This is a genomic window from Acaricomes phytoseiuli DSM 14247 (assembly GCF_000376245.1).
GTDB classification, from domain to species: domain Bacteria; phylum Actinomycetota; class Actinomycetes; order Actinomycetales; family Micrococcaceae; genus Renibacterium; species Renibacterium phytoseiuli.
The window spans coordinates 57,546-110,105 of the sequence record NZ_AQXM01000060.1 but is presented as its reverse complement, the minus strand read 5'-3'; the positions used below and the strand labels follow the sequence as shown (position 1 = coordinate 110,105).

Here is a 52,560-nt window from a genome sequence, read left to right as displayed (position 1 = left end):
TTATCGGCTCCATGGGCCGGTCCTACGGAGCTGGCGATAACGCGAGCATGGAGAGTTTCTTCAGCCTGCTTCAGAAGAACGTGCTCAACACGAGATGCTGGAACACTCGCGCTGACCTCCGCCTCGCGATCGTTTCCTGGATCGAAACGAAGTACAACCGAAGACGCCGGCAACGCGGCCTCGGCAAACTCACTCCCGTAGAGTTTGAGACGATCTACACGGACGCGAAAGCGGCCTGATCACCCCAAACCCCAACTGTCAACCAAACCCGGGGCAGACCCGTCAAGCTAAGCGAAAGGGCCCGGGCTGTTCATCACGGCATGACGCCGTAACGAACTGCCCGAGCCCTTTGACGCTTCGGTCCTAGTACCCGGTTAGAGCATCAGCTCAGAGATTGAAGCCCAGGGCCCGCATCTGATCCCTGCCGTCCTCGGTGATCTTGTCCGGACCCCATGGCGGCATCCAGACCCAGTTGATGCGCCACTCATCGACCATTCCGCCGATGGTCTTATCGACCTGATCTTCGATGACGTCCTGCAGCGGGCACGCCGCCGTGGTGAGCGTCATGTCCAGCAGCAGCGCACCGTCTTCGGCGTAGGAAAGCCCGTACAGCAGGCCCAGATCCACGATATTGACCCCGAGTTCGGGGTCGATGACGTCCTTGAGCGCTTCCTGCAGCTCCGGCAGCTCAACGGTGGCACTCATGCTCAGACCGTCCCTGCCTTGAGGAACCGGTCATAGCCCTCTTCTTCGAGCCGCTCGGCGAGTTCCGGGCCGCCCTGCTCGGCGACTTTACCGTCCACGAAGACATGCACGTAATCCGGCTTGATGTAGCGCAAGATGCGAGTGTAGTGGGTGATCAGCAAGGTGCCCATCTCACCCGCGGACTGGGCCCGGTTGACGCCTTCGGAGACGACCTTGAGAGCGTCCACGTCCAGGCCGGAGTCGGTTTCATCCAGCACCGCGAACTTAGGCTGGAAGAGCTCCAGCTGCAGGATCTCATGCCGCTTCTTCTCACCACCGGAGAAGCCTTCGTTCACATTGCGCTGCGCGAAGTCGGAGTCGATGCGCAGCTGACCCATGGCATCTTTGACGTCCTTGGTCCAGGTGCGCAGCGACGGGGCTTCCCCGTCGATAGCGCTCTTAGCCGTGCGCAGGAAGTTGCTCATCGTGACGCCGGGGATCTCCACCGGGTACTGCATTGCCAGGAACAGGCCGGCCCGGGCGCGCTCATCGACGCTCATCTCCAGCACGTCCTCGCCATCCAGGGTGATCGTGCCGGAATCCACGATGTACCGCGGGTGGCCCGCGATGGTCGAGGCGAGAGTGGATTTACCGGAGCCGTTGGGGCCCATGATGGCGTGGGTCTCTCCGGTGTTGATGGTGAGGCTGACGCCTTTGAGGATTTCCTTGCTGCCCTGTTCCGTCTCGATACTGACGTGCAGGTCCTTGATTTCTAAGGTGAACATGTCTTCTTCTACTTTCCTTCTGGCATAAAGTTCACAAAATTAGCAGTGCTCAGAGCTGGCTAGCTGACTTCGGAGTCGGTTACGCAGTCTCTACTTCTGCATCGTTGAGCACCTTGGTGATATCCACGTACACGTCATCGTCCCGGACCGTGAGTTCGAACACCGGAACGGGCTCATAGGCCGGCAGGCTCAAAGGTTCTCCTGAATTCAGGTCGAAGCGGGAGCCGTGAGCCCAGCACTCAATAGTGCACCCTTCGACCTCCCCTTCACTGAGCGATACGTCGGCGTGCGAGCAGACATCCCCGATAGCGTGCAGCTGCCCTTCGGAGTCGCGGACGATGGCTACCGGCACTGCGTCGAGCTCGACTCGCAGAGCCGTTCCCACCGCGATATCCGCCGCGCGCGCTACGCGCTGTGCCGCCAACGTCACACCACCTGCGAGGCGTTGAGCTCGTCTTCCAACGCAGCCACGAGCTCATCTTCGAGATCAGGAACCCGGATCTTCTGGATGATCTCGTTGAGGTAGCCGCGCACCACGAGCCTGCGGGCGACATCATCGGGGATGCCGCGAGCCATCAGGTAGAACAGGTGCTCATCATCGAATCGGCCGGTCGAGCTCGCGTGCCCGGCCCCGGCGATGAGGCCGGTTTCGATCTCGAGGTTCGGCACCGAATCGGCACGGGCCCCGTCGGTGAGAATCAGGTTCTGATTCTTCTCGTAGCTATCGGTGCCGATGGCCGCCTTACGGATCAGGACATCCCCGACCCAGACGGTATGGGCTTTCGCACCCTGCAGTGCACCCTTGTAGAGCACATTGGAGACGCCGTGGGGAACATTGTGATCCACGAAGGTCCGGTGCTCCAGGTGCTGACCGCTGTCCGCGTAATACAGCCCGAAGAGCTCGACCTCTCCGCCTTCCTCGGCATAACGAGCGTTGACGTTGACTCTGACCGCAGCGCCGCCGAGCGATACCGCGATGTGCTTCACGACCGCATCTCTGCCCACCAGAACGTCCTGCTGACTGGCGTGCACGGAGCTATCCGCCCAGCGCTGCGTGGAAACGAAAGTCAGCTGCGCACCCGCTTCGGCCTCGATGGCGACGAGCTGCGAGTACTCGGCCTCGCCTTCGTGCTCCAGCACGATCACGGCTTCCGCGCCGGCGCCGATCCGGAAGATCCAGTGCTCGAACACGGTTTCGCCTGCACCCTGGCCGGTGAGCTTGATCCGCACCGGTTCGCTCAGCACGGTGCCTGCCGGAACCGTCAGCTGCATCGCACCGGCCGAATTGGCCAGTGCCGCAGCGGCGGATCGATCCGCTGCCGGAGCCGAGGTCGCCTGGCGTGCTGCAGCAGTGTCGATCTCCTCGAGCAGGACGCCCTCTGGGAGGATCGTCTGCTGCTGCAGCTTGGCAGCGGAGTCTTGCAGCGTGGAATCTTTCTGCGCGAAGAGGCCGGTGAATTTCTTCACCGGGGTGAATCGCCATTCTTCTTCGAGCCCTGTGGGCACTGAGAAGTCGCTCAGATCGAAGCTGGTCCGTCGCTCGGCACGTGAAGCCATGACCTGCGTGCCGTGGTTGTGGTTGTAATCGACCTTAGACTCGACAAGGGTCTCCCCCTCCTCGGTCATCCCGTCGATCACAGCACGGGGCCCGGCTAGTTCCGATGCATGTGCCGTTTTCGATTCAGTAGGGGCGCTCATCAGCCCACCGATCCTTCCATCTGCAGCTCAATGAGCCGGTTCAGTTCGAGGGCGTACTCCATGGGCAGTTCCCGGGCGATCGGCTCGATGAATCCGCGCACGATCATGGCCATCGCCTCGTCCTCGGGCATACCGCGGGACATGAGGTAGAACAGCTGCTCCTCGCTCACCCGGGACACCGTTGCCTCGTGCCCCATGGAGACGTCGTCTTCCCGGATGTCCACATAGGGGTAGGTGTCAGACCGCGAGATCGTATCCACCAGCAGGGCGTCGCAGCGCACCGTATTGGCAGCGTGCTCCGCGCCTTCCCGCACCTGCACCAGGCCGCGGTAAGCGGCCCGGCCGCCGCTGCGGGCTACCGACTTGGAGATGATCGAGGACTTCGTGTTCGGCGCGATGTGCACCATCTTGGAACCGGTGTCCTGGTGCTGGCCTTCACCGGCGAAAGCGATGGAAAGCGTCTCGCCCTTGGCGTGCTCGCCCACGAGGTAGACCGCCGGGTACTTCATGGTCACCTTGGACCCGATGTTACCGTCGATCCATTCCATCGTCGCCCCCTCATGGGCGATAGCGCGCTTGGTGACCAGGTTGTAGACGTTGTTCGACCAGTTCTGGATCGTCGTGTACCGCACCCGGGCGTTCTTCTTCACGACGATCTCCACGACGGCGGAGTGCAGTGAATCCGAGGTGTAGATCGGCGCGGTGCAGCCTTCGATGTAGTGGACGTAGGATCCTTCATCGGCGATGATCAGCGTGCGCTCGAACTGGCCCATGTTCTCGGTATTGATCCGGAAGTACGCCTGGAGCGGGATCTCCACGTGCACACCGGGCGGCACGTAGACGAAGGAGCCGCCGGACCATACCGCGGTGTTGAGCGAGGCGAACTTGTTGTCACCGACCGGGATCACGGTGCCGAAGTACTCCTGGAAGATCTCCGGGTGCTCTTTGAGCGCGGTGTCGGTATCGAGGAAGATCACGCCCTGCTGCTCCAAATCCTCGCGGATCTGGTGGTACACCACCTCGGATTCGTACTGCGCTGCGACGCCGGCGACCAGCCGGTTGCGCTCGGCCTCCGGGATGCCCAGCTTCTCGTAAGTGTTCCGGATGTCCTCGGGCAGGTCTTCCCAGGATCCGGCCTGCTTCTCCGTGGAACGGACGAAGTACTTGATGTTATCGAAGTCGATACCGGAGAGGTCTGCACCCCAGGCGGGCATGGGCTTGCGGTCGAAGTACTTGAGGCCTTTGAGACGCAGATCGAGCATCCACTGCGGCTCATCCTTCTTGGACGAGATATCCCGGACGACCTCTTCGTTCAGGCCGCGCCGCGCCTGAGCGCCGGCGTCGTCTTTATCGGCCCAGCCGAAAGCATAGCTCCCGATCCCCTCGAGTTCGGGGTTCTTCTCCAGGATCTCGGAGATCACGGTGTCACCGTTCTGATCTCCGGACCCGGATGTTTCGCGGGCGCTCTCACGCCCCATGGCGAGCTGATCTGTCATCAGGTCTCGGCCTCCTCCGCCTTTGCTTCGTTCTCATCATCGCTGGGTACAGCATGCACCGGAACGTCTTCGCGCTCTCCCCCGGACTGGGCAATCAATTGCTCAGCCGAGAGCTGGTTGCTCAGACGTCCGATAGGTATATGGGTCGTGCACACATGGCCGCCGCCGGCCAGGGTCGAGAGCCTGCGGATATCCACCCCGAGCAGCCTGGCGAAGACCGTGGTCTCCGCTTCGCAGAACTCGTTGTACTCCGCGGCGAGTTCCAGCACCGGGCAATGCCCCTGACAGAGCTGTACCGCTTGCCCGGCTTCGGTGGAACCGGCGGCAGTGCCAGCAGCGTGAGCACTGTTGCTATTGGAAGTGCTATTGGAAGCCGCAACAATATCAAGCCGCTGCGCCGAGGAGACGTATCCTTCAGCGCTGAGCGCGTCGGAAAGGATCTGCGCCCGGGCTGCGATATCGTCACCTGCGGCCTCGAGCAAGGGCTGGTACTGCTTCTCCATCGCCGCAAAGCGCTGTTCCGCGAAGACTTTGATCGCCTCTCTGCCGTGCACCGCCGCCAGCTGTTCGAGTGCTGCTCGGGCGATCTGCAGATAGTCGTTGCCGATTCCGGATTGCCCTTGGCTGGAGAGCACGTAGTGGCGGGACGGCCGCCCCGCGCCTTGCCCGGGCCCCCGGAGCAGTTTGACTTCGATGACGCCGTCCTGCTCCAAGCGGTCCAGATGGCGGCGCACTGCCGCTGGAGTGAGACCGAGCAGGCGGCCTAGCCGAGCCGCATTCACCGGCCCGTGTTCCAGTACGGCATCACGGACCCGGTCCCGGGTTTTTTCATCCTGATCAGATGCGCGCAAGGGCGCATTGGCTGTATTAGCTGAAGCGCCTCGTCCCGGCTTTTCGCCCGGCGAGTGCTCAGAAGCCAGATCAGCCTCACGCCCTCTTTTCGCCGTCACGAAATACACAACACAATTATGACCTAATCAATTCCGGGCAACCAGTAAGGCAGGCCTTCTCCATCAGCCGGCGGCGACCTCGGTCAGAAATTGCTGCATGAGCGGCGAGAGCTGCGTGCTGGCGAAACCCCGCGCGTTCTCGACGAACATCGCCACTGCCAGATCGCCTTGCACCGCCACGAGCCAGGCATGAGTCTGCGGCGGATTCGCCGCGCCGTACTCCGCGGTCCCGGTCTTGGCGATGACCGGCGCACCCGGAGTCGCATTTAGCGAGCCGGCATTACCGCTGCTCACCACCGCGCCCATCAGAGATTTGAGCGCAGCGTCCTCTTCTGCGGTCAGCGGCACCGTCGGGGCCGCCTGTTCTGAACTGCTCTGCTCCGAGGCCTGCGCAGTAGCTGATGCCGACGAGGCGGATTCGCTGGGCACAGCCGAGACAGAAGCGGAAGCCCCTGACTGATCCGTTTGATCCACCACCAGCTGCGGCTGCACCAAGGACCCCTGGCCGACGCTCGCGGCGACCGTGGCCATCGTCAGTGGAGATGCCAGGACCTTGCCCTGCCCGATCATCGCCGCGACCCGTTCGGCCTCGCTGACCTGTGTGGGAACCGAGCCAGCAAAACTTTCCAGACCGATTTCCGCGGGAACCCCTACCCCCAGAGCCGCAGCGGCTTCGCTGAACTGCTCCTGACTGATCTGGGAGGCTGCTCCGATGAAGGCCGTATTGCAGGAGTTGGCGAAAGCCAGGCTGAGCGGGATCTGCCCCAGGCCGCTCTCCGGATAGCCGGGGTAATTCTTGAAGCTGGTGCCTCCCGCGTTGATCGTGGCCGGGCACTGGACCAGGGTGTCCGGAGTGGCACCGGTGCGCAGCAGGGCCAGAGCGGTGACGATCTTGGAGGTGGATCCAGGCGCGTACTGGCCCTGCAATGCGGTGTTGTAACCCTGGCTTCCCGGGCCGTTCGCCACGGCGAGCACAGCCCCGTCGGAGGGGCGGATGGCCACCAGGGAAGACGGAGTGTTCTCCTCAGTGAGCAAGGACTGGGCAATATTCTGGATCCTGACATTGAGCGTGGTCTGCAGATCCTGGCCGGCCGTCGGGTCAGTGCTGAAGAGCACCTGCGGCGAGCCTGTTTGCGTCCCGGCGGCCGGAATCTCCGTAACGCTGATACCGGTCTCCCCGGCGAGGAGCTCGTCGTAACGCTGCTGCAAGCCGCCCAGGCCGGTCTCGTCCCCGGCGGCGAGCCTGCCATCCGAGGCATCCACCAGTTCCGCGGTGGCCTCCCCCACGGTGCCCAGAGTCGCCCGCGCGAAATCCCGGCTAGGCGCCAGGGGCAGCTCGCCCGGGATCGCCACCGCTCCCGGGATCGCACTGATCTGCTGATCGCTGACCGTGCGGTTCTGATCATCCCGCAGAACAATCGCCTGCACGAAGGCCTGCGGCCCGGTTTCTGCCACCTGCGCCGCATATCCGGCAGGGTCGATCTCGACCAGGGCGGCCAATGCCCGCGCGGAGGCTTCGGCAGATGAATCCCCTAACGCGCTCTTGTCGATGCCGACGTTGACTACCGGACGTTCGGCAACAATCACTTCACCCCCGTCGCCCAAGATCTCGCCTCGAGAACCCTGGGTCCTGCTCACCTGAAGGGTGCTTCCTTCCGAAAGCCCGGGCACCAGCAGTTCCGGGCTCCATACGGCCCCCCAGACCGGCCCCGAAGACTGCTCCGCGGAATCCAACCTGACCAGCCGAGCCGTGGTCTGATACGTCCAGCTCCCTGCCTCGAACGGCCATTCGTAGCCGAGCGTCGCGGTCACGGTGTTCCAGGAGCCATCCACCTGCTCCACGCCCTCCAGAGTGACCGTGGGCTGAATCGGCGCAAAGGGGTTGCTCAGAGTCTTGAGTTTCTGGTCGGCCGCTGCCGCGTAGGTTTCGCCGCTGAAAGCCAGCTGAGAGACATCGAGCGCGCTCAGCGCCTCGGCGAGCTCCGTCGCCGCGTTCCGAGCCCCGGTTTCACTCGTATCGCAGGCGGTGAGCCCCATGGCCAGAACGCCCGTTATCAGAGCGGCGCTGAGCGCCTTGGTGACAGTACCGCTGGTGCGCTGAGAGGACGGCCGCCGGGCCCTTCGAGTGAACTTCATATCGCTAATGTACCGCCGCATACTGACGCTTCAGCGTGCTTCAGCGCCGGGGAACATCACGATTCACTAACACCTGTTCCTGACATCTGACGTAATCGCCACTACTGCACTGCTTACTACCTGTCGTAGAATACTCAGGTGCCCGCCGCTTCCGTCCCCGCTCTCCGTGTTGCGGGCCTGATCAAGGATGTCGGCCCGGTGCCCGCACTGGACGGCAGGATGAAGCGGGTGCTCAGCGATGTTTCGCTGACCGCACACCGCGGGCAGATCACGGTACTGCTGGGAACCAACGGGGCCGGCAAAACCACGACCCTGGAATGCGCTCAAGGCCTCACCACACGCCAGGGCGGTCTGATAAAGCTGCTCGGCGAGGACCCCGAGAACGCGAGCCCGGAGCTGCGCGCCCGCGTCGGAGTCATGCTGCAAGACGGCGGCCTCCCCCCGTCGATGCGCCCGCTCGCCCTGCTCCGGCACGTGGGCGGCATGTACCAGAACCCTCGACCGCTGGAAGAGCTCGCCGAACCTCTCGGTCTGCCGGAATTCGCCGACACCGCGATCCGCAGGCTCTCCGGCGGGCAGAAGCAGCGCGTCGCTCTGGCCGCGGCGCTCATCGGCCGTCCGGAGATCGTGTTCCTGGACGAGCCCACCGCGGGCCTTGACCCGGAATCCCGGCAAGCTGTTTTCGAACTCATCCTGGGACTGCGGAAAGAAGGCCTGGCCGTCGTCCTCACCACCCATCTGCTCGATGAAGCGCAGCGCCTTGCGGACTACGTCTACATCATCGATGACGGCCGTACCGTGGCGCAGGGAACCGTACCGGAGCTGCTGAGCAGCCATGCTGCCGACGCCCAGGAGAGTGCATCGAGCTCAGCCGGCTCCGGCCGTGCCAGCAGTGGTGGTTACCTCAGAAGCCCGAGGAGCGCCCCTGAGCAGACCCTAACCTTCGAAGCGGCGCCCGGCCTGGATCTGCGCGCAGGACTTCGGCCGGAGCTTCTAGTAGAAGAGCTCCGGCCGGGCAGCTACCGGCTGCGCGGCAAGCTGACCCCTCAGGATCTCGCGGATCTGGGTGCACTATGGGCCAGGTTCGATGCGATGCCCTCGACGATCTCGCTCGCCGAGCGCTCGCTTGAAGATGTTTTCCTGAGCATCGCCAAGGAGCGCCAGAGCCAGCGCAGCAGCCAGCAGGCCGCAGAGCGGGGTAGGCAACAACGATGAAAAGCGAATTCGGGCTGCCCGCGCCGCTGCTCCAGCGAACCCTGCGCCAGGGCCGGCATGAGACCGTGACCATGCTGCGCAACGGCGAACAGTTGACTCTGGCAGTGGTGCTCCCCCTGCTCGCACTGATTGCTCTGGTGGTCACCCCCTTACTCGACGACTTCACTGTCGCCGGTGTGGAACGCTCCCGCATCGATATCGCCACTCCGGGCATCCTGGCGCTCTGCGCGATGTCCACGGCTTTCACGGGCCAGGGCATCGCCACGGGATTCGACCGCCGGTACGGGGTGCTGCGCTTCATGTCCACCACACCGCTGGGACGCACCGGCCTGATCACCGGCAAGGTGCTGGCGGTGCTGGCGGTGCTGGTGATCCAGGTGGCCGTGATCTCCTCCGTTGCGGCGCTGCTCGGCTGGCAGCCGCACCCTGCCGGGCTGCTGCTCGGCATCCCGCTCCTGACCCTCGGCGCCCTGAGCTTCACCTCGATCGGCTTGCTCATCGCGGGCACGGCACGGCCGGAGGCGACGCTGGCATTGGCCAATCTGCTGTGGATCCTTTTCGGAGCGCTCGGCGGCATCGTGATCCCGTCCGATCGCCTGCCGTCCCTGATGCGAGATATCGTGCATCTGCTGCCTTCTGGTGGCTTGGGCGATGCGATGCGAGCTGCGATGCTCCAGGGTGTCGTGGACTGGTGGGGCGTGTGCGTGCTGATCGTCTGGGCGGCCCTGGCCACGGCCGGCGCGGTCAAGTGGTTCAAGTGGAGCTGACGAACGTGATTGAGACAGACCGATCGGCTCAGGCCGATGATGATGAAGCAGAGGGATGAAGAGCAGTGAGAGAAACCCTGAGATCGTTCGGGCAGAATATCGCCCGGAGACTTCCGACGCAGCTGAACGCTACGATCCGGCGGCTCGCCGTGGCCTCGCTCATCGGCCAGATCACGATCATCCTCACCGGCGGCGCGGTACGGCTGACCGCCTCGGGGCTGGGCTGCCCCACCTGGCCCAAATGCACTCCGGAATCGCTCGTCAACACCCCGGAGATGGGCATTCACGGCTTTATCGAATTCGGCAACCGCACGCTGACTATCGTGCTGGCTCTGATCGCTCTTGCCATGCTCGTGGCGCTGTGGAACCTCCGGCATGAACAGCGCACCATGTTCTGGTTGGCCATCGGCCTGCTCGCGAGCATCCCGGCGCAGGCGGTTGTCGGCGGCATCACCGTCCTGACCAAGCTCAACCCCTGGGTCGTCGGCGTGCACTTCCTGATCTCCGCGACCTTGGTGGTCTTCGCGACGCTTCTGGTGAACCGGGCCTTCGCCCGGCCGCCACGGGAAATGCGGCCGGCCAGCCCGATCATCCGCCAGCTCGCGCTGGCCTCCTCGATCCTGGTGGGCATCACCGTGATCATCGGCGTGATGGTGACCGGTTCCGGGCCGCACGCCGGGGATCCGGAGGCGCCGCGGAACGGCCTAGAGCCCGATCTGATCACCCGCATTCACGTGCTGCCGGTCTATTTGCTGGTCATCTCCGCAGTGCTGCTCGCGGTGCTGGCCTGGCGGCGCGGCAGCGGCGATCTACTGCGCCGAGGAAGCCTGCTGCAGGTGGCTGCGGTTTTCGCCCAGGGCCTGATCGGCTATGTGCAGAACGCTACGGGGTTGCCCATTCTGCTCGTCGGAATGCACCTGCTGGGCTCCGCACTGCTCCTCGCGGCCACGACGAATATGACCGATCTGGCCTTCCGCTCCGGGAAGGACCCGGCAACGCCGTCGGCTAAGCCCCAGCTCGAGGAATCCGGGACGGCGTCCGGCTAGTCCGGGCTAGCTAGTCCGCAGAAATCGGGCGGCTGGGTTACTTCAGCGATTCGCTCAGCCCATGAGCGGCTGACGCACGAAGGGATCGATGGCCAGGGCCAAGAAGATCAGGGTGAGATAGCTGATCGAGCCGTGGAAAACCTTCATCGCACCCTTCTGGGTGAGCTCGCCCGAAGTCGCCCTGGAGTGCAGGCGGTGCGCTTCGATGAGGAACCATGCACCGGCGGCCACCGCGACGACGGTGTACACAATTCCGGCGCTGCCCAGCGGAACCATGAGCAAGGAGCACACGACCGTGGCCCAGGTGTAGAGAACCACCTGGACGGAGACCATATTCGCTCCCGCGATGGCACCGAGCATCGGCACTTTAGCGGCGTTGTAGTCATCGCTGTAGCGCATGGACAGAGGCCAGTAATGCGGCGGCGTCCAGAGGAAGATCACCATGAACAAGATGAAGGCCGGCCATTCCACCCGGCCGGTGACGGCGGCCCAGGCGATGAGCACGGGCATGCAGCCGGCGGCACCGCCCCAGACGATGTTCTGCGCGGTACGGCGCTTCAGGATCAGTGTGTAGATCACCACGTAGAAGAAGATGGCCGCTGCGCCGAGGATCCCGGCCAGCGGATTCGCGCCGAACCAGAGGATCGCGATCGCCAGGAACCCCAGGACCCAGGCGAAAATCAGCGCTTCTCTGGGCGTCACCGCCCCGGTGACCAGGGGCCGGTTGGCCGTCCGATCCATGACCTTGTCGATATCCCGATCCAGGTAGCAGTTGAACGCTCCCGCGGAACCAGCGGCCAGAGCTCCACCGATCATCGTGGCGAAGATCAGCCCGAGTTCGGGGAAGGCCCGCCCGGCGAAGATCATGGTGGGCAGAGTCGTCACCAGAAGCAGTTCGATGACCCGCGGTTTGGTCAGCGCGATATACGCCTTGGTTTTAGCGGCGAATCTGGCCCGGAACCCAGAGGCTTGTTTACCGCTGCCCTGCTGCTCAGGTGCCTCGAACGGCACCTCATCCGTTGTCCTTACCGCGACATCTGCCGCTGCTGACTGCCTAGGACGCACCTGGGCCCCACTCTCCTACCGGGTCTATGACCCTTCTAGCTTACCTGGCTTTACCGGCCTTTCCCGGCAGATCTTTACCTGGCGCATAGCCAGGCCCCGTCAAGAGCCCGCGGAGCCGGGATGGCCGGATCACTGCGAGGCAGCTCAAGTGCTTTAAACGCGCGGCGGCTTAAGCACTAAGGTGGAAGGTAGGTGTAATACCCAGCGATTTTCGTTTTTCGATTCTCGCTCAAGGCCGTCTGGTCACGAAGCCCAGGCGGCGAAGATCCAGTTGGAGAGAGGGTGCCGACCCGTGCCGGAGACCAATCAGGATTTTTCCTGGACATCGTTGGACCAGCGTGCTGTGGACACCGCCCGGGTGTTGGCGGCAGACGCTGTGGAGAAAGTAGGAAATGGCCACCCGGGGACGGCCATCAGCCTGGCCCCTGCCGCCTATCTGATCTTCCAGAAACTGCTCAAGCACGATCCGGCGGATCCCGTCTGGCCGGGCCGGGATCGTTTCATCCTGTCTCCGGGGCATACCTCCTTGACGCTGTACATCCAGCTTTATCTCGCCGGATACGGCTTGGAGCTCACGGATCTCGAGGAGCTGCGCAACTGGGACTCGCTGACCCCCGGGCACCCGGAGTACCGGCACACTAAGGGCGTGGAGATCACCACCGGGCCGCTCGGCCAGGGCCTGGCTTCGTCGGTAGGCTTCGGCTATTCCCAGCGGCGGATGCGCGGGATGTTCGACCCCGAGCCGGCTGTCGGCGAAAGCCCCTTCGACCACACCATCTGGGTCATCGCCTCCGACGGTGATTTGCAGGAGGGCGTCACCGCTGAAGCCTCGTCACTCGCCGGGCACCAGGAGCTCGGCAATCTGGTCGTGCTCTATGACCAGAATCACATCTCCATCGAAGACGATACGGATATTGCCTTCTCCGAAGACGTCCTGATGCGCTACGAAGCCTACGGCTGGCACGTCCAGCGCGTGGACTGGACCGAGACCGGGGAATACGTCGAAGACGTCGAAGGCCTCTACCGAGCCCTCGTGGAAGCCAAGAACGAGACCGGCCGCCCGTCCATCATCGCCCTGCGCACCATCATCGGCTGGCCCTCCCCGACCAAGCAGAACACCGGTAAGATCCACGGCTCCGCACTGGGCGGCGAAGAAGTGGCGAAGCTCAAGGAGATCCTGGGCTTCGACCCGGAGCGCAACTTCGATGTAGCCGATGACGTCATCGCGCACGCCAGGAAGGTCGGCGAACGCGGCGCCGCCGAGCACCAAGCCTGGCACGAGCAGATGAATCGTTGGCGCACTGAGTATCCGGAGCGCGCGAAGCTGCTAGACCGGATCAGCACGCACCGGCTTCCGGATGACTGGACCGACGCGCTGCCGGTCTTCGAAGCCGGTGAGGACCTCGCCACCAGGGCAGCCTCGGGCAAGGTCATCAACGCCATCGCGGACGAACTCCCCGAACTCTGGGGCGGCTCCGCGGATCTCGCGGAGTCCAACAACACCACCATCGAAGACGCGCCCTCTTTCGTGCCGAAGGACCGGCAGACCGATATGTGGCAGGGGGGCCCCTACGGCCGGGTGCTGCATTTCGGGATCCGGGAGCAGGCCGCGGCAGCCATCGTCAACGGAATCCAACTCGATGGACCCACCCGGGCCTATTCGGGGACGTTCCTGATCTTCTCGGACTACCAGCGCCCCGCTATCCGCCTTGGCGCGCTCATGGGAGTGCCGAGCATCTACGTGTGGACGCACGATTCGATTGGCCTCGGCGAGGACGGCCCGACGCATCAGCCGGTGGAGCAGCTCACCAGCCTGCGTGCCATTCCCGGCCTCGATGTGGTGCGCCCCGCCGATGCCAATGAAGTGACGCAGGCCTGGCGGGGCATTCTGGAGAACCGGAGCAACCCCGCGGGCATCGTGTTGACCCGGCAGAAGGTGCCCACGGTCGCACGCGGTGAAGGCGAAGCAACCGCCACCGAATTCGGCTCCGCCGAGGGCGTCCTCCGTGGCGGCTATGTGCTGGCAGAGGCCGTCCGGGACGGCGAAGCAGTCACCCCCGAGATGCTCTTGATCGCTACCGGATCCGAAGTGCAGCTGGCCTTGGCCGCCCGCGAGACTCTCGCGGCCGATAGAATCGCGGCTCGGGTCGTCTCGATGCCTTGCATGGAATGGTTCAAGGCGCAGAGCGCCGAGTACCGGGAGTCCGTGCTTCCCGCAGCAGTCCGGGCCCGGGTCTCTGTCGAAGCAGGCCTGGCGATGTCCTGGCACGAGTTCCTGGGTGACGCCGGCCGTGCAGTCTCCCTGGAGCATTACGGAGCGTCCGCTGATTACGAGCGGCTGTTCCGGGAGTTCGGGATCACCGCGGAGGCAGTAGTGGCTGCTGCCCGGGACTCCCTGGACGCCGTACCCGACTGAGTCTTCTGATGCTCTGCGGGGCCTGCTGGGAAATCTGGAGAATCCCGAAAAATCTCGGACATGAAATACCGAGAAGCTTTTCCGGGTTCCCCGGGAAGCAGACCCCGCAGAGCATCACCATTTCAGCGAGATCCTACAAAGCTCAATGAACCCTAGGAGGACCCTATGACCACCCCTACCGAAGCCCTTGCAGCAGCCGGCGTATCCATCTGGCTCGATGACCTCTCCCGGGAGCGGCTCGACAGTGGCGGATTGCAGAAGCTGATCGATGAGAAGAACGTGGTGGGGGTGACCACCAACCCCTCGATCTTCCAGGCCGCCCTGGCTCAGGGCAACGCCTATGACGCGCAGGTAGCGGAACTCGCCGCCGAGCCCGGTATGGACGCGGAGAAAGCGGTTTTCGCGATCACCACCCGGGACGTCGCAGAAGCCTGCGACGTCTTCGCCGATATCGCCGCGAGCACCGCCGGTGTCGACGGCAGGGTTTCCATCGAAGTCGACCCCCGTAAGGCGCGGGATACCGCGGGCACCATCGCCGAAGCCAAAGAGCTCTACCAGGCCGTGGACAAGGACAACGTCTACATCAAGATCCCGGCCACCCAAGAAGGTCTGGAAGCCATCACCGAAACCCTCGCCGCCGGGATCAGCGTCAACGTCACGCTGATCTTCTCGCTGGAGCGCTACCGCGAGGTAATCAACGCGTTCATGGTCGGTCTGGAACAGGCCAGGGCCGCCGGTCAAGACCTCAGCAAGATCCAGTCGGTGGCCTCGTTCTTCGTCTCCCGGGTGGACACCGAAGTGGATCAGCAGCTCGATGCGCTGATCGAATCCGCTAACCAAGCAGATGATCAGGTCCAGGCGGATCAGGCCGAGGCCCTCAAGGGTCGGGCCGGAGTCGCCAATGCCCGCTTGGCGTACCAGATCTTCCAAGAGCTCTTCAGTACGGAGCGCTGGGCGCTGCTCGCTGCTGCCGGGGCTTTGCCGCAACGGCCACTCTGGGCTTCGACGGGCGTCAAGGACCCGGCATTGCCGGATACCCTGTACGTCACCGAGCTGGTGGCGCCGAACACGGTGAACACCATGCCGGAGAAGACCCTGGATGCGACCTATGATCACGCCGAGATCACCGGCGACACCATCGAAGGCACCTACGCGGAGTCCGATGCCGTGCTGGACGGCTTGGCGGAACTGGGCATCTCTTACCAGGACGTCGTCGCCCAGTTGGAAGCAGAAGGTCTGGACAAGTTCGAGAAGAGCTGGGAAGAACTGCTCTCCGGAGTCCGTTCCGCCCTTGAAGACGCCGCGCAGAAAGGGCAGTGACTCAGCGATGTCCAGCATTTTCTACGCAGCCAGCGGCGCCGCAGAAGCAGCGGCGCAGCATCATGTACCCGGCCTCGTCGAAGACCGTTTCGCGAGCCGCCTCTTCACGCAAGACCCCGCGCTCTGGGGGCCTGAAGCCGAATCCGAAGCTGCCATCCGCCTGGGCTGGGTGAACGCGCCGGAGGTCTCCGCCCCGCTCGTGCAGCGCATCAGCGCGCTGCGCGAGGAACTCCGCCAGGAAGGGGTGGATCACGTGGTCCTCGCCGGAATGGGGGGTTCTTCCCTGGCTCCCGAGGTCATCACCGCCGCGGCAGGCGTAGCGCTCACGGTCCTCGATTCGACGGACCCCGAGCAGGTCCGGAGCGCTCTGGCCGACCAGCTGGAGCGCACGGTGCTCGTGGTCTCTTCGAAGTCTGGCTCCACGGTGGAAACGGACTCCCAGCGCCGCGTCTTCGCGGAAGAGTTCCAGAAAGCAGGAATCGAGCCGCAGCAACGCATCGTCGTGGTCACGGATCCCGGCTCTCCGCTCGATCAGCTCGCCAGAGACGCTGGATACCGCGAGGTCTTCAACGCCGACCCGAATGTGGGCGGCCGGTACTCCGCGCTCACTGCCTTCGGGCTGGTCCCCGCCGGACTGGCCGGGGTGAATATCCAGGCGCTTCTGGACGAAGCCGAGGAAGCCGCTGAATCGCTCCGCGAAGATGCCGCCGACAACATCGGCCTGGCGCTCGGCAGCGCCCTGGGCGGCACACAGCCGCTGCGGAACAAGATCGTGATCGTCAACGAAGGCTCGCCGATCCCCGGTTTCGCGGACTGGGCAGAGCAGCTGATCGCCGAATCCACCGGAAAGCTCGGCACCGGGCTGCTGCCCGTCGTGGCGGACCCGCAGTCCCCTGAGGTCTCCGATCAGGCTTCTGATGTACTGCTGGTCCGGATGGTGGCCGCCGATAGCGACGCCACCCCCCAGGGCGATGAAGTCGTCCTGGCATCAGGTGCCGATGCACCGATCGGCGGGGTCGCCGCGCAGATGCTGCTGTGGGAAGTCGCCGTCGCCGTCGCGGGGAAACTGCTGGGCATCAATCCTTTCGACCAGCCCGATGTCGAGGCAGCCAAGGCCGCGGCCAGGGATCTGCTGGACAACCGGCCGGAGAGCCCGGAACCGGCCTTCGTGGAGCGCGCCATCGAGGTGCGCGCACTCCCCCAGGGCTCGGACTGGTTGGAGCCGGCGATCCGGGCCTCCCGGAACGGCTCCGACACCGCCGTGATCGAAGCTCTGCGTGATCTCCTCGGGCAGCTTCCTGAGGACGGCTACCTGAGCGTTCAGGCGTATCTAGACCGGGTGAGGCACGCTTCACTCGCAGGCATCCGAGATCAGCTCGCCGCGGTGGCCGGGCGGCCGGTGACCTTCGGCTGGGGCCCCAGATTCCTGCACTCCACGGGGCAGTTCCACAAGGGCGGCCCCGCGATCGGGGTGTTCCTGCAGATCACCGCGGCGTCGGATACCGACCTGGATATCCCGGAACGGCCGTTCAGCTTCGGTGAGCTGATCCAGGCGCAGGCCACCGGGGACGCCGAGGTACTCGCCGACCACGGCCGGCCGGTGCTGCGCCTGAACTTGCTTGATCGCGCGGATGGAATCGCCCAACTGGAAAGCGCGATAGCGGAACTGGCCGGCAACGTATGAGCCACCGCAACGGTTCCCAGGCTCTTGCCAACCCGCTGCGGGATCCTCGGGATCGCCGGCTGTCCCGAGTCGCCGGGCCCTCTGCCCTAGTAATCTTCGGAGTCACCGGGGATCTGGCCCGTAAGAAGCTCATGCCCGCGGTCTATGACCTGGCCAATCGCGGCCTGCTGCCCCCGAGCTTCGCCCTGGTGGGGTTCGGGCGGCGGGACTGGAACGATGAGGAATTCGCCGAAGAAGTCAGAACCGCGGTCAAAGCGCATTCGCGGACGCCCTACAACGAGGCGGTGTGGAAACAGCTCGCCGAGGGCATCCGTTTCGTGAAAGGCGAGTTCGACGATCACGAAGCCTTTGAGCAACTCAAGCAGACGCTGGAGCAGCTGGATACCGAGCGGGGCACGAAAGGCAATTACGCCTTCTACCTCTCCATCCCACCCAAGGCTTTCGAACAGGTCTGCCGCCAGCTCTCCGAGCACGGCCTCGCGCAGTCCGAGGACGGGCATTGGCGCCGGGTGGTCATCGAGAAGCCTTTCGGCCACGACCTGACTTCGGCCCGGGCGCTCAATGACGTGGTGGAATCCGTTTTCCCGCCGGATTCGGTGTTCCGCATCGACCATTATCTGGGCAAGGAGACCGTGCAGAACCTCCTCGCCCTGCGCTTCGCCAACCAGCTCTTCGAGCCGTTGTGGAACGCCAAGTATGTGGACCATGTGCAGATCACCATGGCCGAGGATATCGGCACTGATGGTCGGGCTGGTTATTACGACGGGGTGGGGGCCGCTCGCGATGTGATCCAGAATCATCTGCTGCAGCTACTCGCTCTGACCACGATGGAAGAGCCGATCTCCTTCAACGCCGATGACCTGCGGGCGGAGAAAGAAAAGGTACTGGCCGCGGTCAAGCTCCCGGAAGACCTGGGGGCGGCTTCTGCCAGAGGCCAGTTCGCCGGTGGCTGGCAGGGCGGTGAGAAAGTCCTGGGCTATCTCGAGGAAGAGGGGATCCCAGCCGACTCGAACACTGAGACCTACGCTGCCATCCGGCTCTACATCAACACCCGGCGCTGGGCCGGCGTACCGTTTTATCTGCGGACGGGCAAGCGGCTGGGCCGCAGGGTCACCGAGATCGCGGTGGTGTTCAAAAAAGCGCCCAACCTGCTCTTCACCGATCATGGCGAAGGCGAATTCGGCCAGAACGCGGTGGTCATTCGGGTGCAACCCGATGAAGGCGTCACCATCCGCTTCGGCTCGAAGGTTCCCGGGACGCAGATGGAAGTCCGGGATGTCACCATGGACTTCGGCTACGGCCACGCCTTCACCGAATCCAGTCCGGAGGCCTACGAACGCCTGATCCTCGATGTGCTCCTCGGCGAACCGCCGCTCTTCCCGCGGCATCAGGAAGTCGAGCTGTCCTGGAAGATCCTCGATCCGTTCGAAGAGTACTGGGCCGCAGGAAATAGCCCGCCGGAAAGCTACGCACCGGGCAGTTGGGGCCCGGCTTCTGCCGATGAATTACTAGTCCGTGATGGACGGAATTGGAGAAGACCGTGATCGTCGATCTGCCAGATACCACGACATCGAAGGTCTCCAAGGAGGTCCAGTCCATGCGGGAGCAGGGCGGAGTCGTCGCTCTGGGCCGGGTGCTGACTCTTATCGTGCTCACCGAGGAAGGGCAGGAGGAAGCGGCGATCGATGCCGCGAATCTGGCCAGCCGCGAGCACTCCTGCCGGATCATCGTGCTGGTTGAAGGAGACACCTCAGCTGAAACTCAACTCAATGCCCAAATCCGAGTGGGGGGTGACGCGGGGGCCTCGGAGGTCATCGTGTTACATGCACAGGGCAGTCTCTGTGCTCAGGGCGACTCGCTCGTCGCGGCGCTGCTGCTGCCGGACGCCCCGATTGTGGCCTGGTGGCCGGATCGGATGCCGGAGACCGCGGCGCAGACCGATATCGGCAAAATAGCGCACCGACGGATCACCGACTCCTCCAATGAGACGGCCCCGGCCCGGGCACTGAAGACGCTCAGCGAGAATTACCACGAAGGCGATACCGACCTGGCGTGGACCCGGCTGACCGGCTGGCGGGTGCAGCTGGCTTCGGCCCTGGATCAGCTCGACGACCTGGCGGAGGATCCGGTCCGCTCGGTGCTCGTCGAAGGCGCAGCCGATTCGCCGAGCACTCTGCTGCTGGCGGCCTGGCTGCAGAAGAGCCTGCAGGTTCCGGCCACAGTGGCCGAGGGGGCTGCTGGCACCGGTCTGCACCGCGTCGTCCTGGACCGGGCCGCCGGGCCGCTGGAGATCCACCGCCCGGAAAACGACGGCAACGCCACTATCACTCAGCCTGGCCAGCCGGAGCAGCGTATTTCCCTTCCACGACGGTCCCTGCAAGACTGTCTTTCCGAGGAGTTGCGTCGGCTCGACCCGGACGAAGTCTTCGGAGAGACCATAGTCAACGAACTACCCGAGCTCAAACACAGTAGTCGCTCAGCAGAAGGAGGCCGCGGATGACCGGGGGGCAGGCCGTGACCAGAATCAATATTCACCCGAGTTCCGAGGTGCTAGCAGCCACGACAGCAGCCAGGCTCATCACGAAGCTTCTGGATGTGCAGAATGAACGCGGTGAAGCGACGGTCGTGCTGACCGGCGGCAGCGTGGGCATCGCCACGCTGCGAGCCATCGTTGACTCCCCAGCGTGTTCAGCAGTGGACTGGTCCAAGGTCAACTTCTGGTGGGGTGACGAGCGCTTCGTGCCCGCAGACGATGAGGAATCGAACGGCCAGCAGGCGTGGGACGCTCTGCTCTCCCAGATCGATGTCGACCCGGAGCGGGTGCACCGGATGGGAGGTAGTGACCGGTTCTCCGACCCGGAAGCCGCCGCAGAGGCTTATGCTGCTGAGCTCAAGGCAGCGGCCGAGCGGGAGATTCATTCCAGCGACGATGACAAGCAGCCGGAGGCCCATGACGGTGCAGCTGCTCTGCGCCGAGCTTTGCCGCGTTTCGATGTGCTTCTTCTGGGCATCGGGCCGGATGCCCATATCGCCTCCTTGTTCCCGGAGATGGCAGGAATCCGGGTGAAGGACCAGACGGTGGTCGGGGTGCAGAATTCACCCAAGCCGCCGCCGGAGCGGGTCTCGTTGACTTTGCCCACGATCAACTCGGCTCAGGAGATCTGGCTTGTGGTCGCCGGTAGCGATAAAGCCGGTGCGGTCGGTCTGGCACTGGCCGGAGCCAGCCCCGTGCAGGTTCCCGCAGCCGGCCCGCAGGGGCTGGATAAGACGTTATGGCTCCTCGACCAAGAGGCGGCGGCCAAAGTGCCGCAGAACCTCATCCTGCAAGGTAGCTGAACAACGCTTTAAACGCTTTAAACGACGAAGGGCGGCCGGTCCAGTGGACCGGCCGCCCCTCGATCGTTATGAGGTCTTCAGATAGTTCTTCAGGATACTGAAGAGAACTTGATTACCAGGCCCAGGGCGACGATCACGGAAACCCAGAGCAGACTCAGGATCACCGTGAAGCGGTTGAGGTTGCGCTCAGCTACTCCGGAGGAGCTCAGCGAAGAGGTCATACCGCCGCCAAACATATCCGATAGGCCGCCGCCGCGCCCTTTATGCATCAAGATCAGCATGGTGAGCAGAAATGACGTAATGCCCAAGAGGATCTGAAGGATGATAGTCAGGACTTCCATGCTTAACCTTCCGAAGGTTGTTTCAACTCAACGATTAACACAGTGGTGATCTGCGCCAACTCAGTCTGTCACTAAATGCGACTCGAACCTGGCAATATTAGCAAATTCTGCGACGTCTAGGCTGGCGCCGCCCACGAGCACGCCGTCAACATCGCGTTCCCGCAGGATCGAAGCCACATTCGCGGCTTTGACCGACCCCCCATAGAGCAGCCGTACTTTCTGTGCGACATGCTCGCCGAAGATCTCAGCGAGTTCCGCGCGCAGGGCGGCGCACATCTCCTGAGCATCTGCCGGGCCGGCGACTTCTCCGGTGCCGATTGCCCACACCGGCTCGTACGCGACGACCAGCTCGGCGGCCTGCTCTTCGCTGAGGCCTGCCACGGCTTTGCGCAGCTGCGCGAGGGTGTGTTGCACGTGCTCGCCCGCCTGACGCATCTCCAGGCCCTCCCCGAGGCAGAGCATCGGGATCAGGTCATGACGGTAGGCCGCCTGCACTTTGCGGGCCAGCAGATCGTCGTCTTCGCCGTGAATCGTGCGGCGTTCGCTGTGCCCGACCAGGACGTAGCGGCAGCCGAGCCTGGACAGGAACGCGCCGGAGATATCACCCGTGTAGGCTCCCGAATCGTGTTCGGACAGATCCTGCGCCCCGTACTTGACCGGGAGCTGGTCACCCTGCACGAGGGTCTGCACGCCACGGAGGTCGGTGAAGGGCGGGAAGACCACGACCTCCACCCGTTCGAAGTCATGCTTGGCGTCTGCGAGTGTCCACGCCAGTTTCTGCAATAAGGTGATGCCCTGGACATGGTCCATGTTCATCTTCCAATTGCCTGCGATGAGCGGTGTACGGTCAAATGTACCGTTCGTCGATGAAGTCACCCGATCATCCTATCGTTCTAATGCGGTCAGACCCGGCAGCTGCTTGCCTTCCAGGTATTCCAGGCTCGCACCGCCTCCAGTGGAGATATGGCCGAAATCTGAATCCGAGAAGCCGAGGCTGCGCACGGCTGCAGCCGAATCGCCGCCGCCGACCACACTGAACGCCGGGCTGTCCACGAGCGCCTGGGCGACAGCTCGGGTGCCGGCGGCGAAGGCGGGGAACTCGAAGACGCCCATCGGGCCGTTCCAGAACACCGTCCGAGCCTGCTCGATCTGTTCGGCGAACTCCTGGGCGGTGCGCGGCCCGATGTCCAGGCCAATGCCGGAGCTGGCGAAGGAACTGCTCTCGATGCCATCGGCGGGCACGGTCTCGTGGGCCGCATCAGCGCTGAAGCTCTCCGCGACCACGACATCGCTCGGGAGAATGACCTTGGTGCCAGCGGCTTCCGCTCGGCGCAGGTATTCGGCGACAGTGTCGATCTGATCCTTCTCCAGCAGGCTGGCTCCTACTGCATGGCCCTGAGCTGCTAGGAAAGTGAAGAGCATTCCCCCACCCACCAGGATGCTGTCCGCCTTGCCGATCAGGTTCTCGATGACCGCGAGCTTATCGGAGACTTTGGAACCGCCCAGGATCACCGCATAAGGCCGTTCCGGGTTCTCCGTGAGCTTGCGCAGCACCTCGAGCTCGGTACGGACCAGATCGCCCTGATAGCTCGGCAGCGCCTCCGCGAGTTCGGCGACACTCGCGTGCCGGCGATGCACCGCACCAAAGGCGTCATCCACATAGGCGGGGTTCTCCCCGGCCAGGGCGATGAAGTCACGAGCCAGAGCCTGCCGTTCGTCAACGTCCTTGGAAGTCTCCCTGGGATCGAATCTGACGTTCTCCAGGACCAGCACGGAACCGTCCTGGAGGCCCTGAGCGGCCTGCTGTGCCGCCTCGCTCACGGTCTGCGGGGCAAGAGCCACCGGCACCTCGGTGAGTTCCGCCAGCCGGTCGACGGCGGGGCGTAACGAGTATTTGGCCTCCGCTTCGCCTTTGGGGCGGCCCAGATGCGCCAGAACCAGCACCCGGGCACCGGCCTTGGCTAATTTCTCGATGACTGGAAGGGACGCCCGGATACGGCCGTCATCACTGACTTTCCGAGTGCCCTCGGCGCTATCCTCAGCCTCGGTCAGCGGAACGTTCAGGTCGCTCCGGAGCAGAACGTAACGGCCCCGGATCCCTTCATCCAGCAATTCCTCAAGAGTATGCAAGCTCATCCTTCCAGCCTAGCGCCTGCTGGAGCAAGCACTCGTGTGGCAGAAGCCCCCGTCCACCCGGCAGAACCGGATCGGCCGGGGCCTCTGCCTCAGTTTTTGATCAACTTCTCATCAACGCTGCCGTTGGGGTGGTTCAGAGCTTCTCCGCCACCAGGTTGGTCAGATCCACCAGGCGGTTGGAGTAGCCCCACTCGTTGTCGTACCAGGCGACAACCTTGACCTGGTTACCGATCGCCTTCGTCAGGCCCGAATCGAAGATCGCCGAAGACGGGTCCGTCACGATATCGGTGGAGACCAACGGGGCCTCGCTGTAGGTCAGGTAGCCCTTGAGCGAGCCGGACTCCGCAGCGGCCTTATACGCCGCGTTGACTTCCTCGACGGTGACTTCACGGGAGACCGTGGCGGTCAGATCGGTTGCCGAGCCGGTGGGCACCGGAACCCGGAGCGCGTATCCGTCCAGTTTGCCCTTAAGCTCCGGCAGCACCAGGCCGATCGCCTTGGCTGCACCGGTCGAAGTGGGCACGATGTTCACTGCTGCGGCACGGGCCCGACGCGGGTCTTTATGCGGGCCGTCCTGCAGATTCTGATCGGCGGTGTAGGCGTGCACTGTGGTCATCAGACCGCGCTCGATGCCGAAAGCATCATTGAGCACCTGGGCCAAAGGGGCCAGGCAGTTCGTGGTACAGGAGGCGTTGGAGATGATGTTGTGCTTGGCCGGATCGTATTCATCGTCGTTGACGCCCATTACCAAGGTGACGTCTTCATCGGTGGCAGGTGCAGAGATGATGACCTTCTTGGCGCCGGCGTCCAGGTGCTTCTGAGCGTCCGAGGCCTTCGTGAAGAAACCCGTGGACTCGATCACGATGTCGGCACCGAGCTCGCCCCAGGGCAGGTTCGCCGGATCGCGCTCGGCGAGAACCTTGATGGTCTTCCCCCCGATCACCAAATTGCCGTCGACAACCTCGACATCCTCTGTGAGGCGGCCGGTGATCGAATCGTATTTCAGCAGGTGAGCGAGAGCCTCTGGGCTGGTCAGGTCGTTGACCGCCACGATGTCCAGATTCGCCCCGCTTTCAAGCGCTGCGCGGAAGTAATTGCGCCCGATACGGCCGAAACCGTTGATCGCGACCTTGACGGGTGCAGAGGACGGTGTGGTTTGAGCAGTCACTGTTCAATCTCCTCGGTGCTCTGGACGAGCTTGCCTGGTTCGCGGCTCGTATCCGATCCGCGAAAACGGTTCTCGCACGACGTTGGGCAGAGATCACTTACCTAACAGGAACCCCGGGATGGCGATCAGAGTCCGATAGTCAGGCTCCAGCGCCGAACCGGGATACTCCATCTACCATCCTATCTAAAAACATCCTTCAGCGCTTAAAGAAGCTTGCCCCCGCGATCGCAGGGGCAAGCTTGCCGAATGCGGCAGCTCGGGGCTGAACTCGCACTTATTCTTGCGGTCGAACAGAGCCTACTGCTCGACGACGACCAGGGCTTTAGCGCCGGAACGAGCGGCTTCGAAGCGCTGTGTGACATCCGGCCAGTTGACGATGCTCCAGAACGCTTTAACGTAGTCGGCCTTGATGTTCACATAGTCGAGGTAGAAGGCGTGCTCCCACATATCGAGCATGAGCAAGGGAGTGGTGGCCACCGGCACGTTCGCCTGCTGATCATAGAGCTGCTCGATGACCAGGTTCCCGCCGATCGGCTCATAGGCCAAAATCGCCCAGCCGGAACCCTGCAGGCCCAAGGCCGCCGCGTTGAACTGCGCTTGGAAGGCCTCGAAGGAGCCGAAAGCTTCGTCGATGGCCGAGGCCAACTCACCCTCCGGACGGTCGCCGCCCTCAGGGGAGAGATTGTTCCAGAAGATCGAGTGATTCACGTGGCCGCCCACATTGAATGCCAGATCCTTGGACAGCTGGTTGATGAAGGTGAAGTCGTTGTTCTCTCGGGCTTCCGCCATCCGCTCCAGAGCGGTGTTGGCACCCTTGACATAATTGGCGTGGTGCTTATCGTGGTGCAGTTCCATGATTCGCGCTGAGATATACGGCTCCAGAGCAGCGTAATCGTAGGGCAGTTCGGGAAGTGTGTACTGCGTAAAGGTCACGATTCCTCCATCCTCGGGTGCAGATCCGCATCGTAGATGCGAACCGCACCATAATTTTCTCTGTCTTTCCAGTTCTACCTCATTGGCAGCCCTCTATGACAGGTAACTCCGGCAACCCGGAAGCTATTCCTCCAGCATCTCCGCAGTCACGGACGACTCCGTTCCCGGAACGCCCAGCTCCCCGGCTCGCTTATCCGCCATAGCCAGAAGTCTGCGGATCCGCCCGGCGATAGCATCCTTCGTCAGCGGCGGGTCCGCGAGCCTACCCAACTCATCGAGACTCGCCTGCTTATGCGCCACGCGCAGCTCTCCGGCGTATTTGAGATGGTCCGGGACATCCTCACCCAGGATCTCTAGGGCCCTTCCGACCCTGGCCCCGGCCGCCACCGCGGCTTGCGCCGAACGGCGCAGATTCGCATCATCGAAATTCGCCAGCCGGTTCGCGGTGGCCCGGACTTCTTTGCGCATCCGCCGCTCTTCCCAAGACAACAGGGTTCCATGCGCGCCCATTCGAGTGAGCAGGGCTGCGATGGTATCGCCGTCGCGGATCACCACCCTATCGATTCCGCGGACCTCCCTGGCCTTGGCGGAGATATCGAGCCTGCGGGCAGCGCCCACGAGAGCCAGAGCGGCTTCCGGGCCCGGGCAGGTGACTTCCAGTGCGGATGAGCGCCCCGGTTCAGTGAGCGAACCGTGAGCCAGGAATACACCGCGCCACACTGCCTCAGCATCAGCAGTGGAGCCGTTGACCACAAGCGATGGCAGGCCACGCACGGGGCGTCCACGGTTATCGAGCAGGCCGGTCTGTCGAGCCAGGGCCTCCCCCTCGCGGACCACTCGCACAACATAGCGGTTACCCCGCCTCAAACCACCTCCGGAGACCACGATGATCTCGCTCTGGTGCCCATAGAGTTCGGTAATCGCCTGCCGCAGCCGGCGTGCGGTTGCGGCAAGATCGACTTCGGCTTCGATGACGATGCGCCCTGAGATGATGTGCAGCCCTCCGGAGAAGCGCAGCATCGCGGACACCTCGGCTTTGCGAACCGAGGATTTGCGCACTTCAAGGCGCGCCAGTTCCTCTTTGACTGCTGCCGTCAACGCCATACTTCTGCCCTGCTTCCACTACTACTTCTCATACTGCTGGTCTTATTGATCTTGTTGGTTCTGGCCTGCCCTGCGGCAGCCGGGTGCGCATACCTCAGCGGCTCAACCGCCGCCGAAAACGTCATGGAACGCCGCCGCAAGCCGCAACGGGTCATGAACCGACTGACGATTACTAACCCGGACTCTGGAGAGCACGACCTCGGCGCCCAGCGCCGCTGCGGCCTGTTCGAATTCTGCCCGGGCTTCCTGAGTGCTGCCAATACTCGTGGGATCAGCCAGCACAATATCCACGCCAAATTCAGGTGCGTATCGGGAAATCACCCGGAGATGATCAGCGGCGCTCATCCCTCTGACTTCCTTGTCGTTGACATCGAGATTCATGGCCAGACAGCGCCGAGCCGGACTGGTGCAGAGCGCCTGCCGCAGCTCGGGCAGCAGCAGATGCGGCAGCACCGAGGTGTACCAGGAGCCCGGGCCCAGAATCACCCAGTCAGACAGTTCGATGGCTTCCAGTGCCTCCACACAGGCAGGGGCTCCCTCTGGCAGCAACCGGACGTCCTCGACGTTACCGGCAGTGGCCAGCACCGCCTGCCCCTCGATCTGCTGAATCCACTCGGTGCCGTCTTCCTGCAGGGAACGACTAGTCCCCTGAATGGTCAGCGGAACGCTCGCCATGGGCAGCACCTGCCCTCTGGCACCGAGCAGCGCACCCGCCCATTTGAGTCCGCCCACGGTATCCCCGAGCAGTTCCCAGAGCGTGACGATCAGCAGATTCCCCATAGCGTGCTGGTCTAGCAAGGATTCTTTGCCCTGCACTGACTGAAAGCGATGCTGCATGACATCTCGCCAGGTGCGGCCCCATTCGGTGTCATCGCAGAGTGCTGAGAGCGCCATGCGCAGATCTCCCGGGGGAAGCACATTGAACTCATCACGCAGCCGGCCCGAAGAACCGCCGTCATCGGCGACGGTCACCACTGCGGTGAGTTCACTCGTCAACAGCCGCAAGGCGGAAAGCGATGCGGACAGGCCGTGGCCGCCGCCTAGGGCGACAACCCGCAGGTCCGGTGTGCCGGAAGGCTGGTTCTTCGGCGGAATCAGGGGTAGCGGCCCGGTGAGCACGCCCATCAGTCAGCCATGCCTATTCACGCCCCAGGTCCCGATGCCGCATGCTCACGCTGACCCGGGGCAGCTGGGCCAACCGCTTGGCCAGCTCCACAGCCACCGCTACCGAACGGTGCTTGCCTCCTGTGCACCCCACCGCGATGGTCGCGTAGTGCTTGTTTTCCCGGCGGTATCCGGAAATAGCCGGTTCGAGGGCATGCACGTAACGCGCGACGAACTCGTCCGCGCCGTTCTCCCGGAGCACGAAGTCGCTGACGTCCTGATCCAGGCCGGTATGCGGTCTCAACTGCGGGATCCAGTGCGGGTTGGGCAGGAAGCGGACATCCGCCACATAATTCGCGTCCACCGGCAACCCGTATTTGAAGCCAAAACTCATCACGGTAAGCCGCAGCACGATGGGACCAGAGTCAGAGAACAGCTCGGCGCTCTTAGTTGCCAAGGCGTGCACATTGAATCCAGAGGTATCAAGGACGATATCCGCGCTCTCCCGTAGGGGCGCGAGCAGCTCACGCTCCGCCGCAATGCCGTCCAGGATCCGGCCATCACCTTGCAGCGGATGCGGACGGCGCCCCTGCTCGAAACGACGTACCAGAGAATCGTCATCAGCGTCCAGGAAGAGCACCCGGTACCGGATTCCGGAAGCGGCCAGCACCGACAAGGAGTCACGGATATCGGCGAAGAAGGCCTTGCTGCGCACATCGATCACCACGGCGAGCTTGGGCAGCGCGTTCGGCGTCCGCGCCACGAGCTCGGCGAGGGTGCTGAGCATCTGCGGCGGTAGGCCCTCCACGACATACCAGCCGTGGTCCTCCAGAGCGTTCGCGGTAGTGCTTCGGCCAGCGCCGGAGAGCCCCGTGATCACCAGGATCTCCGATTCGGGGGGCTTGACTGAGGTGAGCTCTTCCGGCGGCTCCGGAACGGCAGGGTCTGCCGGGGTGGAATCTGTCATTGCCCAGGTCCGTCCTTAGCTGCTCTCACATTGACCGAAATACTGATTTTAGCCTAACGAAGCTCAGATTATTTCGCCGGTGGCCGTATTCACGGCGCTCTCCGCTGGATCCGCGGGATCAGCCGTCGCAGCCTCCGTGGCTGCTGCGGCCAATTGCGCCTGCACGGTCTTCGCTAGCACCGGGCCGAATCCTTTCACCTCGGCGATTTCACCCTCAGTGGCAGCGCGCAACCGCTTGACGGAGCCGAAATGCCGCAGCAGCGCTTTGCGCTTCGCCTCCCCGACTCCCGGAACCTCATCGAGAATCGAGGCGATCATCGACTTGCTGCGCTTGCTCCGGTGGAAACTGATGGCGAACCGGTGGGCTTCATCTCGGAGCCGCTGCAGCAGGTAGAGCCCCTGCGAAGTCCGGGGCAAGATCGCGGGGAATTCATCGTCCGGCAGCCAGATCTCCTCGAGTCGCTTGGCCAGGCCGATCACGTAGACGTCCTGAATGCCGAGATCGCCGAGGGCCTGGCTGGCAGCGGCGACCTGAGGCGCACCGCCGTCAACCACTAAAAGGTTCGGCGGGTAGGCGAATTTCGGCCCCTCAGCACCGGGGCCGGCAGTTTCTTCCGCCTGGACACTGAACCGGTCTGCCTCGTGAGCCGCCATGCTCTCCGCCCGACGCTGACGCTCCTGCAGATAATTGCGGAACCTGCGGTAGATCACGTCGTACATCGAGGCGGTGTCGTCCCGGGCTGCCTCGCCGGTGATGGTGAACCTGCGGTACTCGCTCTTCCTCGGCAACCCATCCTCGACGACCACCATCGATGCGACCACATTGGTGCCTTGCACATGCGATATGTCGTAACACTCGATGCGCAGCAGCGGCACCGGGATGTCCAAGGCCTCCTGCAGTTCGCGCAGCGCCACGGAACGCTGGGTGAGATCCCCTGCGCGCCGGGATTTATGCAACTGCAGGGCCTGTTCGGCATTGATGGCGACGGTTCCCATCAGCGCGGCTTTATCACCGCGCTGGGGTACCGAGATCTCGACTTTCGCCCCGCGCAGGCCGCGGAGCCACTCGGTCAGCCGATCCGCATTGGCCGGCAGCTGGGGCACCAGGATCTGACGGGGAATGCGATCCGCAGATTCCGTGACGGACTGGGCCTCTGCGGTACCGCCGTAGACCTGCTGCAGAAGGTGCTCCAGCAGTTCCGGCGGCTCGGTATCCTCGACTTTCTCCACCACCCAGCCGCGCTGCCCGCGGATCCGCCCCGCGCGGACGTGGAAGACCTGCACCGCGGCTTCGAGTTCATCCTGGTGCACGGCGAAGACATCGGCGTTGGTCTCCTCGGTGAGCACTACGGCATTGCGCTCGAAGACCTTGCGCAGGGCCGCGATGTCATCGCGCAACCGGGCTGCTCGCTCGTAGTCGAGCTCGGCGACGGCCGCAGCCATCTGCTGTTCCAGGTCCACGATGAAATGCCTGGCCTGGCCGGACATGAAGTCGCAGAACTCCTCGGCCAGCTTGCGATGATCCTCCGGGCTGATCCGGCCCACGCAGGGCGCTGAGCATTTATCGATATACCCGAGCAGGCATGGACGCCCGCTCTGCTCCGCCCGCCGGAAGACCCCGGGGCTGCAGGTGCGCACCGGGAAAACTCGCAAGAGCGTATCCACGGTTTCCCGGATCGCCCCGGCGGTGTAGGGGCCGAAGTAGCGGGTGCCCTTCCGCCGCTCGCCGCGCATGACCTGGACCCGGGGGAACTTCTCCCCCAGTGTCACGGCGAGATAGGGGTAGCTCTTATCGTCCCGGAAGGCGAGGTTATACCGGGGCGCGAATTCTTTGATCCACGTGTATTCGAGCTGCAGTGCTTCCAGTTCGCTGCCGACGATGGTCCACTGCACCCCGGCCGCCGCATGCACCATCGCATAGGTCTTGGGCAGCAGAGTAGCCGGGTTGGCGAAGTAAGAGGTCAGCCTGGAACGCAGGTTCTTGGCTTTTCCGACGTAGATCACCCGGCCGTGCTCGTCGGAGAACCGGTACACGCCCGGTTCGGTGGGGATCTCGCCGGTTTTCGGGCGATAGCTCGCGGGGTCTGCCACTAGTCCGACTTCCTCAGTACAACCGCACGGGTCCGGTCACTGGCCTTTGGCCTGGTTGTATCCGGAGACCTGCTCCTGGCCGGTCAGCTCGGCGATGGCCGCCATGATCTCATCCGTGGCCGCACGGCGGGCCGGTAGCGCATGGTCCGGGCCGGTCTTGTCGAAGTAGAGGGGCTTGCCGACGGTCAGCGAGAAATGCCGGGGCCTGATCAGATTGCTGCCCGCGGGCTGAAGCTTCTCGGTACCTTTGAGGCCCACCGGGAGCACCGGCGCACCAGTGGTCAGCGCGAGCCAGCCGACCCCGGTACGGCCCCGGTAGAGCCTGCCGTCCCGGGAACGGGTTCCTTCCGGGTAAATGCCTACGCCATCACCGGCGGCCAGGATGTCCAGCAGCGATTTCAACGCCGCCACCGAGGCTGCGTGCTCCCCCCGTTCCACCGGGATCGAGCCGACCGCGGTAAAGAACGACTTCATGAAACGGCCTTTGATGCCCTTGGTCGTGAAGTACTCCGCTTTCGCGAAGAAGGCTACCTTACGCGGCAGGATGGTCTGGATGAGCACACTGTCGAGAAAGGAGAGATGATTCGGCGCGACGATGAAGGGGCCGTCATCGGGGATGTTCTCCAGGCCTTCGAGGGTCGGCCGGCAGCCAAGCGCGATGAGGCCGCGGGTGGTGCCCCGCGCGGACTCGTACAGCATCAGCACGCACCTCCCTGACTGATCGGTTCTTCCCTTATCGGACTGGTTTGACGCACCGGGTTGGCTTGGTTTGCTGAACTGGCCGGCCCGGCAGCCATCATCACTGGATCATCACTGCCCTAGTTTCTCATGCACCGGCGCGTGCGCAGAACACTCATTCCATATCGGGAATATTCAAGGTCTGCAGCAGTCCGGCGCTCTTCGCCTCAGAGAACTTCTCGCAGGAAGGTCGCGGTATGGCTCTCCTCGGACTGTGCCACCTGCTCCGGAGTGCCCGCGGCGATGATCTGACCGCCGCCGGATCCACCGTCCGGGCCCAGGTCGATGACCCAGTCGACGCTCTTGATCACATCCAGATTGTGCTCGATCGTGATGACCGTGTTCCCCTTGTCCACCAAGCCTTGGAGGACCAGGAGGAGCTTGCGGATATCTTCGAAGTGCAGGCCTGTCGTGGGCTCGTCAAGGACGTAGACGTTCTTCCCGCCGGAGCGCTTCTGCAGCTCCGAGGCCAGCTTGACCCGCTGCGCTTCACCGCCGGAGAGCGTCGTCGCGGGTTGGCCGAGCCGCACATACCCCAGACCGACATCCACCAAGGTCCGCAGGTGCCGGGCGATCGGGGCGAAGGCCTCGAAGAACTCGGCGGCCTCCTCGATCGGCATCTGGAGGACGTCGGCGATGGTCTTGCCCTTGTAGTGCACTTCCAGGGTCTCCCGGTTGTATCGGGCTCCGTGGCAGACTTCGCAGGGCACGTAGACATCCGGTAGGAAGTTCATCTCGATCTTCAGCGTGCCGTCACCGGAACAGGCCTCGCAGCGGCCGCCTTTGACATTGAAGGAGAAGCGGCCCGGCTGGTAACCGCGCACCTTCGACTCCGGTGCCTGCGCGAAGAGCTTGCGGATATGGTCGAAGACCCCGGTGTACGTCGCCGGATTCGACCGCGGCGTCCGGCCGATGGGGCTCTGATCGACGTGGACCACTTTGTCGAGCTGCTCCACGCCATCCACCCGGGTGTGGCGGCCCGCCACCTGCTTGGCGCCGTTGAGACGATTCACCAGAACCTTGTAGAGGATCTCGTTCACGAGCGTGGATTTGCCCGAGCCGGAGACCCCGGTCACCGCAGTGAAGACGCCGAGGGGGAAGACCGCATCGATATTGCGCAGATTGTTCTCCCGCGCGCCGACGACTTTCAGCACCCGTTTCTTGTCGATAGGACGGCGCGCCGCAGGAGTCTCGATCTTCTTGCGCCCGGAGAGATAGTCGCCGGTCAGCGAGCCGGTGTTCTCGAGCAGTTCTGCCAACGGACCGGAGTGCACCACCTGGCCGCCGTGCGCACCCGCACCCGGCCCGATGTCCACGATCCAGTCGGCCTCATTGATCGTGTCTTCGTCGTGCTCCACCACGATCAGGGTATTGCCCAGATCCCGCAGCCTGGTCAAGGTCTCGATCAGGCGGCGGTTATCGCGCTGATGCAGGCCGATCGAGGGTTCGTCGAGAACGTACAGCACGCCGACTAACCCGGAGCCGATCTGAGTCGCCAGCCGGATCCGCTGGGCTTCCCCGCCGGAGAGCGTAGCCGAGGCCCGTTCCAGATTCAGGTATTCCAGGCCGACATCGAGCAGGAAGGTGAGCCGGGCCTGGATCTCGTTGAGCACCTGGGCGGCGATATGCTGCTCCCGAGCGCTCAATTCCAGGGTGCTCAGGAAGCGATGGCATTCGCGCATTGGCAGCGCGGAGACCTCCGCGATGGACTTCCCACCGACGAGCACGGAAAGCGAGGCCGGGTTCAGCCTGGCGCCGCCGCATTCCGGGCACGGCACTTGCCGCATGTACTGCTCATACCGATCCCTGGCGTGATCCGATTCCGTTTCCAGGTGCTTCCGGTGGATGTACTGGATGACTCCCTCGAAGCCGGTGGAATACTTGCGCTCCCGGCCGAACCGGTTGCGGTACTGCACCGTGACCTTGTGATCCTTGCCGTTCAGGATGGCCTTGCGCGCTGCAGCGGGGAGTGCCTGCCAGGGCGTATTGAGGTCGAAGCCCAGTTCCTGCCCCAGACCGCCCAGCAGCCGCAGCCAGTACTCCGAGCTCGCGGTCCCGAGCGACCAGGGAGCGATCGCGCCGCCGCCCAGGGTCGATTCCGGGTCCGGCACCACGAGTTCCTCGTCCACTTCGAGCTTGGTGCCGATACCCGTACAGGCCGGGCAGGCGCCGAAGGGATTGTTGAAGGAGAAGGAGCGCGGCTCTACTTCATCGATGGCCAGCGGGTGCTCATTGGGGCAGGCCAAGTTCTCGCTGAAACTGCGGATCCGACCATCGTCCTCCGCCTCGAGGTCGACGAGCTCGGCGAGCACCCGGCCCTCTGCCAGCAGCAACGCGGTCTCCACTGAATCGGTGAGCCGCTGCCGCAGGCCCTCCCGGATCACTAGCCGGTCGATCACGACCTCGATGGTGTGCTTGTACTGCTTGGCCAGTTTGGGCGCCTCGGCGAGCTGCACCAGCTCGCCATCCACTTTGGCCCGGGAATAGCCTTTGGCCGCGAGCTCCTTGAAAAGGTCCGCGAATTCGCCCTTGCGGCCCCGGACCACAGGGGCCAGAACCTGGAATCGGGTACCTTCCGGCATCTCCAGGAGCTGATCGACGATCTGCTGCGGGGTCTGCCGGGCTACCAACTCACCGCACACCGGACAGTGCGGGTGGCCCACGCGCGCCCAGAGTAGGCGCATGTAGTCGTAGATCTCTGTGATCGTGCCCACCGTGGACCGCGGATTCTTGGAGGTGGACTTCTGGTCGATGGACACCGCGGGGGAAAGACCTTCGATGAAGTCGACGTCCGGCTTATCGACCTGACCGAGGAACTGCCGGGCATAAGCCGATAAGGATTCGACGTAGCGGCGCTGACCTTCGGCGAAAATGGTGTCGAAGGCCAGTGAGGACTTCCCCGAGCCGGAGAGGCCGGTGAAGACGATCATCGAATCCCTGGGCAGCACCAGATCGATATTGCGCAGGTTGTGCTCCCGGGCCCCTTTGACCAGGAGCCGGGACAGTGCTGGCTCATTCCCCGGAATCGTATCGATCTCCGCGGCGGCCGGTCGCTCTGGACGAGCCGGCTTCCCCGAGGACTTGTCGGAGCGCTTGGTAGAACGCTTCGTGGAACGCACAGCAGCTTCAGCAGATTTGGGCACAAATATATCCTTATCGAAAAAATCTTCGAATGGAAACTGTTTCGCAAACAGCTTAGCTTCCACTCTCAAGAACCGTATCGGATTTCAGCGAACAGTGGATTTCACGACCGCCCGGCGACAGGCCCAGCAGTGGGTCCAGCAGCAGAGCCGGGATCAGCCGCCGCAAGTGCCGCAGCAGCGATTCCCAGCGCTTCATCGGCAGCCATTCCCTGCCCATGGACTACGGCGGCGAAGTCCGCAGCCGCCTGCGCGACCTGGGCCCGGCTGGTATTCCCATCGGCCGCGATCACCGTGCCCTTCCGGCCGGCAGTACGCAGCACACCGCTGCGCTCCAGCTCCCGGAAGGCCCGTGCGACAGTATTGGCCGCCAAGCTGGCCTCCTGCGCCAGCGCACGCACCGAGGGAAGTCTGGTGCCCACCGGGAGCTCTCCCCCGGCAGCCATCGCGGCGATCAGCTGACGCAGCTGCTCATAGGGCGGCACTGCGCTTTGCTGGTCGGGCCGCCAACTGGTCAAGACTTCCAAGCCCCGATTCGTCATGAGGCCTGCCCGTACTGGAGGCGCTCGTGCTCATCCCACTCCTGGTGCCCATCGGGCTCATCCGACTGCTCGGGTTGATCCGTTGGCTGCTGAAAGGCATCAGCGAGCGTGCCCACCGCACGCAAAGCGCGTTCCGCATCGGCTTCATCCCACGCCCGCAAGCGGTGGCGCATCCATTCGGAGCGCTGGGCCTGCACTCCGCTGAGCGTGCGCCGCCCCGCGGCAGAGAGCTTGATAAGAGTCGCCCTGCCGTCTTCGGGGTCCGGACGGCGCTCCAGCAGGCCGGCTTCACCCAATTCGGCGAGCTGCCGACTCAACGCACTCGGCCCCACCCCGATACGCTCCGCCAGTTCACTGGCCCGGCATTCCCCGAACTGGCTGAGCAGGCTGAGGATGCCGATATGCGCAAGCCTGGGGCCGCGCGTCTCGACCTCGTTCTCATGGGCCGCCTGCTTGATCGTCCGGAAGAGTCGGAACACTTCGCTCACCAGATCCGCCAGAGTCTGATCCTGGACCGTCATCTCTCCTCCACGGTGCGGCTGTCACCGCATCGGTCAAATTAGTTGCTTTCGGCACACAATTATATCTCTTCTACCCGGTTTTTGAGGTCTTCCGTGAGTTTTGATGCCTTTCGAACGGCATCAAAACTCACGGAAGACCTCAATTTCCGGATGTGCCATATGCTCTGACTATGTCTGCTACCGATCCTGTCATCTGGCAGTTCCCGAAGCTATCGATCCGGAGGATCTCGGTCTCTACGATGGATAACAATGTCTATCTGCTCCGGCAGCTGCCGGACGGCCCGCAGGTGCTCATTGACGCAGCCGACGCACCGGAGCGCATCCTGGAGCTGATCTCCGCCGGCACCACACCCGGCGTCTCTACCGAAAAACCGGGCCTGGCAGCGGTGATCACAACGCATTCGCATTGGGATCACGTCCGGGCACTGGCAGAGGTACTCTCGGCTACAGGAGCCGAGCACCTTGCCGGTCAGGCCGATGCGGCCGCGATGCCAGCGCCTGTCACAGTGCCTCTGGAGAACGGCCAGCAGCTGGACTTCGGCGGCCTCCGGCTGGAGGTGATCGGATTGCGCGGGCACACCCCGGGATCCATCGCGCTGCTCTACGAAGCCCCCGGCACCCCGCCCCAGCTGTTTACCGGGGATTCGCTCTTCCCCGGCGGCGTCGGCAACACGGAGAACGATCCGCAGCGCTTCGGCACCCTGATCGACGATGTCGAGCAGCGGATCTTCGACCGACTGCCGGATGGGACGGTCGTGCACCCGGGCCATGGGCGGGAGACGACGCTCGGCGCTGAGCGCCCGCACTTAGCGGCCTGGCGCGCTCGGGGCTGGTGAGCCATCAGGCGCTACCCGGTGCCTCAGGCCGGCTTCTGGCCGACGATGAAAAGACGTCGGAAAGGGAACAGCGTGCCCTGCGCCCGTGGCGGATACGCCTCTGCGAGCAGTGCAGCGTATTCGGCTTCGAACTGCTTCGCCTCCGCTGCCTCGAGGGCATCGCGCAGTGGACGCAGCGCGGTACCCCGCACCCAGTTCAATACCGCGTTCCGCCCCGGAAGCATCTGCAGGTAAGTGGTTTCCCAGGCATCGGCGCGCAGGCCCGCATCCAGGAAAATCTCCAGATATTGCTCCGGCACTGCTACCGGATCGGCGCGCAGCACTCCCGCGAGCCGGTCCCGCCACTGCGCCGAATCGGCCAGCTGACGCATCAGGACATGAGAGACACCGCCGAAGTTCCCGGGCACCTGGAAAGCGAACCAGCCTCCCGGACGCAACCGCCGCAACCATTCCGGAAGCAGTTCTCGGTGCTCGGACACCCACTGCAAAGCCGCATTGCTGATCACGACATCGCTGGCTTCCAGGCCCGGGCCGGCACACCAGGAGACGATGTCCTCGTGCTCGAAGGACAGCTTCCTCTGCGCTGAGCCGCTGTCCCGACGTGCCGCTTCGATCATCGCCGCAGAGGAATCGACTCCCATGACTTCCGCCTGTGGCCAGCGGTCAGTCAGGGAAGCGGTGAGGTTCCCCGGGCCGCAGCCCAGATCGACGACTCTGTGCGGGGAGGCTGCTCCCACCCGGGAGACCAGGTCGAAGAACGGCCGGTTCCTGAAGTCTGCGAATTCCAGATATTTTGCCGGGTCCCAGCTCGGAGAGGCCGGCCCCGGAGTAGCTGCAGCGCTCATGTCTTGATCCTATGCTGTACGGTTCCTGTACGCATGGTCCCTGTACGCACGGGTACTCTGGAAAACGATGAGCCTCCTCGACTACCTCCCCTCCGGAACAACTGACGCTGATGCTGTTGCTGACGTTATGTATGAGAACTTCCTCGCCTGGAACGCAGAACGCGGCATCGACCTCTACCCGGCGCAGGAAGAAGCCGTGCTGGAATTGGCAGCGGGGTCGAATGTCATCTTGGCGACGCCCACCGGCTCCGGCAAATCCCTCGTCGCTATCGCGGCGCACTTCGCAGCGCTCAGCAGTTACCAGAACCCGGAGCAAGCCGCCCGCAAGGGGCGCAGCTACTACACGGCCCCGATCAAAGCCCTGGTCTCCGAGAAATTCTTCGCCTTGATCGAAATCTTCGGCGCCCAGAACGTCGGTATGATCACCGGCGACTCATCGGTCAACGCAGAAGCTCCGATCATCTGCTGCACCGCCGAGATCCTGGCGAACCTCGCCTTGCGAGAAGGCCCGGCCGCCGCAGTGCACAACGTGGTCATGGATGAGTTCCATTACGTCGCGGATCCGGAACGGGGCTGGGCCTGGCAGGTTCCACTGCTGGAACTGCCGCAAGCCCAGTTCCTGCTGATGAGCGCCACCCTCGGCGATGTCTCCAGTTTCGAGCGAGAACTCACCGCGCGCACCGGCCGGCCCACCGCCGTCGTGGCGCATGCCGAGCGCCCTATCCCGCTGTTCTACTCCTATGCGCAGACCTCTGTCCAGGAGACGATCGAAGAGCTGCTGAGCGCGCACCAGGCCCCGGTGTACATCGTCCATTTCAGTCAGGCCGAGGCGGTCGAGCGGGCGCAGAGTCTGATGAGCCTGAATATCTGCAGCCGGGAACAGAAACAGCAGATCGCCGAGGCTCTCATCTCCCCGGAGGGCACCGCGTTCCGTTTCGCCCCGGGCTTCGGCAAGACTCTCAGCCGCCTGCTGCGGCACGGCATCGGAGTGCACCATGCCGGGATGCTGCCGAAGTACCGACGCCTAGTGGAACAGCTGGCGCAGGCCGGGCTGCTCCGGGTGATCTGCGGTACGGACACCCTGGGCGTGGGCATCAATGTGCCGATTCGAACCGTACTGCTCACCGCGCTGAGCAAATACGATGGGCAGCGCACCCGCCATGTGCAGGCCCGGGAATTCCACCAGATTGCCGGACGCGCGGGCCGCGCCGGCTACGACTCAGCGGGCACCGTAGTGGTGCAGGCCCCGGAGCACACGGTGGAGAACCTCAAAGCACTCGCCAAGGCCCGGGCGAAGTTCGGCGACGATGCCAAGAAGCTGCGGCAAGTCAGCAAGAAGAAACCGCCGGAAGGGTTCGTCAGCTGGGGCGAGCCAATCTTCGAGCGATTGACCAGCGCCGAACCGGAGCCCTTGAACACCACCTTCACGGTGACGCATGCGATGCTCCTGCAGCTCCTGGAACGATCCCGCCGGTATGCGGCTGATCCAGTCGCGGCGGCCCGGAAACTACTCACCGAGAATCGGGACTCACCGAGCCGCCAGTTCGCCTTGCAGCGCAAGGCCCTCGGCATCCTCCGCGAGTTGCTGATCTCCGGTGTGGTCGAGCGGGTTCCCGCCGAGACGTCCAGTACTGGAGCAGTGGCGCCGGGGCTTCAGCTCACCGTCGCCCTGCCCGCTGATTTCGCGCTCAACCAACCCCTCTCCCCCTTCGCCCTCGCGGCCCTGGAGCTCTTCGACCCGGAAGCGCCGGGTTATGCCCTGAACGTGGTCTCGCTCATCGAGTCGACCCTGGAGAACCCGCGTCAGGTGCTCTCCGCGCAACTCAAGCGGGCCCGCACCGAAGCCGTGGCCGAGATGAAGGAAAGCGGCCTGGACTACAACGCGCGGATGGCCGCACTGGATGAGATCAGCTACCCGCAGCCACAGGCCGAATTGCTGCGGCAGTCGTTCGAGACCTACCGCGCCGCTGCGCCTTGGCTCGGCGATGTCGAGGTCGAGCCCAAATCAGTGGTGCGGGACATGCTGGAACGGGCGATGAACTTCGGCGAATACGTCAGGTTCTACGGGCTGGCACGCAGCGAGGGCGTGCTGCTGCGCTATCTCAGTGATGCCTACCGTGCATTGCAGCACTCGGTTCCGCCGGCCGCACTGACAGAGGAGCTCCGGGATATCGTGGCGTGGCTGGGGCAGATCGTCCGGCAAACCGATTCCTCATTGCTCCAGGAATGGAATGCGCTTGCGGACGGTTCGGCGGCAGATTCTGAGCTCCCGGGCCCAACTCAGGATGCTGCAGGAGTGCCGGAGCCTGAGGCCCTGACGGATGACCGCAGGGCTTTTACCGTGATGGTCCGCAACGAACTGTTCCGGCGGGTGACCTTGGCCGCCCGGGATGATTTCGAAGCCCTGGGAGAGCTCGACGCTGAAGCCGGCTGGGGCCTCGCCCGGTGGAAAGATGCGCTCGGTGATTATTGGGACGAGCACGAATGGATCGGTGATGGCCCGCAGGCCAGATCAGCGGAACTCTTCCTGCTGGAGGCGCCGGAGGATTCCCGGCGTTGGCGGGTCCGGCAGATCATCGAAGACCCTGCTGGGCACCGGGATTGGGCTATCGAGGCCGAGGTAGATCTGGACGCCTCCGATGTGGCCGGCTTCGCGGTGGTCCACCTGCTTCGCTTCGGTCGCAGCTAAGCTCGATGGCATGACCTCCTCTGCTTCCGACGCTACGCCGCTGTTGCCCTCCGCGTCCTCTGCCCTGCCTCAAAAGCCGGTGGCGGCCCAGCACCGGATCGGCGAACGCGTCGAACGGGACGGCATCGTCTATCAAGAGCACTTCGCCCTGGTGCCTTTGGACCACCTCAATCCGGAAGGCGAGCAGATCGAGCTCTTCGCCCGGGAGGTAGCACGTGCCGAGGCACCGGATGCTCCTTGGCTCGTCTATTTCCAGGGCGGTCCCGGCGGGCGGGCTGATCGGCCCAATAGCCCGAGCGGCTGGGTGGCCGAGGCGCTCAAGGACTTCCGGGTGCTGCTGCTCGATCAGCGCGGCACGGGGCGCTCAACTCCCGCGACGAGGCAGACCCTGCCCGCTCGCGGGGATGCCGCAAAGCAGGCGGAGTACCTCAAATATTTCCGGGCGGATGCGATTGTCGCAGACGCGGAATCCCTGCGTCAGGCGCTGCAGAGCGAACCCTGGAGCATCCTCGGTCAGAGCTTCGGCGGCTTCTGCGCGCTGAGCTACCTCTCCTGGTATCCGGAAGGGCTCAGAGAAGTGCTCATCACAGCCGGGTTGGCACCGCTCGCCGGCCATCCGGACCGGGTCTACCGGGCCACTTTCGAACGCACCGCAGCGCGGAACCGTGAATTCTTCGCACGCTACCCGCAGGCCCAACAGCAAGCCGCGCGAATCGCCCGGCACCTCGCCGAGCACGAGGAGTTCCTACCTACCGGTGAGCGTCTGACGCCGCAGCGATTCCAGATGCTCGGCTCCTACCTCGGCGGGAACTCCCGGATCGACGGCCTGGCCTATCTGCTGGAAGACGCCTTCCCACTGGTCGAGGGACAACTGCCCGATGCCTTCCTGGAGCAGGTCGGCCATACCGTCTCCTATGCCCAGAATCCGCTCTACGCCGTGCTTCACGAATCCATCTACTGCCAGGGGCAGGCTTCCGGATGGTCCGCCGCCAGGGTCGCCGCAGAACGCGGGGACATGGATCCGCTCGGCGAAGAGTTCCACTTCACCGGTGAGGCCGTGATGCCCTGGTATTTCACCGAGGATCCCGCACTCGCTCCCCTCGCCGAGGTCGCAGAAATCCTGGCCAGTAAATCCGACTGGCCGGCCCTCTACGATCCTGCGCGATTGGCCGCCACCCAGGTGCCCGTCGCCGCAACCGCCTATTTTGACGATATCTACGTCGATCACGGTTTAGCCGCGGAGACCGCAGCAGCGGTCCGGGGTCTGCAGCTCTGGCAGACCGGTGAGTACCATCATGACGGGCTGCGCGCCGATGGTGAGAGGATCTTCGCGAAGCTCCTGGCGATGACCCGGGCTGAAAGCAGCGTGAGCTGACCGCACGGGGCGCCGCCAGGAGCGACGATGGCCTGAAGCCTGCCTCGTGACTCTTTTTATTCTGAGTCGGCCGAAGATTTCTGCCGCTCGGCTTCCAACTGCCTCTCTTCCCGCTGCTGCCGGGCTGCCGGGCTGAGCAGGCTGGCGATAACGGTCACCACGAGGACACCACAGATCACGATCAGCGAGACCTCGGTGGAGATCTCCGGCACCGAGAGTCCTTGCCCGCCGTTGATGAAGAACAGATTGTTCTCATGCAGGGCATGTAGCACTAGTTTCACGCCGATGAATCCGAGGATCACCGCGAGGCCGTAGGAGAGGTATACCAGGCGATCCAGCAGACCGTCGATCAGGAAGTAGAGCTGGCGCAGGCCCATGAGCGAGAACGCGGTCGCCGTGAAGACGATATAGGGATCCTGGGTCAGGCCGAAGATCGCCGGGATGGAATCGAAGGCGAAGAGGATGTCCGTGGCACCGATTGCGATCATCACCAGCAGCATCGGCGTGAGCATCCGCTTGCCGTTCTTGACCGTGAACAGCTTATCGCCGTCGTATTCGTCGCTGGTGTGGAAGAAGCGCTTGGCCAGACGGACCATGATGTTGTCCGCCGCGCTCTGCGGGCTGTCGTCTTTGCCGCGCAGCAGCTGGACCGCGGTGACCACGAGGATCAGGCCGAAAATGTAGAAGATCCAGGCGAAGCTGTTGACCAGAGCCGCCCCGATGAGGATTAAGACCGAGCGCGCGATGAGCGCGAAGACGATGCCGAAGAGTAGCACCTTCTGCTGGTGTATCCGGGGCACCGCGAAAGAGCTGATGATGATCAGGAAAACGAAGAGGTTATCGACGGAAAGTGCTTTTTCCGTGATGTACCCGGCGAAGTACTCGGTGCCTTTGGCATGACCGCCGAACATCAGCACAGCGAAGCCGAAGAGCACCGCGACGCCGACGTAGAACGATGACCAGATCGCGGCTTCGCGGAGCGTGGGCTCGTGCGCTTTGCGGACGTGGGCGAAGAAGTCGAAGGCCAGGAGGCCGGCGATACCGGCGATCGTGAGGGTCCAGACCAGGGGTGAAGCGTCCATGGACGTCCTTCCGGAAGGTAGTTACAGCTGACTACCGTAAGTCTCTCCACCGCGGCATACACCCACAGCCACTGTGCCCGGTCGGTCCGTCGTGGACTGACGTGCTGTCGTGTCACAGTGTGGAAGGATACTCCCCTACGCTGTCTGCAAGGATATCAGAGACCGCTAGCAATCGCCGCTAACGGCAGCGCTCAAGCGTGCCCCGCGGCCTGCATTTGGCGGAGCTCTTTCTTCAGATCGCCCACTTCGTCCCGAAGCCTTGCGGCGAGCTCGAAGTGCAGGTCCGCCGCCGCCGCGTGCATCTGCTCGGTGAGCTGGGTGATCAGATCCAGCAGATCCTCGGCGGGCACCGCGGCCAAGCCGTCTCTGCGGAGCAGTTCTTCACTGGCACGGAGCTTCTCAGCGCTGGCTTTCTTGGCGCGAGAACCGGATTTACCGGTCGCATCCAGAAGCGCTTTGGTATCCGCATCCTCCCTGGCCAGGGAATCGGTGATGTCGGCGATCCGCTTACGCAGCGGTGTCGGATCCACACCGTGCTCCTTGTTGTAAGCGGCCTGGATCGCGCGCCGCCGGTTGGTCTCCTCGATCGCCTTAGCCATTCCCCCGGTGACCTTATCCGCGTACATGTGCACCTGGCCGGAGACATTCCTCGCGGCTCGGCCGATGGTCTGGATGAGCGAGGTGGCGGACCGCAGGAAGCCTTCTTTATCAGCATCGAGGATGCTCACCAGGGATACCTCTGGCAGGTCCAGACCCTCCCGCAGCAGGTTGATGCCGACCAAGACGTCGAAGGTCCCCAGCCGGAGATCCCGGAGCAGCTCCACGCGTTTGAGGGTATCGACATCCGAATGCAGGTACTGGACCTTGATCCCGTGACCCAGCAGGTACTCGGTGAGATCTTCGGCCATCCGCTTGGTCAGCGTGGTCACCAGAACTCGTTCATCCCGCTCCACGCGGAGCTGGATTTCGGCGAGCAGGTCATCGATCTGCCCCTTGGTCGGTTTGACCACGACCTCGGGATCGATCAGGCCGGTGGGCCGGATGATCTGTTCGACCACCCCGTCAGAGCGTTCCAGCTCGTAATTGCCGGGAGTCGCCGAAAGGTAGACCGTCTGGCCTATCCGCTCCAAGAATTCATCCCATTTCAGCGGTCGGTTATCCATCGCCGAGGGCAGCCGGAAACCGTGCTCCACAAGGGTGCGCTTGCGCGACATATCGCCTTCGTACATGGCCCCGATCTGCGGCACGGTGACATGGGATTCATCGATCACCAGCAGGAAGTCGTCCGGGAAGTAGTCGAGCAGACAATGCGGAGCCGTACCGACATCACGGCCGTCGATATGCCGTGAGTAGTTCTCGATGCCGTTGCAGAAACCCATCTGCTGCATCATTTCCAGATCATAGGTGGTGCGCATCCGGAGCCGCTGGGCTTCTAGGAGCTTGTTCTGCTTCTCCAGCGTCTTGAGCCGGTCATCGAGCTCGGTTTCGATGCTGCGGATGGCTTGAGCCATCCGCTCGGGGCCGGCCACATAGTGCGATGCCGGGAAGACATACATCTCAGTCTCTTCCCGGATGACTTCTCCGGTGAGCGGGTGCAGCGTGTAGATCTTCTCGATCTCATCGCCGAAGAATTCGATCCGGAGCGCGAGCTCCTCGTACATGGGGATGATCTCCACGGTGTCGCCGCGCACCCGGAACGTGCCCCGGTGGAAATCGGTGTCATTGCGGACGTACTGCATCGAGACGAATTTGCGCAGCAGCTCGTCCCGGTTGACCTGCTGCCCTTGCCGCAGCGTGGCCATTCCCGCCACGTACTCCTCCGGGGTACCCAAGCCGTAGATGCAGGAGACCGTGGCGACGACCACGACATCACGGCGGGTCAGCAGAGAATTGGTGGCCGAATAGCGGAGCCTTTCGACCTCCTCGTTGACCGAGGAGTCCTTCTCGATGAAGGTATCGCTCTGCGGCACATAGGCCTCGGGCTGGTAGTAGTCGTAGTAGGAGACGAAATATTCCACGGCATTGTTCGGCAGCAGCTCCCGGAACTCATTCGCCAGCTGGGCGGCCAGGGTCTTGTTCTGCACGAGCACGAGGGTGGGCCGCTGCAGCTTCTCGATGAGCCAGGCCGTCGTCGCGGATTTACCGGTACCGGTGGCGCCGAGCAGCACGACATCTTTTTCACCGTTCTCGACGCGCTCGGCAAGTTCGGCGATAGCCGTGGGTTGATCACCCGCGGGCTGGTATTCGCTGATAACCTCGAACGGCGCGACGACCCGGTTGATCTCCTGAGCAAGACTCATGTGCTTAAGGCTACTGCCGAGCACCGACAGGAAGCGAGGCCACGGGAGCGGATCAGCTCAGGGCTAAGCCGACCGCCAGCCGGTGCGCTCTTTCCAGGCCAGGAGCTCGTCGGTCGCCGCAACCAACCAGGGCTCCTTGGCCTCGGCGTATCGGGAGGTATCCGGATCTGCCGCGCACTGCTCAGCCAGACGTCGTTTCTCAGCCAGATAGGAATCACGAGCCTGCGGATCGACGCGCAGCCAGTCCCGGAAAGCCAGGGCGTAATCGGCACCGGGCGAGCCGTCGACCCGGACGTGTAGATTCACCGGACGGCCAGGGTCCGCATTGGCGTGGAAGGCCTTCTGCCACTGCTCTGGATCGGGCGCGAAGGTCTTGGGGGTATCCGCGTGGATGCCCCGAGATCGTGGAAACCCGGCCCCGGCCAAACTCGGTGCCAGCGCATCCACATCCGCTATCGACGGCACGCGCAGCTGCAGGTCTATGACATCCTTGGCATCGAGCCCCGGCACCGAAGTCGAGCCGATATGATCCACCGGAAGAGCTCCCCCGACTGCGGCTTGAACTTTGGCTACCAGGCGCCTGGCCTGGGCCGGCCACTGTGGGGAGTAAGGGACGAGCGCTGGCGGGCCGGAACGCTCTGCGCGCTCCCCCGCGGCCAGGTTCTGAGCGAAGGGCAGCAACCGGTGCTGCCAGAGGACTTCGACCGTCTCGAGTGCGGCTTCCGGTGTCCCAGAGTTGTCGATGACGATATCGGCGGCGGCCAGCCGTTCAGCCCGTGCGGCCTGCGCGGCCAGACGGCCCCGGGCCTCTGCTTCGGAGAGGCCCCGGCGGCTGGTCATCCGCGAGATCTGCAAAGATTCGGGGGCGTCGACCACGATCACGAGATGGAAGTCCGGCCCTTGACCGGTTTCGACCAGCAGCGGGATGTCCTGGACGACGATCGCGCCCTCCGGAGCCGATGCCCTGAGCTCCGCGGCACGGGCACGCACTCGCGGATGGACGATGGCGTTGAGCCGTTCTCTGGCCCGCGGATCGTCGAAGATCAACTCGCCCAACCGGGGCCGGTCCAGGCCGCCATCCGAGGCGATAACTCCTTCGCCGAAGGCCTGCACGACCTCTGCTAGGCCCGCGCTGCCTGGTTCCACGACCTCACGGGCCAGCACATCAGCATCGATCAGCACGGCACCGAGTTCGGCAAGCCGCGCGGCGACCAGGGATTTTCCGGCGGCGATCCCGCCGGTCAGGCCGATTGAGAGCATGACACCAGAGTATGCGCAATCCGATAGAACCCAGAACACCTCAACAACCTGAGACAGGTCGGGGCCGCCACGAAAAATCGTGACGGCCCCGACCTATCAGAACACTCAGCGGTGGGCTGAGCCGGACTCTACTGCTATCAGTTGCCGGTCAGCTTCTCCCGCAACGCGGCGAGGGCTTCATCCGAGGCGAGAGTGCCGGAGTCCTCAACCGGAGCGGCACCTTCCGAGGAGTAGTTCGCCGGGGCATCAGCCGCGTCGCTGACCGCTGCTGCATCGTCGGCAGCGTGCTGCGATACCTGGCTCTTATGCGCTTCCCAGCGGGACTGGGCCTCAGCGTACTGCTGCTCCCAGGCGGCGCGCTGGGTCTCGTAGCCTTCGATCCACTCGTTGCTCTCGGGGTCGAAGCCCTCGGGGTACTTGTAGTTGCCCTCGTCGTCGTACTCGGCGGCCATGCCGTAGAGTGCGGGATCGAATTCGGTGGAATCCGGGTCCACGCCCTCATTGGCCTGCTTGAGCGAGAGCGAGATCCGGCGGCGCTCCAGGTCGATATCGATGACTTTGACGAACAGTTCGTCGTTGACGGAGACGACCTGCTCGGCCAGATCCACGTGACGCACAGCGAGTTCGGAGATGTGCACCAGGCCCTCAATGCCGTCCTCGACGCGCACGAAAGCACCGAACGGAACGAGCTTGGTGACCTTGCCCGGAACGACCTGGCCCAGCGCGTGCGTGCGGGCGAAGGTCTGCCACGGATCTTCCTGGGTCGCCTTGAGCGACAGGGAGACCCGCTCACGATCCAGATCGACCTCGAGCACCTCGACGGTGACTTCCTGGCCGACCTCGACAACCTCGGAGGGGTGATCGATGTGCTTCCAGGACAGCTCGGAGACGTGCACCAGACCGTCTACGCCGCCCAGGTCCACGAAGGCGCCGAAGTTGACGATGGAGGAGACCACACCGGGGCGCACCTGGCCCTTTTCCAGCTTGTTGAGGAAGGTGGAGCGAACCTCGGACTGGGTCTGCTCCAGCCAGGCCCGACGGGAGAGCACCACGTTGTTGCGGTTCTTATCCAGCTCGATGATCTTAGCTTCGATCTGCTGGCCGATGTACGGGGCCAGATCGCGCACCCGGCGCATTTCGACGAGCGAAGCCGGCAGGAAGCCGCGCAGCCCGATGTCCAGGATGAGACCACCCTTGACCACCTCGATGACGGTACCGGTGACCACACCGTCCTCATCCTTGATCTTCTCGATATCGCCCCAGGCGCGCTCGTACTGAGCCCGCTTCTTGGAGAGGATCAGCCGGCCCTCTTTGTCCTCTTTGGTGAGGACCAGGGCTTCGACCTCATCGCCTACGGAGACGACCTCAGCGGGGTCGACATCGTGCTTGATGGAGAGTTCACGGGAAGGGATAACGCCTTCGGTCTTGTATCTGATGTCGAGCAGCACTTCGTCACGGTCAACCTTGACGACAGTGCCTTCGACGAGATCGCCGTCGTTGAAGTACTTGATAGTGGCATCAATAGCGGCGAGGAAGTCCTCAGAAGAACCGATGTCGTTGACAGCAACCTGCGGGGTACCGGTCTTCTCGGGGGTTGTGGTGGTCATGTAGTAGGGGCTCCGTTGGATAGGAAACGAATAGGAATGGTGATATGAAACTAGCGTAAAGCCGTTGCAGCATCAGTGCCTCAGGGCGCACCCGCGCACAAAACCTGCCCGCTCAGTTTAGTCCTACACTCCTGAGCAAAGCAAAACCGATCAGCTGCTCGGCAGAAGCGGTTTTCAGAAGTTCGTCCGGCAGTCCGGCAACTGCGGAACCGTGAAGAGCTTGTCGAAGCGCCCGGCCTGCTCTTCGGTCAGCTCCACGCGCCCGGCTTCGCGGAGCAGGCGCGCACTGGCGTCACCGAGGTACAGAGATCCCAGAGCCGCTACCGGCAATACGACCTCGGGCTCCTCCCCCGCCTCCAGACGGCGCACCCGGCCCTGCAGTGTGCCCGGCTCCGCGCCCGGTTCCACCCTGAGTTCGAAGTCGCCCTCGGCGAAACCGAGGTCGTCCCGGACGCCCAACCGCAGAGTCCCCTCGCGGTGGTACTGCCGGGCCTCCAGCATCGCCGGAACGTCGAGCGGGCGCAGCCAGAGCAGGTCACCTTCATCGACCACCCGGTAGCGGCGCTGGTCATTGACCGCCCAGAACAGCGGATCAGCCACCGGAGCCCCGCTCCAGGTCACCTTGGGGCTCAGATCCAGACTGCCCAGGAACGCCCAGAGACCGAGGTAGGCCTCTGGGGTGAGCGCCAGCAGGTCCACTACCTTATGGGCGGTGAGCTTATCGCCGTCTCTCACGGCCTTGTAACTGACGTAGCCGTCGATGCCGCCATCGGCACCGTAGTGCACTGCGGCCCGGACCTCCGGATCTGCTTCCGGGTAGTAGCTTCCCCACTGCCCGCTGACCACCGGCTTGTACGACTCGGGGCGGGTCAACGACCCTAGCGTGCTTCGGTGGAATACCTCGAAGAGCTCGGCCTGGACGTCACCGGCCCGCTCCACGGGAATCACCTCCACACGGCGCTCAGGCTCCCGGCGCAGCGCGAATCCGGGCCGGGTGTCGATCTCGATGGTGCGCTCCCGAGTCGCGTCGCCGAAGCCGAAGCGCCCGTAGATGGCGCCTTCTGAAGCGGTCAGGGCCGCGACAGGCAGGCCCTCAGCCGCAGCCTGCTCCAGATTCGCCCGGACCAGCTGGGACAGGATGCCGCGCCGGCGGTGGCTGGGCCGGACGGTCACCGCGGTGATCATGAGCGCGTCCAGGAAGCGCCCGTTGTCAGCATCGACAGTCCCGGTAGCCCCTACGTTGAGAGTGCCCTTCATGGAACCAAAAGTGCCCACCGGCCATTCCGCGGGCAGACCGCGCTCCGCTATCGTCTCGGGGTATACACCGCAGCAGATGGCGTCATCTGCCGCGTCCACGCGAACGTATTTGGCGACGGCCTCGTCCGTGAGCTCCCGGCCGTGGAAGCCCATAGAGACCGCCCTCAACCAGCCTTTGGCGCGTTCCGGTACGGTCTGATCCTCGCGGACGTCATCTGCCGCAGGCCATTGCTCGATGCGATAAGGGAAACTTGAATCTGGTTCTCTGAGGACAGTCACGATCACCACTCTAGCAACCGTAAAACCGGGGAGAGCTATCCCTCTTGGTGTTACTAGTTGGTGTTACTAGTGCCCCGCTTCGAACCAGCTGGAGCCCACCCCGGTCTGCACATCGAGCGGAACGCTCAGCTCCGCAGCCCCGGACATTTCCCGGCGGACGATCTCCGTGACCTCCTCCAGTTCTCCCGGAGCGATCTCCAGCACCAGTTCATCGTGCACCTGCAGCAGCATTCGGGACTCGGCGTCAGCCGCCCGCAGTTCGCGGTCCACGCCGATCATCGCGCGCTTGATGATATCCGCGGCAGAGCCCTGGATCGGCGCGTTGAGCGCGGCCCGCTCCGCCATCTCCCGCAGTTGGCGGTTATCGCTGGTCAGCTCCGGAAGGTACCGGCGGCGGCCTTCGATGGTTGCGGTGTAGCCGTCGATCCGAGCCTGTTCGACGATGCCGCGCAGGTAATCCCGCACCGCACCGAATCGCTCGAAGTAGTCCTTCATGAGGGTTCGAGCTTCATCCACCGAGATCTTCAGCTGCTTGGAGAGCCCGAAGGAGCTCAGACCATAGACCAGACCGTAGGACATCGCCTTGACCTTGGAGCGCATCGCCGAAGTGACATCCTCTGGCTCGACCTGGAAGATATGCGAACCGACGAAGCGGTGCAGGTCTTCGCCGTCCCGGAAGGCCTGGATCAGCCCCTCGTCTCCGGAGAGATGGGCCATGATCCGCATCTCGATCTGAGAATAATCAGCGGTCAGCAGAGTCTCGAAGGGCTTGCCGCTCGGCTCTTCGCCCACCACGAAAGCGTTCCGGATCTGGCGCCCGGCTTCACTGCGGATCGGGATGTTCTGCAGATTTGGGTTGTTCGAGGAGAGCCGGCCCGTCGCCGCGATGTTCTGCGCGTAGGTGGTGTGCACCCGGCCGTCGTCGGCCACGAATTTGATCAGCCCCTCGACGGTCTGACGGAGCTTGGTGGCATCGCGGTAAGCCTGGAGATGCACCAGGAAGGGGTGCTCGGTCTTCACCAGCAGATCAGCGAGGGCATCTGCGTCCGTGGAGTAACCGGTCTTGATTTTCTTGGTCTTGGGCATGCCCAGCTCTTCGAAGAGCACCACTTGGAGCTGCTTGGGCGAGCCGAGGTTGACCTCGTGACCGATCGCGGCGAAAGCGTCGCGCTGCGCGGCCTCGATCACCTGGGTGAAATCCGCCATCAGCTCGTCCAGCACTTCCCGGCTCACCGCGATCCCGGCGAGCTCCATCTTCGCCAGGACCACCGCGAGCGGCAGCTCTAGCTCGCTGAGCAGCCGCTGGGCTTTGCGCTCGGCCAGCATGGATTCGAAATGGGCGCTCAGCCGGCCCGTGACATACGCCCGCAGCACCGCGTCCTGGGCGCCACGGTCGCCTTCCAGGTCCAGGTCCAGCTGGTCGGCGGCTTGCGCCTGAGCCTGGGCGAAAGGCGTCTTCAGATGGATCTGGGAAAGATCGGCGAGTTCGTAATGGCGCCGCTCCGGCTGGATCAGGTAAGCGGAGATCGAGGTGTCGTCCACGACCCCGGCCAGGGCCAGCCCGCGGCCGGAAAGCGCCTTATAAGCAGCCTTGAGATCGTGCACGGCTTTCGGAGCCGGGCCGGAGAACCACTCCGCGAGCACCCGCTCGGCCTCCGCATCGAGGCCTTCCACCGGAATGAAAGCGACCTCCGCCTCCGTGCTGAGCGCAACGCCCTGCACATCGAGGCCTATCGGATCGGTCAGAGGCAGCGCCGCACCGCTCAGCGCGAAGGCCACCTGCTGCTGCCCGGCGGCCTCGAACCAGGTGGAGAGCTCTTCTGCCTCCTGGAGCACCCGGTGCTCCGGGAGGTCATGCTCCCCGGGGCCGGCCTCCGCCTCGGTGTCCCCGAATACTTCGAAGAGCCGCTTGCGCAAGGTGTTGAACTGCAGCGCATCGAAGAGCTCTTCGATCTGAGCCCGATCCGGGTTCTGCAGCTCCATCTGCTCCGAGCTGATCGGCAGTTGGAGATCGCGCACCAGATGATTGAGCCGGCGGTTCCGCTTGACCGAGTCGAGGTGCGCCCGCAGCGAGTCGCCGACTTTACCGCCGATGGAATCGGCATTCGCCAGGATTCCCTCGAGACCTTCATACTGCTTAATCCATTTTGCCGCGGTCTTCGGGCCGACTCCGGGCACCCCGGGAAGATTATCCGCGCTCTCGCCCACGAGCGCGGCGAGGTCGGGGTACAGCTCAGGGGGCACCAGGTATTTCTCCTCCACCGCGGCCCGGTCCATCGGCGGGATATCGGAGATGCCTTTTTTCGGGTAGAGCACAAGCGTCGAATCGGTGATGAGCTGGAAGGCGTCGCGATCACCGGAGACGATCAACGTCTGCCACCCTTCGGCCTCGGCCCGGGCCGAGGCCGTGGCGATGATATCGTCCGCCTCGTAGCCCTCCAGGGTGACCGCCGGGATGTTCATCGCCTCCAACACCTTGCCGATGAGGTCCACTTGACCGTGGAACTCCTCCGGCGTGCGTGCCCGCCCGGCTTTGTACTCGGAGTACTCCTCGGTGCGGAAAGTGCCTCCGTCGAGATCGAAGGCGACGACGACATGGCTGGGCTTCTGCTGCCGGATCATGGTCAGCAGCATGGACGTGAACCCGTAGACAGCGTTGGTGTGCTGGCCGGTGTCGGTGATGAAAGTCTCCGGCGGCAAGGCGTAGAAAGCCCGGAATGCCATGGAATGGCCATCGATCAGCAGGAGTTTACGAGGTTCGCTCACGGACCAAGCCTATGCCGTCCGGGGGTGGCGGGCATAACACCGGGGCTTTGTCCTGGGAGGCATTAGGGTGGAGATATGTCTGAGGAAAGCAATCCTTATACCGAGCAGCTGGCCGAGGCGGGAGTTCCCGAACAGACGTGGCCCATGCTGCGCCACCATGGCGTAGGAGACCTCGTGGCGAAGATGGGCATCCGGTTCTCGGAGCTCAGCGCCGAGCGGGTCGTGGCCACGATGCCGGTGGAAGGCAATACCCAGATCGTCGGCCTCCTGCACGGCGGAGCCCATCTTGTTCTCGCCGAGACGCTGGGTTCCTTCGCGGCGGGTATTCATGCCGGTGCGGGCGGCCAGGCGCTCGGCATCGAGATCAGCGCAAGCCACCATCGCGGGATCGAATCCGGTACGGTCACCGGCACCTGCACCGCGATCCACCTGGGCCGCACGCTCGCCACCCATGAGATCGTAATGACCGATGAGCAGGGCCGCAGGCTCTCCACTGCCCGGATCACCAATATGATCCGCCGGGCACCTGAGCCGTCCCAGCAGGCTGACTAGCGCAGCGCGTACCGAGCTTCGATCACGCCGCCGCCCCGGAGCTGCTGGGAGATCAACGGCAGCTGCTGCGTGGGATTGGCGAGCGGCAGCAGTCGCTGACCGGAGCCCAGGATGAAGGGCACGATGGTCAGATAGAGCTCGTCGAGCAGACCGGCGGCGTGGAATTGCGCGGCCAGATCTCCCCCGCCGACCACCCAGACATCCTGCTCCTCTGCCGCAGCCGTGGCTTGTGCATGAGCCGTGCGGACATCGCCTTCCGCCCGGATGATCCGCCCCTGCTCCGCCTCCTGTTCCCAGAGACCCCCGGCTTCGGTGAGTTCGCCATGGCT

43 protein-coding genes (1 of these 43 cut by a window edge) are annotated in these 52,560 nt (G+C 63.8%); 14 read left to right on the top strand and 29 right to left on the bottom strand.

The features are described 5' to 3' along the window. Window positions 1–239: integrase core domain-containing protein (locus C501_RS0108640; RefSeq protein WP_018134001.1), on the top strand; the 239-nt coding region annotated here is incomplete at its 5' end. A gap of 148 nt (window positions 240–387) precedes the next feature. Here the strand turns inward: C501_RS0108640 and C501_RS0108635 are convergent. The 7 genes from C501_RS0108635 to C501_RS0108605 all read right to left on the bottom strand — a co-directional run bounded on the left by C501_RS0108635 (window position 388) and on the right by C501_RS0108605 (window position 7,749). Beyond that, entirely contained in the window at window positions 388–705 is a 318-nt protein-coding gene (locus C501_RS0108635; RefSeq protein WP_018135228.1) for a metal-sulfur cluster assembly factor, read from the bottom strand. Between the two features lie 2 nt (window positions 706–707). Further along, the gene (sufC, locus tag C501_RS0108630) at window positions 708–1,469 is read right to left on the bottom strand and encodes a Fe-S cluster assembly ATPase SufC (protein ID WP_018135227.1); all 762 of its coding nucleotides are present in this window, start codon (window positions 1,467–1,469) and stop codon (window positions 708–710) included. A gap of 79 nt (window positions 1,470–1,548) precedes the next feature. Next, the gene (locus C501_RS0108625) at window positions 1,549–1,899 is read right to left on the bottom strand and encodes a non-heme iron oxygenase ferredoxin subunit (protein WP_018135226.1); all 351 of its coding nucleotides are present in this window, start codon (window positions 1,897–1,899) and stop codon (window positions 1,549–1,551) included. Further along, entirely contained in the window at window positions 1,896–3,167 is a 1,272-nt protein-coding gene (gene sufD / locus C501_RS0108620; RefSeq protein ID WP_018135225.1) for a Fe-S cluster assembly protein SufD, read from the bottom strand. The genes C501_RS0108625 and sufD overlap by 4 nt, the downstream gene beginning before the upstream one ends. After that, window positions 3,167–4,663 (bottom strand): Fe-S cluster assembly protein SufB, encoded by a 1,497-nt coding sequence (gene sufB / locus C501_RS0108615; RefSeq protein WP_018135224.1) that lies wholly within the window; start codon window positions 4,661–4,663, stop codon window positions 3,167–3,169. Before sufB ends, sufD begins: the two co-directional genes overlap by 1 nt. Further along, window positions 4,663–5,514 carry a helix-turn-helix transcriptional regulator gene (locus C501_RS12935; protein ID WP_018135223.1) on the bottom strand — a complete coding sequence of 284 codons (852 nt, stop codon included), beginning with the start codon at window positions 5,512–5,514 and terminating at the stop codon, window positions 4,663–4,665. The genes sufB and C501_RS12935 overlap by 1 nt, the downstream gene beginning before the upstream one ends. 162 nt (window positions 5,515–5,676) lie before the next feature. Further along, window positions 5,677–7,749 (bottom strand): penicillin-binding transpeptidase domain-containing protein, encoded by a 2,073-nt coding sequence (locus tag C501_RS0108605; RefSeq protein WP_018135222.1) that lies wholly within the window; start codon window positions 7,747–7,749, stop codon window positions 5,677–5,679. Between the two features lie 138 nt (window positions 7,750–7,887). Here C501_RS0108605 and C501_RS0108600 point away from each other — a divergent pair, with 138 nt between their 5' ends. The 3 genes from C501_RS0108600 (at window position 7,888) to C501_RS0108590 (ending at window position 10,777) form a co-directional block, all read left to right on the top strand. Beyond that, window positions 7,888–8,964, top strand: a complete 1,077-nt coding sequence (locus tag C501_RS0108600) for an ABC transporter ATP-binding protein (RefSeq protein WP_018135221.1) — start codon at window positions 7,888–7,890, stop codon at window positions 8,962–8,964. Further along, window positions 8,961–9,731 (top strand): ABC transporter permease, encoded by a 771-nt coding sequence (locus tag C501_RS0108595; RefSeq protein ID WP_018135220.1) that lies wholly within the window; start codon window positions 8,961–8,963, stop codon window positions 9,729–9,731. Before C501_RS0108600 ends, C501_RS0108595 begins: the two co-directional genes overlap by 4 nt. Window positions 9,732–9,796: 65 nt before the next feature. Continuing rightward, window positions 9,797–10,777 carry a COX15/CtaA family protein gene (locus tag C501_RS0108590; RefSeq protein WP_018135219.1) on the top strand — a complete coding sequence of 327 codons (981 nt, stop codon included), beginning with the start codon at window positions 9,797–9,799 and terminating at the stop codon, window positions 10,775–10,777. Window positions 10,778–10,831: 54 nt separating this feature from the next. On the opposite strand, the gene C501_RS0108585 is transcribed toward C501_RS0108590, so the two are convergent. After that, the gene (locus C501_RS0108585) at window positions 10,832–11,788 is read right to left on the bottom strand and encodes a heme o synthase (protein ID WP_018135218.1); all 957 of its coding nucleotides are present in this window, start codon (window positions 11,786–11,788) and stop codon (window positions 10,832–10,834) included. Window positions 11,789–12,134: 346 nt separating this feature from the next. Here C501_RS0108585 and tkt point away from each other — a divergent pair, with 346 nt between their 5' ends. The 6 genes from tkt to pgl all read left to right on the top strand — a co-directional run bounded on the left by tkt (window position 12,135) and on the right by pgl (window position 20,598). Continuing rightward, complete coding sequence (gene tkt, locus C501_RS0108580; protein ID WP_018135217.1) at window positions 12,135–14,258, top strand: transketolase; 2,124 nt, start codon at window positions 12,135–12,137, stop codon at window positions 14,256–14,258. A 165-nt stretch (window positions 14,259–14,423) separates the two neighbouring features. Beyond that, window positions 14,424–15,578: a transaldolase gene (tal, locus tag C501_RS0108575; protein ID WP_018135216.1), complete on the top strand. Its 1,155-nt coding sequence runs from the start codon at window positions 14,424–14,426 to the stop codon at window positions 15,576–15,578. A 7-nt stretch (window positions 15,579–15,585) separates the two neighbouring features. Continuing rightward, window positions 15,586–17,262: a hypothetical protein gene (locus tag C501_RS0108570; protein ID WP_018135215.1), complete on the top strand. Its 1,677-nt coding sequence runs from the start codon at window positions 15,586–15,588 to the stop codon at window positions 17,260–17,262. Continuing rightward, window positions 17,259–18,806, top strand: a complete 1,548-nt coding sequence (gene zwf, locus C501_RS0108565; RefSeq protein WP_018135214.1) for a glucose-6-phosphate dehydrogenase — start codon at window positions 17,259–17,261, stop codon at window positions 18,804–18,806. Before C501_RS0108570 ends, zwf begins: the two co-directional genes overlap by 4 nt. Further along, window positions 18,803–19,762, top strand: a complete 960-nt coding sequence (locus tag C501_RS0108560; protein ID WP_043568644.1) for a glucose-6-phosphate dehydrogenase assembly protein OpcA — start codon at window positions 18,803–18,805, stop codon at window positions 19,760–19,762. The genes zwf and C501_RS0108560 overlap by 4 nt, the downstream gene beginning before the upstream one ends. Continuing rightward, window positions 19,759–20,598, top strand: coding sequence for a 6-phosphogluconolactonase (gene pgl, locus C501_RS0108555; protein ID WP_018135212.1), 840 nt, complete (start codon window positions 19,759–19,761; stop codon window positions 20,596–20,598). The genes C501_RS0108560 and pgl overlap by 4 nt, the downstream gene beginning before the upstream one ends. Before the next feature lie 89 nt (window positions 20,599–20,687). Here pgl and secG read toward each other — a convergent pair whose 3' ends face one another. The 13 genes from secG to C501_RS0108490 form a co-directional block, all read right to left on the bottom strand. After that, window positions 20,688–20,939 (bottom strand): preprotein translocase subunit SecG, encoded by a 252-nt coding sequence (gene secG / locus C501_RS0108550; protein WP_018135211.1) that lies wholly within the window; start codon window positions 20,937–20,939, stop codon window positions 20,688–20,690. Between the two features lie 60 nt (window positions 20,940–20,999). Continuing rightward, entirely contained in the window at window positions 21,000–21,815 is an 816-nt protein-coding gene (gene tpiA, locus C501_RS0108545) for a triose-phosphate isomerase (RefSeq protein ID WP_026174761.1), read from the bottom strand. A 9-nt stretch (window positions 21,816–21,824) separates the two neighbouring features. Next, window positions 21,825–23,075, bottom strand: a complete 1,251-nt coding sequence (locus C501_RS0108540; RefSeq protein WP_018135209.1) for a phosphoglycerate kinase — start codon at window positions 23,073–23,075, stop codon at window positions 21,825–21,827. 133 nt (window positions 23,076–23,208) lie between these two features. Beyond that, window positions 23,209–24,243 carry a type I glyceraldehyde-3-phosphate dehydrogenase gene (gap, locus tag C501_RS0108535; RefSeq protein WP_018135208.1) on the bottom strand — a complete coding sequence of 345 codons (1,035 nt, stop codon included), beginning with the start codon at window positions 24,241–24,243 and terminating at the stop codon, window positions 23,209–23,211. 297 nt (window positions 24,244–24,540) lie between these two features. Further along, window positions 24,541–25,176: a superoxide dismutase gene (locus C501_RS0108530; RefSeq protein ID WP_018135207.1), complete on the bottom strand. Its 636-nt coding sequence runs from the start codon at window positions 25,174–25,176 to the stop codon at window positions 24,541–24,543. A gap of 123 nt (window positions 25,177–25,299) precedes the next feature. Further along, window positions 25,300–26,280: a DNA-binding protein WhiA gene (gene whiA / locus C501_RS0108525; RefSeq protein WP_018135206.1), complete on the bottom strand. Its 981-nt coding sequence runs from the start codon at window positions 26,278–26,280 to the stop codon at window positions 25,300–25,302. 102 nt (window positions 26,281–26,382) lie between these two features. Further along, window positions 26,383–27,405 carry a gluconeogenesis factor YvcK family protein gene (locus C501_RS0108520; RefSeq protein WP_018135205.1) on the bottom strand — a complete coding sequence of 341 codons (1,023 nt, stop codon included), beginning with the start codon at window positions 27,403–27,405 and terminating at the stop codon, window positions 26,383–26,385. Window positions 27,406–27,418: 13 nt separating this feature from the next. Continuing rightward, window positions 27,419–28,351 (bottom strand): RNase adapter RapZ, encoded by a 933-nt coding sequence (rapZ, locus tag C501_RS0108515; RefSeq protein WP_018135204.1) that lies wholly within the window; start codon window positions 28,349–28,351, stop codon window positions 27,419–27,421. A 63-nt stretch (window positions 28,352–28,414) separates the two neighbouring features. Continuing rightward, window positions 28,415–30,442: an excinuclease ABC subunit UvrC gene (gene uvrC / locus C501_RS0108510; RefSeq protein ID WP_018135203.1), complete on the bottom strand. Its 2,028-nt coding sequence runs from the start codon at window positions 30,440–30,442 to the stop codon at window positions 28,415–28,417. Between the two features lie 36 nt (window positions 30,443–30,478). Beyond that, window positions 30,479–31,141, bottom strand: a complete 663-nt coding sequence (locus C501_RS0108505) for a lysophospholipid acyltransferase family protein (protein WP_018135202.1) — start codon at window positions 31,139–31,141, stop codon at window positions 30,479–30,481. A 206-nt stretch (window positions 31,142–31,347) separates the two neighbouring features. Beyond that, on the bottom strand, window positions 31,348–34,215 hold the full coding sequence (uvrA, locus tag C501_RS0108500) for an excinuclease ABC subunit UvrA (protein WP_043568677.1): 2,868 nt from the start codon (window positions 34,213–34,215) through the stop codon (window positions 31,348–31,350). A 209-nt stretch (window positions 34,216–34,424) separates the two neighbouring features. Continuing rightward, window positions 34,425–34,862 (bottom strand): GntR family transcriptional regulator, encoded by a 438-nt coding sequence (locus C501_RS12930; RefSeq protein WP_018135200.1) that lies wholly within the window; start codon window positions 34,860–34,862, stop codon window positions 34,425–34,427. Then, window positions 34,859–35,383 (bottom strand): MarR family winged helix-turn-helix transcriptional regulator, encoded by a 525-nt coding sequence (locus tag C501_RS0108490; protein ID WP_018135199.1) that lies wholly within the window; start codon window positions 35,381–35,383, stop codon window positions 34,859–34,861. Before C501_RS0108490 ends, C501_RS12930 begins: the two co-directional genes overlap by 4 nt. Window positions 35,384–35,553: 170 nt before the next feature. Between C501_RS0108490 and C501_RS0108485 the strand changes: the two genes are divergently transcribed. Continuing rightward, window positions 35,554–36,219, top strand: coding sequence for an MBL fold metallo-hydrolase (locus C501_RS0108485; RefSeq protein ID WP_018135198.1), 666 nt, complete (start codon window positions 35,554–35,556; stop codon window positions 36,217–36,219). A gap of 23 nt (window positions 36,220–36,242) precedes the next feature. Here C501_RS0108485 and C501_RS0108480 read toward each other — a convergent pair whose 3' ends face one another. Next, on the bottom strand, window positions 36,243–37,064 hold the full coding sequence (locus C501_RS0108480; protein WP_018135197.1) for a trans-aconitate 2-methyltransferase: 822 nt from the start codon (window positions 37,062–37,064) through the stop codon (window positions 36,243–36,245). 67 nt (window positions 37,065–37,131) lie between these two features. On the opposite strand from C501_RS0108480, the gene C501_RS0108475 reads away from it, so the two are divergent. Both C501_RS0108475 and C501_RS0108470 read left to right on the top strand, forming a co-directional pair. After that, the gene (locus C501_RS0108475; RefSeq protein WP_026174756.1) at window positions 37,132–39,753 is read left to right on the top strand and encodes a DEAD/DEAH box helicase; all 2,622 of its coding nucleotides are present in this window, start codon (window positions 37,132–37,134) and stop codon (window positions 39,751–39,753) included. A gap of 10 nt (window positions 39,754–39,763) precedes the next feature. Continuing rightward, entirely contained in the window at window positions 39,764–41,128 is a 1,365-nt protein-coding gene (locus C501_RS0108470) for an alpha/beta fold hydrolase (RefSeq protein ID WP_051064511.1), read from the top strand. A gap of 56 nt (window positions 41,129–41,184) precedes the next feature. Here C501_RS0108470 and C501_RS0108465 read toward each other — a convergent pair whose 3' ends face one another. The 6 genes from C501_RS0108465 to polA form a co-directional block, all read right to left on the bottom strand. Then, complete coding sequence (locus C501_RS0108465) at window positions 41,185–42,210, bottom strand: TerC family protein (RefSeq protein ID WP_018135194.1); 1,026 nt, start codon at window positions 42,208–42,210, stop codon at window positions 41,185–41,187. 191 nt (window positions 42,211–42,401) lie between these two features. Further along, window positions 42,402–44,510 (bottom strand): excinuclease ABC subunit UvrB, encoded by a 2,109-nt coding sequence (gene uvrB / locus C501_RS0108460; protein ID WP_018135193.1) that lies wholly within the window; start codon window positions 44,508–44,510, stop codon window positions 42,402–42,404. A 63-nt stretch (window positions 44,511–44,573) separates the two neighbouring features. After that, on the bottom strand, window positions 44,574–45,770 hold the full coding sequence (gene coaE, locus C501_RS0108455; RefSeq protein ID WP_018135192.1) for a dephospho-CoA kinase: 1,197 nt from the start codon (window positions 45,768–45,770) through the stop codon (window positions 44,574–44,576). A gap of 137 nt (window positions 45,771–45,907) precedes the next feature. After that, a complete protein-coding gene (gene rpsA / locus C501_RS0108450) occupies window positions 45,908–47,377 on the bottom strand; it encodes a 30S ribosomal protein S1 (protein ID WP_018135191.1) in 1,470 nt (489 codons plus the stop codon). A 174-nt stretch (window positions 47,378–47,551) separates the two neighbouring features. Continuing rightward, entirely contained in the window at window positions 47,552–48,913 is a 1,362-nt protein-coding gene (locus C501_RS0108445) for a GNAT family N-acetyltransferase (RefSeq protein ID WP_156807698.1), read from the bottom strand. A 66-nt stretch (window positions 48,914–48,979) separates the two neighbouring features. Then, the gene (gene polA, locus C501_RS0108440) at window positions 48,980–51,679 is read right to left on the bottom strand and encodes a DNA polymerase I (RefSeq protein WP_264452116.1); all 2,700 of its coding nucleotides are present in this window, start codon (window positions 51,677–51,679) and stop codon (window positions 48,980–48,982) included. Window positions 51,680–51,754: 75 nt separating this feature from the next. Between polA and C501_RS0108435 the strand changes: the two genes are divergently transcribed. Next, window positions 51,755–52,231: a hotdog fold thioesterase gene (locus C501_RS0108435; RefSeq protein WP_018135188.1), complete on the top strand. Its 477-nt coding sequence runs from the start codon at window positions 51,755–51,757 to the stop codon at window positions 52,229–52,231. Here the strand turns inward: C501_RS0108435 and C501_RS0108430 are convergent. Beyond that, window positions 52,228–52,560: the 3' portion of a dihydrofolate reductase family protein gene (locus tag C501_RS0108430; protein WP_018135187.1), read on the bottom strand. Its footprint extends 246 nt past the window's final position; the window shows 333 of its 579 coding nt (coding positions 247–579); its start codon lies beyond the right edge, outside the window — the gene reads right to left on this strand; its stop codon occupies window positions 52,228–52,230. The genes C501_RS0108435 and C501_RS0108430 overlap by 4 nt on opposite strands.

What these genes read in the sequence shown, in the direction of transcription:
- C501_RS0108635 (WP_018135228.1), bottom strand. Translation starts at nt 705, where the DNA reads ATGAGTGCCACCGTTGAGCTGCCGGAGCTGCAGGAAGCGCTCAAGGAC.
- sufC (WP_018135227.1), bottom strand. Translation starts at nt 1,469, where the DNA reads ATGTTCACCTTAGAAATCAAGGACCTGCACGTCAGTATCGAGACGGAA.
- sufD (WP_018135225.1), bottom strand. Translation starts at nt 3,167, where the DNA reads ATGAGCGCCCCTACTGAATCGAAAACGGCACATGCATCGGAACTAGCC.
- sufB (WP_018135224.1), bottom strand. Translation starts at nt 4,663, where the DNA reads ATGACAGATCAGCTCGCCATGGGGCGTGAGAGCGCCCGCGAAACATCC.
- C501_RS0108605 (WP_018135222.1), bottom strand. Translation starts at nt 7,749, where the DNA reads ATGAAGTTCACTCGAAGGGCCCGGCGGCCGTCCTCTCAGCGCACCAGC.
- C501_RS0108595 (WP_018135220.1), top strand. Translation starts at nt 8,961, where the DNA reads ATGAAAAGCGAATTCGGGCTGCCCGCGCCGCTGCTCCAGCGAACCCTG.
- tal (WP_018135216.1), top strand. Translation starts at nt 14,424, where the DNA reads ATGACCACCCCTACCGAAGCCCTTGCAGCAGCCGGCGTATCCATCTGG.
- C501_RS0108570 (WP_018135215.1), top strand. Translation starts at nt 15,586, where the DNA reads ATGTCCAGCATTTTCTACGCAGCCAGCGGCGCCGCAGAAGCAGCGGCG.
- zwf (WP_018135214.1), top strand. Translation starts at nt 17,259, where the DNA reads ATGAGCCACCGCAACGGTTCCCAGGCTCTTGCCAACCCGCTGCGGGAT.
- pgl (WP_018135212.1), top strand. Translation starts at nt 19,759, where the DNA reads ATGACCGGGGGGCAGGCCGTGACCAGAATCAATATTCACCCGAGTTCC.
- secG (WP_018135211.1), bottom strand. Translation starts at nt 20,939, where the DNA reads ATGGAAGTCCTGACTATCATCCTTCAGATCCTCTTGGGCATTACGTCA.
- C501_RS0108540 (WP_018135209.1), bottom strand. Translation starts at nt 23,075, where the DNA reads ATGAGCTTGCATACTCTTGAGGAATTGCTGGATGAAGGGATCCGGGGC.
- whiA (WP_018135206.1), bottom strand. Translation starts at nt 26,280, where the DNA reads ATGGCGTTGACGGCAGCAGTCAAAGAGGAACTGGCGCGCCTTGAAGTG.
- C501_RS0108520 (WP_018135205.1), bottom strand. Translation starts at nt 27,405, where the DNA reads ATGGGCGTGCTCACCGGGCCGCTACCCCTGATTCCGCCGAAGAACCAG.
- rapZ (WP_018135204.1), bottom strand. Translation starts at nt 28,351, where the DNA reads ATGACAGATTCCACCCCGGCAGACCCTGCCGTTCCGGAGCCGCCGGAA.
- C501_RS0108505 (WP_018135202.1), bottom strand. Translation starts at nt 31,141, where the DNA reads ATGCTGTACGAGTCCGCGCGGGGCACCACCCGCGGCCTCATCGCGCTT.
- C501_RS12930 (WP_018135200.1), bottom strand. Translation starts at nt 34,862, where the DNA reads ATGACGAATCGGGGCTTGGAAGTCTTGACCAGTTGGCGGCCCGACCAG.
- C501_RS0108490 (WP_018135199.1), bottom strand. Translation starts at nt 35,383, where the DNA reads ATGACGGTCCAGGATCAGACTCTGGCGGATCTGGTGAGCGAAGTGTTC.
- C501_RS0108485 (WP_018135198.1), top strand. Translation starts at nt 35,554, where the DNA reads ATGTCTGCTACCGATCCTGTCATCTGGCAGTTCCCGAAGCTATCGATC.
- C501_RS0108480 (WP_018135197.1), bottom strand. Translation starts at nt 37,064, where the DNA reads ATGAGCGCTGCAGCTACTCCGGGGCCGGCCTCTCCGAGCTGGGACCCG.
- C501_RS0108475 (WP_026174756.1), top strand. Translation starts at nt 37,132, where the DNA reads ATGAGCCTCCTCGACTACCTCCCCTCCGGAACAACTGACGCTGATGCT.
- C501_RS0108470 (WP_051064511.1), top strand. Translation starts at nt 39,764, where the DNA reads ATGACCTCCTCTGCTTCCGACGCTACGCCGCTGTTGCCCTCCGCGTCC.
- C501_RS0108465 (WP_018135194.1), bottom strand. Translation starts at nt 42,210, where the DNA reads ATGGACGCTTCACCCCTGGTCTGGACCCTCACGATCGCCGGTATCGCC.
- uvrB (WP_018135193.1), bottom strand. Translation starts at nt 44,510, where the DNA reads ATGAGTCTTGCTCAGGAGATCAACCGGGTCGTCGCGCCGTTCGAGGTT.
- coaE (WP_018135192.1), bottom strand. Translation starts at nt 45,770, where the DNA reads ATGCTCTCAATCGGCCTGACCGGCGGGATCGCCGCCGGAAAATCCCTG.
- rpsA (WP_018135191.1), bottom strand. Translation starts at nt 47,377, where the DNA reads ATGACCACCACAACCCCCGAGAAGACCGGTACCCCGCAGGTTGCTGTC.
- C501_RS0108435 (WP_018135188.1), top strand. Translation starts at nt 51,755, where the DNA reads ATGTCTGAGGAAAGCAATCCTTATACCGAGCAGCTGGCCGAGGCGGGA.